We start from the raw sequence: 57,671 nt of genomic DNA on the forward strand, positions 1-57,671 counted from the left end.
TTCATTTTATGAACTAATCTGAAAACCTTTCTCTGTATAAGATTTGATAGAATTTACATTTCGAAATCTACAGCAGCTTTTCGAGCCTTACCTACTTAGATCTGCCTGAGGAGGACATATAATTTCTGGATGAGGAGTAGAAAAGTGATAGGTCGGCAACTCAGGAGGCGTGGCAGAGGGACCACCTGCCCTTACCCACTCTAGGTTTAGGTGACGTTGCAACTTCTGGATTAATACGTCGATGGATAGCGGTTTAGCGATAAAGTCATTGCACCCTGCGGCTAAGCTACGGGCTTGATCAGGCTCATAGGCACTGGCAGAAGACATGATTACGGGAATGTCTGCACTAACAGGGTGTTGCCGAATGGCTTCGGTCAATGCGCAGCCATCCATATGGGGCATCATCAGATCAGAAATAACTAGGTCAGGCTTGTGATCCAGGATCGCTTGGAATCCCTCTTGTCCGTCTGTAGCCGTCACAATGGTAAACCCTAAGTCACTGAGTAACTCAAGCATGCCCGCACAAGTGTCTAAATGATCGTCCACAATCAAAAGGGTGCGGGGATGCCCACGATAACCTGTGATGGTTTCATAGGACTCAAGGGCCAAAGTCAATACGTCAGGTTGGACAACGGGTAGATCGAGGGTAAAGACGAAAACACTGCCCTGACTAGGCTGGCTGGTAACGGATAAGTTGCCCCCCATCATGGCCGTCAAGTGATGACTAATCGCTAATCCTAAACCAGTACCCTGATGATATCGATCTGAATGGCCCGCTTGTTCAAAGGGTAAGAATATGGTGGAGAGTTCCTGAGCGGCAATGCCAATGCCGGTGTCAATCACCTGAAACACAATGGATTGCACACTGGCATTAGGAGAGAGATCGTCTGCTTGACTCGTTTGTGGGGTGGGATCAGTGGCTAAAGTCACTTGGAAGGTTACACTGCCTTGATCGGTAAACTTCACCGCATTGTCGAGGATGTTGAGTAAAATTTGTCGTAATCTTTTTGGATCTGCATCAATACCAAGGGGGAGATTCGGTGCAAACTCTGTGATCAGTGCAATCCCTTTCTGTTGGGCCTTGATGTGGCATAGCTCAGTAATACCTGCCAGGAAATCAGGAAAATGAAAGGGTTCAGGATGCAGCTCCATTCGCTGCGCTTCAATTTTAGATAGATCCAGTAAATCTTCGATGAGGGTGAGTAAATGTTGACCACATTGATGCATGATATGGATGCCTTTCTGGTCCTTAGCACTTAAAGATGCAGACCGCTGGAGAATTTGGGCATATCCCAAAATTCCGTTCAAAGGCGTCCGCAGTTCATGACTCATATTGGCTAAAAATTCGCTTTTGGCTCGGTTGGCCGATTCTGCTTCCCGCTTGGCCAGTAACAATTCGTGATTTTGCGCAGATAGCTTGTGGCTTTGCTGTTTTTCTTGCTCTAATAATTGAGCATGGGCGAGAGCGATGCCCAACTGATTGGCCAACGCTTCAATCAGCTCGACTTCCTCTGAGGTCCATTGACGCAGCATACCTTGCTGCTCTGGGGTGGGCAGTTCCAAGAAGTCTTGGCGGTTCATTCGCTGCTGGCAGTGCTGCAATACAATCGCCCCGTTGGGTTGTCCTTGATAAGAGGTGCGCACGGCCAGCAGTGACTTCAGCTGAACCGGGCGATTGTCTAGGAAAGGGTAAATCAGCGGATCCGTATAAACATTGGATGTTAGCAGTGCTTTTTCTTGAGAGAGCACTTGTTGGGCATGGGCCAACTGATGGGGCAGTATCGTCACTCCCCACATGGAATCACAACCGGGCTGCAGATATTCGGCCACAATCGGAAACGATTCTGTTGGCGTGGTGATATAGCGATGGATATGGCAACGGCTGACATTAAAGACTTCGCCAATCATTTGAGCGGCTGTGGTGAAAATTTGTTGGATATCCAGACTTTGGCGGATATCCGCAGTGAGATTCCGTAATAGCATCTCCCGTTGAATTTGTCGTTCTAAGACCAGGGCCGCTTGCTTGCGCTCGGTAATATCCCGAGAAACCGCACTGAAGCGTTCTTCTCCTTGGAATGTAAAGTAGGTAGACGTAATTTCTACCGGAATAATTTGGCCCGATTTAGTCTCGTAAATTCCTTCTAAGGTGAGTGAGTGATTGTCCCTGATATCGTTCAGTAAGACTTGGAGTTTCTTTGGGGTAATCCAAGGGGCAATATCGCAAAAGCTTTGGGTTAACAGTTCGGTGCGAGAATACTCCAATTGTTGGCAGGCGCGATCGTTGGCATAGAGCAGCTGCCCATGAGAGTCCAGAAGGTAAATACTATCTTTGGCTTTGTCGAGGCTATATTTAGCGAGTTCCAGTTCTTGTTCGGCTTGTTGCCGCTCTTTGATTTCTTGCTGGAGCTGTTGGTAATTGTGAATCAACTGTTGCCGCTGATGTTTTTCGCGCTCTAGCAAGTTGGATTGGGCGAGCGCGATGCCGACCTGACTGGCGACCGTTTCTAGGAAGCTAACTTCCTCGGCGGTCCATTCACGGGCGTAATCGCATTGACTGAGAATAATCACACCGTTGGCTTCATCTAAATAAGAGGTTCGAATCGATAACATGGAGCGTACCCCGGCCTGAGCGAGGAGGGGACACAACGCCTTTAGGGTGGTATCGGTGTCCATGTGGGTGGATGAAAGCGCCTGATCCATAGACAACAGTTGGTGCATATAGGGGGTATTGAGGACAGGGATATCCTGACCCAATAGGGATGGCAGATGAGTCGTCCCATACTCGGCGACCACTTGTAAACGGGGTGTGGGAGTGGGGGTATAGGTGTGGATGTGGCAACGACTGACCTTGAACATCTGGCCAATATGTTGAACAGCCGTGTCCAAAATCTTTTGGGCATCCAAGCTTTGACGAATGTCTCGAGTAATTTGGCCTAAAAGATTGGCATTATCCAGCTGTTGCTCAAGGGCTTGTTGCGCTTGTTGACGCTCGATTTCTGCGGCCGCTCGGGCTGCGAAAATTTGCAGAATCATCTCATACTGAGAGACGTCTGCTAATGGGGCGGTATCGATAACGGCAATGTGCCCTAAAATCTGACCGGCAATGTTCAAAATTGGAATACCAAAATAGCTTTCGGCGGCTAGGGTGACGAGATCCGCATCATGGGGAAAATAACGCTGCACAGAGTCCAGGTAGATACAGGTTGCTCCGCTAATCACTTCTTGGCAGGGAGTGTCGGCTAAGGGATATTCGAAATTTTCGCCAAAGGACTCTCCCTGCCAGAAGGCCAGCGTACGGACTCGATCTTGGGCGGCACCGACGAGTTCTGTGATCATGGCATAGCGGACCTTCAAGGTGTCTGCTAAGGCTCGTGTACAGGTGCGAAAGAAGGCTTCGCCGACCTTGGTGGCAGTTCCTTCCAAAACCAACTGTAAGGCTTCTTTGGATTGTTTGCGTTCCGTAATATCCTCATAAAATCCCAACATGCCAACAATTTCTTGTTCGCTGTTCAACAGCGGCAGCTTGCTGGTTTCTAACCAAATTTGGCGGCCATCGGCTTGAATCTGGGTTTCGACAATCCGGTATTCAGGGGCATTTTGATCCATGATCTTGCGATCGCACTGTCGATACCAGTCAGATTCTTCCTTGGACCAGGGCAAATCATAATCCGTTAATCCCACAATTTGGTTGGGATCAGACAGTCCTGCATCTTTGGCAAAGGCGAGATTACATCCGAGAAACGTGGACTGTCGATCTTTCCAAAAGATGGATTGAGGAATGGTATTTAAAATTAATTGCAAAAAACGCTGAGATTCATATAGATCTGTCTGGGTTTGTTGGAGTTGTTCAAAGGTTCGCTGTTGTTCTTGCCGTAATAACTGGTTCAGGGCAATTTCTGCTCGTTTGCGATCACTAATATTATGCTCATTGACGAGGAGCGCCAGCTCACCTGTACGTGGATTTTGCGTGCCTCGGACATCAATCCCGTGCCATTCAATACCCTGAAGAGTTTGGACCTGGACCTCTACACTAAACACGTCACCGGCTTGAACCGCCGTAATAGCTTGGTGGGCGAGATCAGGATTCTGAAAGCGATGAGCAAAGGTAGGCTCTGATGGCTGGCGACTCTGATCGCCATAGCACTGTAAGGCAGCGGGGTTCTGGAGAATGGCTCGACCCTCTAGATCGTAGAGGGAAATCATCACGGTGGTATGCCGTAATGCCTCTAAGGAGCAGAGGCTATCCACATCCACTTGCTCTAAGGCATCAGAAACCCCTTCGGACAGCATGGCCAGACGACCCGATTCAATCGGAATACCTGAGAAAACACAGCGGACAGAAACAGCTGCTCCCCCTTTGGGGTAAAAGGTCCATTGTTCCGTGATGGACTCCCCCTGCTGAAACTTGTGCAGATAAGACTGTAAACGCACCTCGGTTGCTTCTGAATAATCACTCCAGTCCCGATTGAGCAGTTCCTCCAAACTGTCCGCATTCCACAGCACCAGTGCAGCCGTGTTGGCCCACCACATCCGCATCTGCTCGATATCAAAGATCCAGACTGGGGTTGCTAGCCGATTAAACAGGGCTAGCTCAGCAGGGGTAACGCCTAAGGTTTGGGAAGGATTCACAGAACGGCTAGCCATCACTCACTGACTCTAGACTGCCCAATTCTGCCCTTTGCTTAGCCTTTCTGGTGGGTGACTTGATCATCTCTCCCCTGATTTGGGCAGAATCAGTCTAAAATTGTTAAATAAAATTAAAGTTTTTCAAAGTCTGAGCCACTCTATTATCTCAGGTTTGCTAAACCCACGTTGATCGAACTCCTGTCTCTTTGGAACCTAGTATGACGCTTCTTCCTATCCGTAACGTCGCCATTATTGCCCACGTTGATCACGGCAAAACCACCCTCGTGGATGCCCTACTCAAGCAAGCCGGCACCTTCCGCGAAGGGGAAGATATTCCCGATTGCGTTATGGACTCCAACGATTTGGAGCGGGAACGGGGCATTACGATTTTGTCCAAGAATACCGCGGTCACCTATAAGGACACCTTAATTAATATTGTCGATACCCCCGGTCACGCCGACTTTGGCGGCGAAGTGGAACGGGTGTTAGGCATGGTGGACGGCTGTCTGCTGATTGTGGATGCCAACGAAGGGCCGATGCCCCAGACGCGATTTGTGCTCAAAAAGGCCTTGGAAAAAGGCTTGCGACCGATCGTATTGGTAAATAAAATTGATCGCCCGCAAGCCGACCCCCACGGTGCCGTGGATAAGGTACTTGATCTCTTTATCGAACTGGGGGCCGATGATGATCAGTGTGATTTCCCTTACCTATTTGCCTCTGGTTTGGATGGCTATGCCAAGGAAGATCTAGAGGCCCCTGGCGAGGATATGAAGCCCCTGTTTGAGTCTTTCCTCCACCATGTTCCACCGCCTGTGGGCGATCCTGAAAAGCCCTTGCAGGTGCAGGTCACCACGCTGGATTATTCCGATTACTTGGGCCGCATTGTGATTGGCAAAATTCACAATGGCACTATCCAGATGGGGCAGCAAGCAGCCTTAATGACCGAAAAAGGTGACATGGTCAAGGCCAAAGTCAGCAAGCTGATGGGGTTTGAAGGGCTGAAGCGGGTTGAGCTGGCGACAGCCTCTGCGGGTAATATTGTTGCGATCGCAGGTTTTGCCAATGCCAATATCGGTGAAACGATTACCTGCCCCAATGAACCTCGGGCGCTGCCGCTGATTAAGGTGGATGAACCCACCCTGCAAATGACCTTTTGCGTCAACGATTCTCCCTTTGCCGGGCAGGAAGGGGATTTCGTTACGTCGAGACAAATTCGCGATCGCCTAATGCGAGAACTAGAGACAAACGTGGCGCTGCGGGTCGAAGAAACAGACTCCCCGGATCGGTTTGCCGTCTCCGGTCGAGGCGAATTGCATCTGGGCATCTTAATTGAAACCATGCGTCGAGAAGGCTATGAGTTCCAAGTCTCTCAACCCCAGGTGATTTATCGGGAAGTCAATGGCCAGCCCTGTGAACCCTATGAGTATCTAGTGCTAGACGTGCCAGAGGCAGCCGTGGGTGGCTGTATCGAACGTTTGGGCCAGCGACGCGGTGAAATGCAGGATATGCAGGTCAGTAATGGTCGCACCCAACTGGAATTTGTGATTCCAGCCCGTGGTTTAATTGGCTTCCGGGGTGAGTTTATGCGCCTGACGCGGGGCGATGGCATTATGAACCACAGCTTTTTAGAATATCGAGTCATGGCGGGTGATATTTCCTCGCGACGCAATGGCGTGATTATCGCCTTTGAAGAGGGAACAGCAACCTTCTACGCCCTCAAAAATGCCGAAGATCGAGGCTCGTTCTTTATTGAGCCAGGGGTCAAAGTCTATAAGGGCATGATTGTGGGTGAGCATAACCGCCCCCAAAATCTCGATCTTAATGTTTGTAAGACCAAGCACCTCACCAATCACCGCAGTTCTACGGGAGATGAGCTGGTGCAGTTACAAGCCCCCGTGGAAATGAGTTTAGAGCGGGCGCTGGAATATATTGGGGCAGATGAGCTGGTGGAAGTGACCCCTAAATCGGTACGGCTCCGCAAGATAGAGAAGAAGAAATTGGCGAAGCGTTAGATTTAGGAGCACCCGATCAAAACTATCTAGATCCGTCAACAGAACGTCGTTATTTCACTGTAGCCCGGAAACGGATCGCACCATAGGAGTCTGTGGGAGTGCTAGTGCTGGTTGCATTGGGCAAATTCCCTAAATTGACGACAATGGCGCCATTATCTTCCTCCTTCAGTTGAGGAAGACTCACAGCACAGGCAGGCGGTAGCATTGAAGTGGGTGGATAATGCTCGGCCATATCACCATCAATATCATTGGAATAAGACAATGTGGTGGTGTCGTACTCAACCAAAATGCCGCGATTGGCACCCGCTCCACCATTGGGTGCGGGTGGAACTGAGTTAAAGACATCCGGCACAAAGGTTTGGAAGTCAGGCACTCTGTCACACAGGGTGACATCCACAGCCTCTTTGCCCCCGGTTGAGAGGAAGTAGATGGTATATTCAATTTCATCACCAGGCTTGGTTAGACCAGCATTAATTTCGCCGACTAGATAATTGCTGGGCCAGTTGGGATGATTGTCACCATCATTCGCTGTACCCCCATCCACAAAAGTATTCAGAGGGGTACTATCATTCGGATTGATGACTCGATTGCCATTAATAGCTGTAATCCGCTTGACCAGTAAAACATTTGGATCACTCACAACGGGAGACGGGGTATTACAGACAATGCCCTCCCAATCACCAGCAATAATATTGCGTTGGCCAAAGGCTGCTCCTGTCGCAGTATTGACGAAGAACAGGCTATTGGCATTCGGACCACCCGCGTTCGAAGAGACAATGACGAGGTCGTTATTCTCGTCAAAGGACATGCCCTCAATATCGTAGATGGTTGACACGGGAGCATTGCCGCCTGTAATTGCCGTGCCAGACAAGTTTTGGGGTGCTAAGGTGGCAGTCGGATTTGCTGCTGCCACATTTACTGTGAATAGATGACCAATATTGGTGGAGCGGCCCCCTCGATCAGTACTAACGACACCATAAAGGAAGTTGGGATTTCCTTGATAAAAGGTCAGCGCTTCAATGGTGGCACTCTGGGTCGCTCTTACCGTTTCATAAGGGGATAAATCAATGGCTAAATAGTCATTGCCAGGCCCAAAGGCACCCGTGATAGCGGCTCCCGTAGTGGCGTCGATTTTGAATAGATAGTAGAAATTAGTGCCTGGTCCCGTTGTGGGTTGGGTATCATAGGCTGCTGCCCAAATAATATTGGTTCCAGGTTGGTGGGCCATGGCTCTGGTCTGCACAACACTCAAGGTGCCATGGGTTGCATGACTTAAGGTTGTCACACCAGTAGTCGTAATATCGGAAAAGCTTCCGGTTGCTGGGTCAATAATGCCGAGATAAAGTTCACCACTCCGGTTCGCGTTGAGCGCATAAACAGTGCCGGTACTCACATTGGCCGTTAACCCTTCCACTGTGCCACTCGGAACATTCCAAGGACCAATTTCGGATAAGGTGGCCGGATTAGTGTGGTCAGTGATCTCATAAAAATGGTTGGGTTCAGCAGCCACACCTGAGTTGTTGTGGTGAGTCAGCAAACAAGCATTACCATCTCCTGGACCCGTGACTGGAGGGGGTGTCGAAGATGTACTGATCGCCACCTGATAATCTTCCACCTCACCATCACTAGCAGCGCCAGTAGGACTGAGATCGGTGTCAGAGCTGTAGCGGAACCGGGCATAGGTCTCACCAAGGGTTGCTGTGGCTGGGACCGCCACACTCAATGTAATCGTGCCATCAGCAGTGCTATCGGCATCACCTGCCCCACCATCAACAGCGTTGGTAGCGATTTGTTCGCCAGTATCATCAAAATCACCATCACTATTCCAGTCCATCCAGGCATTGAGCACCCCACTTCCGGCGGTGGTGATGTCCAACGTAACGGCGTTACCTGGCGTTAGACTCTGGCCCTGTAGTGAGGAACTACTCAGCTGCACCCCATCGTCATCCGCATCATCGGTAGCATCACCATTGGCGTCCGTGCCTTCACCAAAGCCATCCGTGTCGTTCGATACGGCACTGCCTAGAAAAGTACTGCCATCGACAATATGGCGGGGGCCGTCGTCACTCAGCAAGGTGTTGTAATTGCCACTGCCTGTCCCACTGCCTGTATCGGGTGCATCCCCAAAATCAATGGGCAAAGCTGCATCTCGACAACGGGCACCATCATTCCGATTCGCCGTACTTGAGGTCGCAAAGAATGATGTCAGATTTTCATCATAATCTGTGGCCGGAGGGACTCGTAGATCCACACGATAGATCTGACCATTACTATTGTTATAGGCGTAGAAGAAGCCATTGCTATCGAAGAAAACAGCGCCGAATACACCGGAAGGAACATTGGTAGGCCCCAGATTCACAGATGCACCCGTGGTTGGATTAATTCGGTAAAGATTTCTGTTTAAGTCATTCAGGGCATACAATTGGCCATCATTGGGATGAAACGCCCAGTCGGACAACTGTGGATCAGCACTTTGATTGCCGCTGAAGACTGGGGTGCCGGGTGTGGTATCTCCGTCTACATCCACAAGCTGCAAGAAGGTCGGGGATGCTGAATTGACATCAACTACATAGAACCGACCATCAAACTGGCTGTTGCTAGTCCCTGCGTACATATATAATCGACCATCGTCACTCACGTCACCAATGTTGAATCTGCTACCAGGTAATCCTGAGATAATCGCCGTTTCTTCAGTGAAGAAATCACCTGAAGCATCCAGGCCTGTAACGGTTAATGAGCCATTCGTCCTTCGGCTAGCCCCCCAAATTCGATTATCTGTGGGATTGTAGCCAATGGCATTAATTTGTTGATTGAAGTTGTCATTGGCAGCGTCTGTGGCACCGGTTACCAGGTTGACTTGGTTAATGAGGCTGTCCAATCCTTGAATTTGAATGGCCTGTTGGGGACAAGACAAGGGTAAGACATTTTGGAAGGGAACAGCTGCGATCGTTGCGGTTTGGCTAGCACTGGCTTCTTGACGATGATTCGTGGCATCCCCATTAATGGGAGAATCACTGGCTTCATTCGTCACGCCGTCAGCATTGTCGACGGTATATGCATCCTGTGTGCCTGCCACAAAAGGTTGGTTTTGCGTCGCAGGTGAATTATCGTTCGGTGAAACATCTCCGAGCACCACAGTAACTGTACTGCCATTGGATAACCCTGCATTAGCCTTCACCGGCACTTGAACCGTGACGGTTCCATCGGCAGGAACTGAGCCATCTACTAATCCAGGGATGTTCAGCGCCTGAGTGGTTGCCCCTGCCCCAGGCACGTCAACGGGGGAGCTGAGAGTGGTGGGTGGTGTGGTACCTGAACCATCTAGATCAAAGCCCAGCACCTGAATCGGGCCAGCAGGCCCGAAACTTGCATTTGTGACAGCGGAGGGGGCACCAGGAATAAAGAATTGGGTGGGATCGTTCCCTATATTAGTAAAGGTGTAGGTAAAATAAATCACGTCCTCAGCATTAATAGCACCATTCCCCTGCTGAGGTCCGGCCCCTGTCACACCGCTCGGTGCTTCCGTGGGGATGGTCGTACTGGTGATCGTGATACCTGCCACTTCGGCAACCGTTACCTGAACAATGTTCGATTCAATATTATTGGTTGAGCTATCGTTGGGGTTAACGAAGCTACCCGTAGCTTGGTTCTGGATCACCGTACCGGGAGCTGGTCCAGCGGCCAATGCTGAGACTGTAGACAGCCAATTACCGCCCGTTAACAAGGCTGCCAATAGAAGTTTAAAAGGTAAGGCGCTGGTGGATCTTTTAGAGGCTTTGATTGGGGAATGGGAGGTCACAGTACGTTCCAACATGGTTAGTTTTCAGAACTCATAAAGAATCTGGTAGAAGTCCGTTTAATGAGATAAAAGGAAGAAGCTATTGATCAACGGTGGTTGTAAACCGGAAAAAACCGTAGGCGTTATTCGGCTGTCCCTGTCCGGTAGAACCAGGAAGCGTCGTCAGGGAGGGAATACCTGTGCCTGCAGCCCCCGTAATATCAACCTGTAGAGTGCCGTTCGTATTGATGCCTGTGATGTTGCAGGTGGCGGGCACGGTACCCGTGGTAATCAGTTCAGTGCGGTCTACCGCATCGTTGGCTGCGGTCAGCGTCTGAATGGTGCTAGTCCCAAGCTGGAGTTGGACATCTGCACCTACCCCATAAGCCTCTGGCTTGAAAGCTTGATTGGTCTGTAGCCTGTCACAGATCCGAACTGCATCGGCATTGGCTGTTCCTGCATTCAGGAAATAAACGGTGTATTCAATTTCATCCCCTGGCTTGACCCGACCAGCATCAGTTTCACCTACGAGGTAATTACTCGGCCAGTTGGGATGATTATCGCCATCATTCGCAGTACCACCATCGACAACTGTGTTGAGAACAGTACTATCATTCGGATTGGTTGTGCGATTGCCATTAATAGCCGTAATCCGTTTGACGAGTAGAACATTGGGGTTATTCGTCCCACCTGTTGCACATAGCCCTTGGACTAGAGAAATGAGTTCAGCTCTAAAATCATTGGTATTGAACGTGCTAACGTTGTCATAGTCAGCCGTTGAACCATTCCCACCCGTAAATACGGTTGAGTTAGTACCATCAGTAATGCCAACCAAGCGGCCAATATTGACCCCCTCGGTGACCCCAAAGGCATAGATATGCTTACCTGCTGTTTTGATAGCGTTGGCAGGTCCCATCGCCTGTGCTAAGGCGTCTGCATCATCTTCACCTATAAATGAGGTACCGCCTCCAGTGCTAATCGTGTTCGGATTACCATCTGAAATAAAAATAACGACGTCAGCGTCAGTGAGCAATTCATCCACTGTTTCTTGGAAAGCAGCCTCCCAGTTTGTCAAAGAGCCAAGGGTGGCTGATTGGTTCTTATAGGTATTTGTTAGATAAGGCTGAAAAACATTGGTAATATTGGCAACTGTGACATCTGTAAAGCCACCACCTAACTGCACTTCAGCTGTTTCAGCAAACTCGACAATTCCCACCTGCACCGGACCGCCGATGGTGGCTAACTCATCTAACATGCCTCGAACTGCTTGGCGAGTTAGATTGGCCTCAGTCGCATTAATTGAGCCAGATGCATCTAAAACAACGGCAATATCAGTATTTGCACTACAACCACCGTTATAGTCAGGGTTAGGGACAACGGCAGGGAAAGCAGGATCGTCAAAGAATGCCTGATCGTTGAGAATAAGTTGACCGCGATTATAAGTTCCAGTGCGGTTAGAACGTCGATCGCAAAGTTCTAGCGTCCATGTTCCTTGAGAAGAGGTGCCGTAAAAAGCAGCTAGCCTACCATTAAATGAAGGGGCGTCGCGATCAAAGAAAGGAGCACTTGTGTTATCAGCGTTTCCATCGTCCAAGTTATTACTCGTATTGTTGACGAGTAGGACATCGTAGTTATCATCCCTATCATTACTATTATTGATAATTTGGACTCGTTGCCCGCTAGGGGAAGTCAGGAAAGCAGCGATCTCGCCTCTGCGCGTGTGATCAATATTTAACCCTAAGGTGACATCTCGAACAGTGAAGCTCTGGGTGACGTTGAAGGTGCGGGTCAATGCGATATTGCATGAGCTATTTCCCTCAGGAATGACTAATGGTACGGCTGGAATATCGTCATTGGTTGAGCTGATCGCCCACGCTTCAGCAACTGGAATGCCCAGTAATGACCCCGTAAAGAGGGCAGTTAATCCATAGGAACGAACCCACCTAGGTAATCGAAAGATAGGTTGACGCCAATTTGAAGAGTTGAGCATGGGAACATCACAATAGATTACCCGTGCTGACAGCACAGGCAAATTTACATACAGATTGCGCAGCACAACAGGGGTCGAGAGTATCGACCTACGCAAAACTGCTGAAGATTGAGGCTTTCTAGTTATTTAATGGTTTAATGACTTAGTGAGACTTCTAATAGGTGATAGATGTCACACACCCCTGTTCTTTTAGAAAACCCAAAATGGGTATTTACTTGATCACAGGAAAAACTGGGTTTAGCTTGTTTGCTGCTGCAATCTTAGGTCTAGAATGGCCTACAAGTTGCTTACAAAAACACTAGCTACAGAAATTCCTTGACCATCTGTAACCAGTGTATATAGACTTATATAGGTTTGATATCGTCAAAAACACCGATTTTTGTTGACGACGATTTAGTACAACAAATTCTTACCATACGTTAATATTACCGACCTCCTTAAAACTACGGATCTTCTTGCAAAAACCTGCGATTTACACCGAAAGTCTACGGAGAAAGATAATGGGTGTCTTGAGCACAATAGCCTGCACAACCCTTTTATAGTGGCAAGATGGTGTCATCCTGGATGTGTCGAGAGCCGGGGAACAGCATGGTGACAGGGGTAGGTCATTGTATGCTGTGACGTTGGCGGTTTTAGGATGAACACATCATCTTGTCTACAGTCCTATTCTGTGGGGTCGGTGTTTGCGATCGCGTCAACAAACACATTTTTCTTCTGTATAACTTTGTCCCTATGTTGTCGTTCAGAAGATGAACAATCTGCAAAGCCCGATATTAACCTCTATCTGTCTCCTCATTTGATATTTCTCACCCCTATGCTTCAACTGGTTAGGATATGGATATGTCTTCAGCTAGTGATAGAGAGTTCCAGTCATGCGGACGTTAACCCAGTGGTCAGTTGCAGACTATCAGCATATGCGAGATCTAGGCATTCTCGATCATCGGCGCTGCGAACTCATTAAGGGAGAAATTTGGGATATGGTTCCCGAAAGTGAATTTCATCGATTTATCAATCATCGCGGGGTCAACTATTTACGCGAAATGATGAAGGGCAAAGCAGAAGTTTTTGAAGCCCATCCCATTACGCTTGCTGAGTCTGAACCAGAGCCAGATATTGCGATTGTGCGTCTACCGGATACACGTTATCTCCAGCATCATCCCTATCCTGAGGATATTTATTGGCTAGTAGAGGTTGCTGATACGACTCTGGCTTACGATTTGGGCACTAAACGAAAGCTCTATGCGGAAGCAGGGATTGCGGAGTATTGGGTCATTGATGTGGCTGGCAAACAAATGGCGGTGTTTCGAGACTTACAGGATAGCGATTATTCAAGTCAAAATACCGTCAGTGAGGGAATCGTGTCCTGTTGCTTTTCCTGATATATCGATAGAAGTTCGGCAATTGGTGAATATTCCAGAATGATTTTTGAGACGTTTGAGTGAGCAGTTTACTGGAGATAATGTTCAATCACTTCAATGGCCATAGCCGTTCCATCTTCACTTTGAATTTGTTGGCTCAGTTGTTGGGCTTTGTGCTGCATTGATGGAGTATTAATGATGGCCTGAATCCTGTCAGCTAAAGTTTCAGCCGTTAACTCAGCAAAAGGAAGCGGTGCAGTTCCAACGCCTAACTGCTCTAGCCGTTTACCCCAAGCAGGCTGATCGGCAAAAAACGGCACAACAATAGAAGGTGTTCCAGCCCTGAGTGTGGCGGCAGTGGTACCCGATCCACCATGGTGGATGGCAGCAGTCACTTGGGGTAGAAGCCAAGCATGAGGTACCTCCTGGGTTACAAATAGGAAATCAGGCACCTTTTCGGTTGTAAATCCGCCCCAGCCCGTGCAGAAAATAGCGCGCTGTCCAGTTTCACGAAGAGCCGTGACAATAGCGTCAACAATCATTTCAGGCTTGCAGGCCATCATACTGCCAAAGCCAATGTAAAAGGGTTTTGGCTCAGCTTGGAGAAAGGCTTGCAGCTCAGGAGAGGGCGTGTAGGGAGCTGACTCATCCAGAAATAAATAGCTGCCTTGATGCACTTGGGGTGGCCAATCTGGTGGCGGTGGCAAGACTGCCTGGCTATAACAGTTGAGTACAGGCAATGGTGAAAGGTAAGGGGGATGGGAGCGACGATAGCGTGCTCCCATACGTGAGAGAGGAGGCAACTGCAGCACCTCTTGTCTAAACCGATTCATTAACGATCGGCTTTTTTGCCAAGAGAGAAACTCTACCAGTCGATAAGTGAAGGTGTTGAAGTAACCCGCTAATTTCCCTTGAGAAGCATCGGCAAATTTGAGAAACGGATAAGAACGAGTGGCGATAACGGGGATTGGCGTAACCAAAATAGCTGGAATATTGAGCGCTTCGGCCAGATGATATCCCCAGGCAGCTAAGGGGGCAAAAATTAGTAAGTCACTCCCCTGACAGGCATTCCAGGCATCGTAATATTGCTGCCATCGCAACTCATCATCTATCAAAGTGACATTGGTATTGCCCTGGAGCAAGGCCAGCCCGTCAGGTGTGGATAGAAGCTGTCGAAAGTCACCTGCAATGGGGGCAAAGGGGATACCCAGCGCTTGAACAAAATCTGCAAAGTTAAAGCTGGCCGCCAATGTCACAGAATAGCCTTTTGCCAGTAGACCTTTTGCCAAGACACAAAAAGGCTGAATATCCCCACGGGAGCCGATCGTCAAGATAGTGATTTTGGTCATGAAAGTAGGGTCTCGTGCAAAACCTGCTGGTGGCTCAGGGCTTGCTGAGTGCGATTTTCAATCTCATTCTTCGATAATGCAGTTCCTTGCTTGAAATGCTCCAGCCAGCTTTGGCAAATCACCTCCGGGTCTTCAGGAATTCCCTCTAAATCCCAGCCGGGACAATGTTGGGCTTCCATAAATTGGCGTACCTTGGGGTCATAGCTGAGGGCAAAGCAGCGGTTGCCTTCGGCAGCGGCCATAATTAACCCATGCAAACGCATGGCAATGGTCATATCGACAGTTTGGAACACCCCTTTCAGATCGCTGGGATTCGTCAGGCGGATCAGAGAACTGTGGTCAGGAATTTGATCGTGGACAGATTGGGCAGTCTCCAAATCCTGCGTGGCTTGAAACGGCACGATCAGGATATGGGCTTGAGATTGGGCCTGAAACTTGACCAGGGCTGCGGTCAGTTTTTGCAGGCGAGGGGGAGTCAGTTGAGGATGCGACCTGAGCACCACTGCCACCTTCGGTGATGGCAGCTTATTCACCCATCCCACGGGCTTTGCCGCTAGATTCCACACCGGATCAGGGGCGATTTGGTAGGGAATCTCCCAGTCTTCGATATATTTAGCCGAAGCTGGGTCGCGCACGCTGACGGCAGAGCAGTTGCGAAACGCTCGTCGAGCCAAGATTTGAGTGCTTTTACGTTTGAGGGGACCAATGCCCTGAGCCCAGGCAATGGTTTTTAAGCCCAATCCTTGAGCCAATCCCATTAAGCCAATGTAATAGACCGGACTAAGGGCGCTTGTCGCATCTTGAATTAAGCTGCCGCCGCCCCAAATAAAAGCTTGAGACTGTTGGATGGCTTGAAATACGCGAATGGAATTGTTGCGATCGCACGTCTCCACCTGATACTGTCGTGCGGTCTGCTTGGGATTAGACGACAAAACTAGGGGCGACACCTCCTTCGGCAGCATTTGCAGCAGGGTCGCAAGCAAGGCTTCATCACCACCATTGCCGAAACCATAGTAGCCACTTAAAATTGCTCGCATCGGTTTCAGACCTCTCCCAATCCAATCTTCTGTAAGATTATCGTAGACAGCCCCTTATTCATGTATTGGTTATGCACGCCCTCTCAATTCCCACCTGGATTATTCACGTCTCCAGCGTGATCGAGTGGATTATGGCCATTTGGCTGATCTGGACCTATAGCGAAGTCAGTCAAAACCCAACCTGGCGGTGGTTTTCCTTAGCAATGTTGCCTGCCTTAGTCGGGGCCATGTGTGCTTGTACCTGGCATTTCTTCGATAATCCGGTCGAGCTGGAATGGCTCGTGACCTTGCAAGCGTCCATGACCGTCCTTGGCAATATCACCCTCTGTGGTGCAGCTGCCCTGCTCTGGTCCCAACGCCAACCCAACCCCGATGCTTAACCTGCTGAACCATGGCTACTAAAGACGCACTATTTGCGATTTCTCTGATTCCCTACCTGGGGTTTTTGTGGTTTTTGACCCGCTCAGGTCAAGCCCCCCGATTGGCCCTGATTGGCTTTTACCTCACCCTGTTGTTTATTGCCGTCACCGTCCCAGCAGGCATTTATGCCCTCAAGACCTATGGCGTTTCCTTAGCCAATATTGACTGGCTACATGGCTCAGCAGAGGTATTCTTGACCCTATCTAATATTGTGATTGTGCTGGGGTTCCGTCAGGCCATTCTGCAAGCTCAACAGGAAGCAGATTAGAGGGTTTTTAAGTATTCCAGAAGATCGGCCATTTCTTGAGGATTAGCTTGGAACTTGGGCATCGGCGGTGTTTTGCCGCTGGTGATTTGATAAATCAAACCCACCTGAGATCGATGCGCAGCAACCCGATGTAGACTGGGGCCGACTTTGCCATCGCCTGAAGCGCCATGACAGCCAGAACAATTGAGCTGAAAAATAGCATTCCCTTGGGCAACGGTACCTTCATGGTGCAGTACATCTCGCACATAGGGATCAGATAAGCGTAGCTGATAAACAGCACCGATGATCACTGCGATCACCAGGAACCAGCTAAGAGCGACCAGTAATGCTTTTTGAACATTGAGGTCAGGATTTAAGGTTTGCTCTGATTTCAGTGCAGGATCTTCCAAAAGCTTTACTAAGGGGATTACGGCTTAATCTTAAGATTTTTTGTAAGAATAGATAACATATCTTAATATAACTTTCATCATTACCCTCTGTCATTGATTAATGATTTGCCGCATATAGCCGCCCCACACATCCGCCGCCTGGGCACTGCTGCCAGAGGTGGGGCTATTGTCATCATTGCCAAGCCAAATGCCCGTTAATAAATTGCGGCGAGGCACGTAACCCACAAACCATAGATCACGTCCTAGATTGGTGGTGCCCGTTTTACCCGCAGCCCCTGAGGCAACCGCAGCACCTCGCCCCGTCCCGGATTGAACCACTTGGCGCATCATATCTTGCATCACCACGGCAACCCCTGGATCGAGCACCTGGGTGCTAGTATTCTGGGTGCTGTCATAGATCACTCGGCAGGTAGAAATAGAGCGGGAATCTTTGCAGTCTCCGGCATCGAGCACCTGACGAATCGCGCGGGGAGTATGACGACGACCGCGATTCGCCACAATAGCAAACGCCCGGGTTAGTTCCAGAGGCGTTACCTCACTTTGCCCCAATACTAGAGCTGGAACTGCCTGCAGGGGAGAGGTAATTCCCAGTTGGCGTGCCATTTGAATCACTCTGGCAATGGTCACATCTTGGGCTACGCGCAAAGCCACAACATTTTCGGATAGGGCAAACCCCCGAAACATATCAATATTGCCGCTGCCGCCGTTCTGGCAGCCAGTAAAGGTTTGTCCCTGCCAGGTAAACGGAGAACAGGAATAGGTTTTGTTAGGAGAGATATTGGCATCCACAGCTGCCGTATAGCCAAACAGCTTAAAGGTTGAACCGGGTTGCCGCTGGGCTTGGGTGGCGCGGTTAAACTGACTGTTGCTATAGTCGGTGCCGCCCACTAACGCAATAATCTCTCCTGCTTCATAATCCACCGTCAGTAACGCTCCCTGAGAATAGCCAAAGGTTGAACCAGAGGTGGCGACAGCGTTAGCCAGGGTTTGTTCGGCTGTGTTTTGAACTGCCAGATCTAAATTAGTGGTGACAATAAAATTGCCTTCTTGGGCCAGACTGGCCCCTAATAATTCCTCTAACTCATCAAAGACATAGCTGTAATAGTAAGGGGCCTTTACACTTTGCAGTTCTTCTCGGGCCTTGGGGCTAATCTCGATGCGGGAACGACGGGCGCGATTGGCTTCTTCTTGGCTAATTCGACCTTGCTGAGCCATGCGGGTAATGACTCGATTGCGGAATTCTAGGGCTGCATTGTAGTCCTGAACAGGGTTAAAGGCGTTAGGGGCGGGCAAAATACCGACGAGGGTAGCGGATTCGGCAATGCTTAAGTCTTTGGCAGACTTATCAAAATAAAAGCGGGCCGCATCTTCAAACCCATTGGCATAGATGCCCAAATAGACCTTATTCAAATAAGTCAGCAATAAAAAGTCTTTGCTGTAGTAGGTCTCTAATTTAAGAGCAACGACTGCCTCTCGGAATTTTCGATCTAGGGTGTCTTCACTCCCCACATAGCTGCGAAAGACGCTGCGGGCCAGCTGTTGGGTAATCGTACTGGCTCCTTCTCTCAGGCTACCGCCAGCCACGTTTGTAACCACTGCCCGGACAATGCCAATCGGGTCGACGCCCATATGCCAATAGAAGCGACTATCTTCCGAGGCCAACAAGGCGTCCACAATATAGGGGGAAAATTCATCCAGACTTTTTAACTCGCCATGGACTGTGTCTCGGCGTCGTGCCAGTGGGGTTTGGTCTCGGGACAAAACCACGATCGGCCCTTGGTTGGTCGTAGGTAAGGGGCGAACCGTGAATTTCTGCCATTCTGCAGCCACCACAATGAGGGTTAAACCCACAACGCCTGCGGTGCCATAGAGGAGATAGCGCATCCCTCGCACGTACCAGGGCGGTGGATCGATATATTCGACACTGACTGCAGCTTCTAAAGCAGCGGGGCCGAGGGTCAGCATATCCTTATGGCGCAAGGCATGGGAGTCTACCCGGCGTTTGCGGCGGAAAATGCCGTTGGTGGATTGCTCATCCCGAATCAAAAACGTGCGGCGCTTACCGTCTCGCTGAATCGAGGCATGCACCTGGCTGACAATGGGATTGCGAATCACAATGTCACAGGTGCGGGCACTGCGGCCAATAATATAGCGATCGCTAATCAGAGGATAGCTTTGGGGCTCCCCTTCACCAGAATTAATTTTTAACTCTGGCACCCGAGCATTCCGCTTCAGGGTAAGCTTTGACAGATCTGCTTTCGCTTGAATGGTACGAACCACCTGCGTCACATTCCCTAGGAAGGTCTTTGACGGAGAAGGTTTAGGAGATGTCATGGGCAAATCTCAATCGTCAGGTTGATAGCTCGGTAAGTACCAATGCGTCGTATGGGGGGCTTTGGGTTCGATCTTATAAGCTGTGCTTGGCCCAGCGGGCTATTTCTCTATCCTACTGGTCTGATGCCGAAAGCTGCTGTGATGGACTGAATTGCTGTTGAACTCTCATCTCTCCTATTTAGCACTTTTCCCCCATATCCGGGTGTATCGCCGATCATTGACCCTGGCTTTGATCTGTACGGTGGTCTATGTGCTATCCATGCCGATGATTGCTTTTCTAATCGGGCAAGCGGCCCAGTATGTGGGAGACCAAAACCTCCAGGCCCTCCTTTATTTACCGGTTGTCGTGGGTCTGTTTTTTGTGATTCGGGGTGGATTTGAATATGGCCAAGATGTGTTGATGGCTCAAGTCGCCTTTGATATCACCTTGAACCTGCGTCGTCGCGTTTATGCCCAATTACAGCAGCAAGAACTGCCCTATTTCCAGCAGGCCGCCACGGGCGATTTGGTCTATCGGTTAACAGAAGATATTGATCGTATTGGTGAAATCCTCAACCAACTCTTTCATCAATCCGTGCCCTGTACTCTTCAGCTAGTGGCGGTTCTGGCCTATATGATTTATCTCAACTGGACCTTGACCGTCGCCGCCTTGGTCTTAGCGCCATTGGTGGGCTGGGTGATTGGCTGGTTTGGTGAACGCTTGTTGGCGTTTGCCCGCAGAAGTCAGACCCAAGTGGCCAGCTTGGCTAGCCTTCTGACGGAGACCCTTAGCGGTATGGCAGTGGTCAAAGCCTACGGCGCTGAAGACTATGAGATGGAGCGGTTTATGCAGGTGGCTCGCCAGAGCCGCCAGGCCACCTTTGCCGTCGAGCGGATTAAGGCGATTCAATATCCGATTGTGGGCATTATTGAAGCGATCGCAGTCTCGCTACTCTTTCTCTTAGGTGGCTGGCAAATCAGTTTGGGACAGTTGACCCCCAGTCAGTTTATTAGCTTTGTGGCTGCTGCAGTTTTACTCATCGATCCGATTAATCTGATCACCGAAAACTACAACAAGTTTAAGCAGGGACAAGCCTCCATCGATCGCATTCAGGCTCTCCTCGATCTGCCGTCTTATCCTGAACCTCAGAATGCCCAACCACTGCCCCGGATTCAAGGGGCAGTGGAATTTCGGCAGGTATCCTTTGCCTATCATCCTCAGCAACCGGTGTTAGAGAACCTGAGTTTTCAGGTGCAAGCTGGAGAAACCGTCGCCCTAATTGGCCCATCCGGTGCTGGGAAATCAACCTTAGCTCATCTGTTGTTACGCCTGTATCAGCCGACGGCAGGCCAAATTCTGATCGATGGGATTGATCTGCAAACTGTTACTCGCCAAAGTTGGTATCAGCAGATGGGTATCGTGCCGCAGCATACCTATTTATTCTCAGGTACGATCGGCCAGAATATTGCCTATGGTCAGACTGACTTTGATTTAGCCCAGGTCCAGAAAGCCGCTGACATCGCCAATGCCAGCGAATTTATTCAACGACTGCCCCAAGGTTTTCATACCTATTTAGGGGAACAAGGTACGACGCTCTCAGGGGGACAGCGGCAGCGAATTGCGATCGCACGGGCCATTTTTCATAATCCCCGCATTTTGATTTTGGATGAGGCCACTTCCGCGTTGGATACGGAGTCAGAGGCATTGGTTCAGACTGCCCTTGAGAATCTCATGGGCAATCGCACGGTTATTCTGATTGCCCACCGCCTCACAACCGTTTTAAACGCAGATCGTATTTTCGTGGTTGAGCAGGGGCAGATTGTCGAATCAGGCACTCATCAACAGCTGATGGTCGATCATCGTTCTCGCTATGCCAGGCTTTACGCTCAGCAGTTGGAAAGATGACAACAATTTATTCAAAACCCGAGTGCAGGACTCCAGATAAAACTTCTTGAGGGCTTTGCCATAATACCAATTACCCAGCTAAATGACCTGTATAGATCGCCAAACGCATTGAAATTTGGTCAATCATTTGGGTCAAACAGTTTATCTCCATACGAAATTGGTATAAGGAGACAATACTGTTTTTTCTTAGGCAGAAGACTAGTTAAAAGCAACGAACGAACTGATAGGTGGCAAGCTCCTACCTTATCTGCATCAATGGGTGAAGCATCATTGATGCAGATGCAGAATGTTTACATCTCCTTGGAATATTGCAAAAACATGTGATCTTTATCACAGAAATAAATGTGTTATCCATCAAAGAAGATAATTAGCTTTCGCCAAAAACAGTCTTAAAAAGCGAAGCTATTTTTTTGCTAAACACTTCATACATAAATAGCTAGAACCCTTGCTTGTCAATGCTATTAACTACTGAATAAAATCCTCTAATCAATGCAATAAATTGTCTAGCTTCAACATTAAATTCTTTCAATAGCTACCATTAAAATCTTTTTTAATCAGTATTTATGCGTTGTTTTTGTGAGTTGATAGCTGACATGAACTTTGATTTACTGCTTGGGATTGTAAAGTAATATTTTTTCTCACGTAAGCATGTATTTATTAACTGAATACATTAATAAGGCAACAAGAAAAAGCGAGTATTTATGAATCAAGAAAAAACCGAATATCCTCAAATTAATCAATCAGGAAGCGCTGGCAGTAATTTGAGTCAAGCAGCCCGAGACCAAACTATCACTACAGATTCAAGCCAGCGGGGTTCTAATAACCAAATTTTGATTCCCATTATGATCGTGATTTTTGGGGGCGCTGCGGGTGCTCTTTATCTTGCAAAAAGCCAGACAAATGGTGGTCCAACTCAAGAATATGCGCCTGTGGAGAGAAGCTCACAATAAATTCATTGATGCTTTATTGGTTTAAAGGGGAACTATGGTTAGTCATCCAAAAACACATGTAAGTCAAACAGCGGCAGCGGGACGAGACTTAATCCAAGCTGGTAGAGATTACATCCAATATATTCAATACAATATCCAGGAACGGAAGTGGGGGGTGGTATGTGGAAACATAGCTTTTGTATTGGTTGCAGGCGTAGTTGTAGTTAGTGGCCTAGCTAATACTACTCGCTATATTGCAGAAGGTTTTGGTGATGAAGTCAATGCCAGAGAACTTTGCAAAGCCATGAACAGCTCAATTGAAGATCTAAATAAAAGAGTTGTTGCTGTGGGTGGAATACAGGGCAAACCTGGCCGAGGAATCAAGACTTTATCAGAAACTGCTGATGGAAAATTGAAACTTCTATTGGATGATGAGAAAGAAGTCATCACGGATCTATCTCTACCAAAAGGCCCTCCCGGTGTCGGTATCCAGAAAATAGAGAATAAGAACGATGGGGCTTTAAAAATATTCCTCACTGATGGACAAACCCTAACGACTCAAAACTTGAATGGAAAGAATGGCATAGATGGAAAAAGCATCAAAGCTATCAAGACAAATGATAACGGAACGTTAACATTTAGCTTTACCAAAGGAGAACCCATCACAACCCAAACTTCTTTGAGAGGTCAGAAAGGCCCCAAAGGAGATACAGGAAAATTAGGCCAGCAAGGGCCACAAGGACCACAAGGACTACGAGGAGAGCAAGGAGAGAGAGGGCGACAAGGACCGCGAGGGCTAGCAGGACAAAAGGGTAGGCAAGGGTTAACAGGGCCACAGGGAGAGAGAGGGCGACAAGGGCGACAAGGACCGCGAGGACCGCGAGGGCTAGCAGGACAAAAGGGTAGGCAAGGGTTAACAGGGCGACAAGGACCGCGAGGAGAGCAAGGAGAGAGAGGTCCACAAGGGCCGACTGGACCACGAGGACTACCAGGATCACAGTATGACGGTGGACTAGAGTATCGGGGAGCGCACTGACACTAGGAGCAAATTGAGTCTTGTGCTTGAGCAGAACGAGAATCGTTCAGTCTACGATGCAACAATTTAGGGTCACTACACACGATTGGGGAGCTTTTGAGTTTTGTGTCTTCACCCAGGACAGGAGTGCTGAGCTAAAAGCTACTCAATCGTTGTTTGCACTGTCATTTTTTGGCTCGATCTCCACCAAGGCACCGTTAAAAAACTGGGCAAAGCTGCGGGCGGCTGAGGTGAATTCATCCGTACTTTGCCAACTGGATGCTGGCTGTGGCGGATCCGCCACGGCTGTCGGTTGATGTGCTGGCGGCGCAGGGGGTGTTGTCGGGCTAGAAACAGTGGAGGGGGCAGAGGACACTTTGGCAGACTGAGGGCGGGATGACTGCGCCTGGATTTGTTCTTCGGTCAGGATTTTTAAGGTGACTTTAACTTTGCGATTAAAGCATGCTTCGAAGGTCTCTTCCAGCTCTGCCACTTTCCCCTGGGCTAATCGCAACAGGGTCTTGCGGATACCAATCCGAACTTCCCGCCCCTGCCAATACAGTAATTGACCATGCTCCTTCAGCAAGGCCCGACTGGGCAAGTTGAGCTTTTCTAATAACTGTTGCCAAGTGCTATTCAGATCGACCTCAGCAGTAGGCGGCGGTGGAGCGGGTGTGCTAGAGGGCTGTGGGGTAGGTGTGGCAGGGCGAGGGGACGGGTGTTGCGTTGGCCTTGGCGTGGGTAATCGCCCTTCTGACTTGGAAGCAGGCTCAGTGGGTGCCTCAACACCATGGATCAGCGGCTCAGGGTCTAGTTCGGCGGCTTCCAGTGGTGAGTGTTGGATCGTCTCCGATGGGCTGGTCTGGATCGCTTCAACTGCTGGTAGAGCAGCAGGCTCCGTCTCGCGAGCAGCTGGGGCCTCTTCCGCCTCTGGGACTGGGGTTTCCGTAGATAAGGCTTTAGAGAGCGCTGGCGACGGCGAAGCTTCAACAGGCCGCTCTGGTGCATCAGCGACAGCAGCGGTGCCATTATTTGCCTGAGGGACAGGCGTTAGCAGATCGGCCGCTGGCGAGGCAGAGACGGCTGAGACGGGCGGCCGAGCAACGGTGGGTTGTTCAGCAACCGTTGCTGTAGACAGCAATCCCAACAGCGAAACTTCTAGCCAGAGCCGGGGTTGAGTCGAGTTTTTAATCTGCCCTTCACAACTTCTCAGATGCTGTTGGTTGGCCAGAATATCAGCCACCTCAAACTGTTGGGCCAGCTTACAGAGATCTGTCCAGGTTGCTGCGGTCATGGCCACCAAATCCCGGCGATCGGGAGCTGTTTTGGCAATCAGTAAATCTCGATAAAACTCAGCTAGATTTTGCAGAACCGTTAAAGGCTCGCGGCCCCGATTGAGTAAGGCATGGGTTCGTTCGATGACTGCGGCGGGCTGTTGCGCCACAATCGCTTGCAGCAACGCCAACAACGCTTGCTCTGGCACGGACCCCACTAAGTCCCAGACTTGGTTATTGTCAATCTCACCCGCCAATAAACTGAGCTGATCTAATAAGCTTTCTGCATCCCGTAAGCCTCCCTGGGCCACTTGGGCAACCAACTCCACTGCGCTAGGGGTAATGGCAATAGTTTCCTGGTTGGCGATATAGGTAAGATGTTCGACCATCGCCTGGAGGTTAATCCGGCGAAAGTCAAAGCGCTGACAGCGTGAAATAATTGTGGGCAAAACGCGCTGCGGATCGGTGGTCGCGAGAATAAATACCACCCGATCCGGGGGTTCTTCCAAGGTTTTGAGCAAGGCATTGAAGGCTGCCGTGCTCAGCATATGCACTTCATCAAGGCAGTAGATTTTGAAGCGGCATTGCACTGGCGCAAATTGAGCCCGTTCAATTAAGTCGCGAATATTATCGACTCCGGTATTGCTGGCAGCATCAATTTCGATCACATCTAAGGAGGTACCCAGTGCCACTTCTTGACAGACTGAACAGACACCGCAGGGAGTCGGGGTGGGGTGTTCACTCTGTAGACAGTTGAGGGATTTAGCCAGGATCCGGGCACTAGAGGTTTTACCTGTGCCCCTGGGACCAGTGAACAGATAGGCCGGGGCAATGCGCTGGGACTGGATGGCGTTGGTGAGCGTGGTTGCGATCGCATCTTGTCCCACTAAATCGGCAAACACCTGGGGTCGATATTTATGATGCAGCGGTTCGTAAGCCACAGCTCACCCTAGTTAAAGACGTGAAATTCCACCTCTACTCTAGTGGATGTCTCTCCCGATCGCGTATGCCTAGCGGTCTTGCTTGGATCGTCTGGAGGCTCTTGGGGACCGCCGAAGGCACTCTCCAAAGGCACATCAATCGCAACTGTCGCTCCGTAACGAACCCTTAAGTTTTGGGTTAAGTAGAGGGGGGAACTGGAATGGCTTGCAGATCTGGGGTGTAGAGATTACAAAAGATTTGAAATAGTATATTTGTACTGCTATAATACAAATATACTAATAAAGCCTGATGAACCTTGTCGTGGTCCCCATCCTGAATCACGTCCTTTACTCATTGCGATGTCACTTGTCCTATGTTTCAACGCCGGATCGCTTTTTTAGAGTCCCAATACACCAGCCCCTATTACCAAGGGCTAGAGGATGCCTTGAAAGCCAGGCTCCCTCGATATCCCCAGCATCCAGAGTATATGCAGGGCTATAACAGCCTGGCATTTTGTACCCAATGGGCTGCCTAACTCCCGCTTTTTTCACCATCCACTACTTGTTCAAGGAGATTTCAATGATGATGTCCACCACCCTCACCCGACCTGCTCCGATTGATGAATTTGCCGGGGATGAATATGGTCCTGCCTATCAGCCCTTGCCCTACTTACAAGTGCTGAATCATGAAGATCCACAGCAGGCCGGATTCTTTATCTCTGCCGATAATGCTGCGGCTGTAGACTTCCAACCCACCCCCGAATGGCAGTCCCATGATGCCTATTTCTTATCGGGAGGGGTAGCAGTAGGCTATCGCAGTCTCACAGCTCGCTTAGTGGTCTTGCGACGGTCCCCCTTGCTGATGTTTGCACGCAAAGACCGTGCGTTCTTAGGGCCGTTTGATCGGGATGCCTATAATCCTGATGAGGTCATTCTTAAAACCCGCTATTTAGTGTATTTAGTCAGCCGACAAAAACAGCTCCTTCATCAGTCCCCCCTGCAATTCACCGCCAAGGGCTCCCTCTGTGGTTCCTTTGGAGAGCATTTTAATCAGTTTCACTCCCAAATGAACTGGGCCTACGGTAAGCCGCGTGGCGATCGCTTTTTTGCCCTGTCGATTTTTGCGGTTAAGTTGCAACCGATTCTGAAAGGACAAGAAAAGAAATCCTGGGTCTGTTCGATCTTGGAACATGGCCAACCCACCAATGAAAATTGGCGCAACTTCTTCTTAGGCTACGACCCTAACGTTAAGCAAAAGCTACTCGCAGACTTTGAGGCCCACGCTAACTTTGCCCAGGGTGATCGGGATAGAGTGATGCCCGAACGCTATGACGCTACAGGGGATGATCTCGCCTTCTAACAGCCTTTGACGCCTGTGTAGGCAACTCAGACTGCCTACACAGCGTTTATCCAACTGCATCATGATCGCTTAATCATGATGCGGGGTTTTCTTAGCCTTGCCTTAACCTAACTGCGCCAGAATCGAAACGCATTACTGAGCAATTTCTGCATGACTTGGATCGATTTCGGCTTACGGCTGACCGTTGCTCTGATTTTGGGAAGTGCGATCGGCATCGAACGGCAGTGGCGACAGACTCGTGCTGTTCTGAAAACAAATGTTTTGGTCTGTATTGGCTCATCGATGTTTGTAATGATGTCGATGATGCATGCTCAAGACTCTAGCCCCACCAGGGTTGCAGCTCAGATTGTCTCTGGAGTGGGGTTTCTTGGAGGGGGGGTTATTTTAAGAGAAGGCACGAGTGTGCGGGGTTTAAATACGGCTGCGACCTTATGGTGTTCTGCCTCCATCGGTACCCTTGTAGGGGGTGGATTTCTCTTTCCCGCCTATTTGGGGGCAGCAGCAGTGGTGTTCTCAAACTTGGTGATGCGGCCCTTGGTGGAGCAGTTGAAATTTCGTCCCCACAAACCTGGATCATTTGCGAGTATCTATCGGTTCGTACTGATTTGTGAGACTTACGAAGAAAAGAAAATTCGCAACGTGTTTCTTGATTCCATTAATACAGCCAATATGATGCTTCGGGCTTGGCGAAGTGAAAGTTTAGAGTCGCTCGGGAAACCCAAGCAAATTGTGCTGGAGATAGAACTGATGACCACGCAGCGGGAAGACATGCTTCTGGATCATTTGGCCGAAACACTGCAGGAAAAAGCTAATACCCAGCAAATTCGCTGGGAACTCGTGTCTGATCGGATCAAAAGCATTGCCCCATCCAAAAAATAATAAAGGATGGAGAGTCTTGAGCAACCGGCATGGATTGAGGCCCTAATCTATCCTTACTTGGACCTCAACCTAAGGATCTAATCGCAGTAAATCTCTGATAATCAGCGTTTTTCAGTCAATATCGATTTAATCTCTCAATAAATATTAAAATACGATAAAGAATGCGGTATAGTGATAGTTTTGTGATTCGCTTGGTTAAGCGAAGGATAACAAATCGTTCAAGTTTCGTGGGGGATATCAAAACTATGCAGACCAGTTCGAAGAAAATGATTCTTGCGTCCTCTTTTGTTATTTTTGGCTTAGTAGGACCGATCACGTTTTGGCTGGGGGAGCGGAGTAGCCGCGCTTCTCTAATCTGTGCTCCGCAACCGCATCATTCCAATAGTCCGGTGGTCAGATCTCCCAGCAAATCCCCTTAGCCACATCAAGGGAAAGCTTGTGTCGTCTGCTCAAACTGATCTGAGGTCGCGCAAGCCTGTAATCGGTGCCGCATCGCTTGCCGCGATCGCATAATCACCGCTGGATCTTCATAGAGCTGAAAGGCCCAATTGGCTCCGAATAAGAGCATATCCAGCTCGTAGGCCAGTTGACGAGCATCAGTATTGTCATGAATATCTCCTGCTCGTTGGGCTTTCACAATTAATCGAGCAAAAGTGTGCTCTCGCTCAGCCATAATTTCAGCTAAGCGATCGCGGATAATCCCAGGACGGCTATTAAATTCGGTGGAGGTGGCCGCAAAAAAACAGCCGCCCCGAAAAAGCTGCTGCTCCGTATAGTGCAACCACGCTTCGCAGAGAGACCACAGACGCGGTAAGCCTTTAGGCGTACGGAGGGCCGGTCGGACCACCTGTCGTAGCACTAAGATGCGGGCTTCTTCAATCACCGCTAGCTGGAGGGCTTCCTTAGAGCCAAAATGGGCAAATAAGCCACTTTTACTCATCTTCAGTTCCTTGGCAAGGCTGCCAATAGAAAGACCTGTCAGCCCGTCCACAGAAGCTAAATCCATCGCACATTGCAAAATGGCTTTTCGCGTTTGTGCGCCTTGGGTTTTACGGTGGTGAATCGTGGAACTCAAAGTCTGTGTATGGTGAGAATGCGATAGATTATAGCTTGAATATTCTAGGAGTGAAGGGACCTGTCAACTGGTTCACCGCTTGACAAGACCATGCTATAAAATCACGAGTGCACGTTGTCGATTTCTTATATCTACCTATGGCAGGACATAGCAAATGGGCAAACATTAAACGGCAAAAAGCTAGGGTTGATGCCAAAAAAGGGAAAGTCTTTGCTCGCCTCTCTCGGGCGATTATCGTCGCCGCCAGACATGGCTCCGCTGATCCCAATGGCAATTTCCAATTGCGATCGGCCATTGATAAGGCGAAAGCCGCAGGGATTCCTAATCACAATATTGAGCGGGCCATTGCCAAAGGATCCGGCCAATTAGACGCTGAAGGGGATCAGTGGGAAGAGATTCTCTATGAAGGCTATGGGATTGGTGGGGTGGCCTTGCTGATTGAGGCCATGACCGATAATCGCAATCGCACCGCTGCTGACCTGCGAGCCGCCTTTAACAAATATGGGGGAAACCTCGGTGAAACGGGCTGCGTGGGCTGGATGTTTCAGCAACGAGGCATTATTTCTGTGCTGGGGCCAGTGGATGAGGATCGCTTTCTAGAGTCCTTGATCGAGGCAGGTGCTGATTCCTATGAATTTGTCGAGGAAGAAGAACACGCGATCGCAGAAGTCAGTACCACAGTACCTGAGTTGGAAGCAGTGACCATTGCCCTCAAAGCTCAGAACTTCCAGGTGGTCGATGCAGAAATCCGCTGGATTGGCGATACATCAGTAATGGTCACTGATGTATCGCAGGCCAAGTCTCTACTGCAACTGATGGATACCCTAGAAGATCTAGACGATGTTCAATCTGTGACCGCTAACGTCGCCTTCGTGGATGGTGTTCTAGCGGGTATAGCTTGAATCAGCACCGTATGGAGGCGCTCCCTAGCGTAGGACAGACATGGGTTCAATTGATCTGTTCAACGGACAAAGGGGTACTTTAAATATAGATAACTCTGGCTCTTTTTGCTATCTAAAATGAATAGAAGCAAAAAGCGTTAAGCTCGATATAATGCTCTGAATTCACTCAGATAATACCCTTTATGCTTTCCTATGATCCCTTAACCAAGCGCCTCGGCAGTTACCTCATTGATGCCGGATTACTCACTGAATCTCAAGTCGATGTTGCCTTAAACGATCAGGAGGCCACTGGCATGCGATTTGGCGATATTATCGTGGAGCGGGGATGGGTGAAGCGCCAAACGATTGAATATCTCACCCGCAAAATCATCCGCATGGAACGTGAAATTGGTGAGCCGCTCAAATCTGGGCTGATTCAAACCAGTTATGTCAAACGCAAGCAACGTTAGGCACCTCTACGCGATTCACTTTCGACCAAACTCCACAAGGATTGCCTATGGCCAACGCAGCCCATCTCGAGTTAATTAAGCAAGGCGTTGAAGCTTGGAATCATTGGCGGTCCCAGAACTTATTGGTTCGACCAGATCTCACGGGGGCCAACCTCAGCGGCCATGTCTTTGAATATGCCAATTTGGATCAAGCCAATCTAGCCTATGCCAACCTAGAAGGAGCTGATTTACGGCAAGCTAATTTATTTCGAGCCTGCTTGCAAGGAGCGAACCTGCGCATGGCCGATTTAATCCATGCTCATTTAGAGGCGGCAAATCTCGAATGTGCCAATTTAGAGGGCGCGGATTTATATAAAACGAATCTGTCCCAAGCTAAATGTCATAAAGCCAATTTATCAAAAGCGATCATTCGGAGAGCCAACCTTGTGGGCGCTAATCTCAAGGCGACCGAAAACTCCCGCACTGATTTTTTTCAAGCCAACATGATGCGGTCAAACCTCTACATGGCGAATGCGAATAAGGCCAATCTAGAAGGGGCCAATTTGATTGAAGCCAATTTAGGCTTAGCTAATTTTTTAGAAGCCAATCTGCGCAAAGCCAATCTCTGTCGAGCCAACTTATACCGGGCCAACTTATGCCGAGCCAATCCCTATGAAGCACTGCTGAAAGGGACCACGATGCCTGATGGCACAATTCATGATTGAGGCGGGATTTGGATCCACTGCTGTAGCTGATTGAGCAATGTTTCAGCCATCGTTGCCAGCAGGGCAACTGGAATCGCACCGACCAGGAGAATGGCAGGAGAATTCACTGCAAATCCCAGCGTGATAAAAGATCCTAACCCGCCAGCCCCAATAAAGGCGGCTAAGGTTGCACTCGCAATCACCTCTAGCGTCGCTGTTTTCACCCCAGTTAAGACCAAGGGCAATGCCAGCGGCATGTCCACGTGCCAAAACACCTGCCAGGGTGTCATCCCGGTGGCCCATCCCACTTCTCGAACCATGCCTGGAACGGTTCTAAATCCCACCTCTGTCGCCAACAACACGGGTGGAATCGCTAACACAGATAGCGCCAGCGCTGCGGCTTGAAAAGTCAGACCGAGAGATGGAATCGCCAAAAACAAAATGGCTAAGCTAGGAATGACCCGCAAACCGTTAAACAGGTTGAGAATTGTGATGACTGCAAGTTTAGGGAACCACGCTTCTTGATCCGACCAACGAGCACATTGCCACCCCAAACTCCCGCCCACTAAAATGGCGATGCTCAAAGGGACGATCACCAGCAACACATGTTGTTGGATCGCCATCATCAATTCCGCTAAATGGGCAACAGCATAGTTATATGCTTCGATGAATATCATCAATGATCACTACGAGACGAACGTCCTTGGTAGAATCCCCTCTTGGAATACTGTACGGGATCGGTGTCGGACCCGGTGACCCCGAATTATTGAGCATCAAAGGCTTACGGTGTTTACAACAATGTCCAATTGTTGCCTATCCTGCCGGTATCAACGGTCAACCCGGTATTGCCGAGCAAATTGTCACCCCTTGGCTGACGTCACAACGTCGATTACCCTTGGTTTTTCCCTATGTGCAGGATACGGTGACTCTCCAAGAGGCTTGGCAGCAGGCAGCGCTGACGGTTTGGGATGCGCTTTCGCAAGGGCACGATGTTGCCTTTGCCTGTGAAGGGGATGTCAGTGTTTATAGCACCTTTACCTATCTGGCTGAGACCCTCCTGTTTTTATCTCCTCAAGCCATGATTAAGCGGATTCCAGGGATTAGTTCGCCGATGGCAGCCGCTGCCGCTTTGGGGATGCCGCTAACGTATCAACGCGACCGCCTCGCGATTCTACCCGCACTTCAGCGGTTAGCTGATTTAACAGATGCATTGGCTTGGGCGGATGTGGTGGTTCTGCTGAAGGTCAGTCGCGTTTACTCAGCCGTATGGCAGATACTACAGGAGAGGAATTTGTTACAGACTAGTTGCGTCGTGGTTCGCGCTAGTACGCCCCAGCAACAAATCTATCGAAATTTAGAGCAATACCCCACGCTGAAACTTCCCTACTTTTCGTTACTGATGATCACTCAACCTTAGGATCCGCCTCCCTTGAGATGGGTGAACCGATACTTATAAAAAACTACAATTACACTTCTAATCATCTTGTCTGAAAACTATGCGATTCCGCACCTACACGCATCGCGCGTCACGCTAAGTTTGGGTGTGGCAACGGTCACCCCAAATGCACCGTATTCAGAGATAGACCTTCTAGCAGCGGCGGATAAAGCTCTTTACCCTGCGAAACAGCACGGACGTAACCAGGTCAGGTCTCGCACCCTACAGGCGGTTAATAGGTAGAAGGATTGGCAGATAACCCTTGTGCTGCATCCACCGTGGATAGCTTCGAGGTGCCAGCCCATTGTAAATAGTCATTGACAAGCTGGTGACCCAGACGCTGTTTAAAGGTTAAAAAGATACCCTGGAGAATGCGCTGACCCGCAGCTTCTAAGATCGGCTGTGGCGTCATCCAAAACAGCGGCGGTAGCTCCACATTGACGCTCACATCACCTTTGCCCATCAGCTGGCTAGGGCCTTCTACCGCCAGAGGATAGAGTTTCCCATGCAAGGTGAGATCAAAGCGATTGTTAATATACTCAATTCCGCGAATTTCACACCCCACCGACTGCAAATGAACGGTCCCATTAGGTTCAGTCCAGACCTTCAAATCGACAACAGGCTGAAAACTAAGGGTCATAAATTCCCGTGGCCGCATCGTCAGGCGAAAGCACTCCTCTGACAGACGCTCAACTCGAGTTCGATCGGTGAGCGCATAAACGAGTCGCTGAGGCTGACGTAAATAGTGCTGAATCGGCACCGAGGCTTCAGGAACTGTGATCAGAACGGAGTGAGAGGCTGCAAAGTTAAGTTGCATAAACGAGAATATAACAGAACTGTTAAGGTAATTTTACATTTCTTTGGCTACTTCGTGGGGAGATTGGGTCCGTGAACCTCAACAAACCCAGATAAACTATGAGTACGTTCAGGGATGTCTATGCCGCTAACCATTGCCCATCTAGGGCCTGCAGGAACTTATGCTGAGCAAGCTGCACTAGCTTATGCCGATTGGTACAGCCAACGTACGCAGCAGGCTACCCCCCTTCTCTGTCCCTGTCCCAGCATCGCGCAAGCGCTACAATCCACCGCTGCAGGCCACACCCAAATCGCCGTCTCACCCGTCGAGAATTCAATTGAAGGCAGTGTTTCCGTTACCCTCGATACCCTATGGCAATTGGACATCTTGCAGATCCAACAGGCACTCGTACTCCCGATTGAGCATGTGCTGATTGCTCAGGGGAAAACCTTACAGACGATTCAGGCGGTGTACTCCCATCCGCAACCCTTGGGGCAATGTCAGGCTTGGTTAAAGCAAACCCTACCCCAAGCAACGTTAGTGCCTACGACCTCAACCACGGATGCCCTGCAATATCTAGATGAGGAAGGAACCATTGCTGCGATCGCATCTGAACATGCGGCCCAACTCTACCAACTGCCGATTTTGCAGCGATCGATTCAAGATCATCCCGATAACTGCACTCGGTTTTGGATGGTGAGTCGCAAGGACTCCCAGCTCCACATCAGTGTCCCGCAAAATAGCCCCATCTATACGTCCTTGGCGTTTAGTCTGCCTGCAAATGTTCCTGGAGCCTTGTTGCAGCCACTCAAAATTTTTAATGATCGGCATATCAATCTCAGTCGGATTGAATCTCGTCCGAGTAAGCGGTCTCTGGGAGAATATGTGTTTTTTGTCGATGCTGAAGCCGCCCTAGACACCCGCTTTTTTCAGTCGGCCTTGGATGAATTGGCATCCCATACGGAGGTTCTCAAAGTTTTCGGTAGCTATCCCCTCCTCCAAATGGATGAATCCTCGACCGTTTGACCTTGGATTCCGAAAGCTTCAGCTCTAAGGTCTAACCGTTAGCCTGACCGGGTGCCATACACTGAAGCAGTACTTCCTCTCTGCTATGTGCTGATGCCTTCTTCTCCTGGCTATCTATGGGTTCATGCTTTACGACAACAGGCTGCCTCTTTACTGCTCTACTCATCTGTTTTAGAGAATCAAGTGGGTCAAACCTTAAACACTATGTTGGCTGCGATGGCTGAAGGCCGGTCGGAGACCATCGCCCCCTCAGACTCGCAAGAGGTCACCGATCCATCTTTGCTCCTTGACGTCCTCCCAGCCTATGGGGATTTGTTTACAGCGCTGGCCGCTCGCCAGCAAAGTTGGCAGCAGTTTGTGGTGCAGGCGGTCTTGGAGGCGGACAACCCCTTTACCCAAGGGGTTCAACGTCAGCCTCTGGAGGACCTTCCTCCAGAACTCTTAGACGCTGCTCGCCATGATTTACAAGTGCTGCAAGATCTCTGGCAATGGAACGGAGATGGACTGGTTGAAGCCATTCAAGAACTGGGGGGTCCCACACTCCCTCCATTAGCGGGGTCAACTCCTCTTAGAAATGCTCTGCAAGGCACCCTCTTCACAGGGTATGACAACTGGGCAGAGGCCCTTCCGGCCCTAGCAAACTATCACCGACAGTTTGGCTGTGGTCAGATGGCTCAGTACCGAGCCTTTAGTTGGTCGGCAGGACAGCTACAAGGATATCCTTATCCCGATGGGATAGCGATGGATGAACTGGTGGGCTATGAAGATCAGCGCGATCAGCTGATCAAAAATACGGAAGCGCTGTTGCTCGGTTATCCCGCCCTTAATATTTTGCTCTACGGCAGCCGAGGGGCAGGAAAGTCGGCCATGATTAAAGCGTTATTACCCCTCTATGGCAATCGCGGCCTGCGCTTGATTGAAATCCGCAAGTCCGTCTTGATTGAGCTACCTCAAGTCTTGGCGCACCTGCAAAACTGCGCCCAAAAGTTTATTATTTTTGTCGATGATTTGTCCTTTGAAGAAGATGAAGAAAGTTATAAGGCTCTCAAAGTGGTCTTGGAAGGCAATATTGCCGCTAGGCCAAAAAATGTCATTGTCTATGCCACCTCTAACCGACGGCATTTGATTCGGGAATTCTTTGAGGATCGGCCTCGGCCCAGCCAGGGAGATGAGATCCATGCTTGGGATACGGTGCAAGAAAAGCTGTCTTTAAGCGATCGCTTTGGCCTCACCCTAACCTTTGAGCCTGCCAATCAAGACACCTATTTGCGCATGGTATTTCATCTGGCTCGGCGGTCCAATCTCGATCTGGCTCCAGAAGAACTCAAATTTCGAGCTTTGCAGTGGGCCACTCGGCACAATGGCCGTTCCGGTCGCACCGCTCGTCAATTTATTGATTTCTTGCAGGCAGAGCTAGCGCTGAGTGCTGATTTGGGTTGAATCTACTAAGTCTGTACTTTGGTGGGCCGGATCGGCACCTGGCGATGCGGGAGGGGGCACTTTGGCTAGGGGGGTGAGACCCTCCACTGCTGCTAGCAGTTGTTCAAAGGACTTTAAAGCGGTAAATAGTTTGTCTTGGCGGGGCGTGCTGCCGAGGATATTCATGACCCCATTCACCTGCACCACAATTCCAGCCACATTGTCTAATAATTTGGGTTCTCGAAAAGCAGGAAACCAATTTAAACAGCCCGCCTGCGTGGCCTTTTGTCGTTCAGGTACGAGAATTTGGCGTTCCTGACTGTTGGTGACAAGGATTTTGAGTTGGGGAAACGTCTGGGCGCACCACGTACAGAGTGCATAGGTTTGATCGCCAAAAATATGAGTGTCCAGCACCAGCAGTTTGGGCAGGGCGGCTGCGGCCACTTTGCGAGGTAAATAGGCTTTCAAATCAATGTCAGCCGATTCCCAGAAGCTATCTATGGCTTGCGATCGCAAAATCGCTTGCCAGATTTTCCCTTGCAGTGCATCGGCTTGCAGGAGTAAAACAGGCGCTTGCGTATCGGAACCACCCCCGGTGGAACGGTGAGCCACGCTATCTTGAAAAATCAACCGAGTATCGCCAATTTTGATCTGATCGCCATGCTGGAGTAAAGTTGGTTGCTTAATCGATCGGCCTTTGAGTCTGGAGCCGTTGCGACTATTCAGATCCACATAACAGTAATGATCATTCTGGAGGCTGACCAGTTTGGCATGCTGGCGTGATGCACAGCGATCGCTCAGCACCACATCGTTGCTGGGATGGCGTCCTAAGGCGTATTCTGATCCAGACTGTAGCTCAATATGCTTGCTGCTACTCTCGGCCTGGATTAGCAATTGGGGAATATCTAGAATAGTTGCAACCACACTCAATTCAGTCCTTGTACTCAACCAACACCTGCTCTTAGTATGGCCAAGTTGATTGCCCGACTGAACGTTTCAGCAGAATTAACTGCTTGAAGGGGGACCGATCAATCGATAAAAGAGCTGACACAGACCGTTTACAGCATTGAGCCGGGGACTTAACAACACCTCGTAGAGAACCATCAATTTACTCGCCCCAAAGCTTGGTTAAGCGCTGATCACGACCACAGCTATATCGATAAAAGCGATACCGATTGGCATTGGTTTGGTAATAGTTTTGATGATAGTCTTCCGCAGGATAGAAGGTCTCAGCCGCTACAATTTCTGTGACCACAGGGGTGGCAAACTGTCCCGACCCCTCTAATTGAGCCTTGGATTGTTCTGCCAATGTTTTCTGTTGGTCGGAGTGATAGAAAATATTGGTGCGGTATTGATCGCCGCGATCGCAAAATTGTCCCCCAGCATCCAAGGGGTCTACATTGTGCCAAAACGTCTCTAGCAGCGTTTCATAGTTGACTTTGCTCGGGTCATATTCCACCTGTACAGATTCGGCATGGCCGGTTTTCCCGGACGATACTTCTTTATAGGTGGGATTTAATTTTTGACCGCCGGTATACCCTGAGGTGGTGGAAACGACGCCGTCAAGGATATCAAAGGGCTTTTCCATACACCAGAAACAGCCACCTGCAAAGGTTGCCTTGGCTAATTCCTGGGCTTGAGCGGCCATACTCACGGGACCTAGCCAGGTGAATAGAGTCAGGATTGCGATCGCCAACCAACGCTTCATACTTTTTTCGCTACCATTACTTTCGTCTTGCTCTCTATATCCTACGCAGAACTGGCCAACGCCACACGCAAAGTTCAGAAAAGGAGGGTACTTTACATATCTGAGATGCTAAGAAGCTGAATTCATGGAAGAATCTTAGCGGCCCCTGTATCTCGATAGCACTACACCCACTGATGGAAGAACTGGAACAAGAATTAGAAACGCTCAGGCAAGAAAATACCCTCCTCCAAGGTCTAATGACCGGAGGATATGCCTATTTTTTGCACCACTTTATGGTGGGGCATCAGAGCCAAATGGGATTAACTGCTGATGCCTGCGAAAAAATAGTGATCGATGCCCTGAAGCGAGTTCTATCGACTCAGAATCGGTTTGACTGTGAATATCTCAGCGAAATTGAAGCGATTCTCAATCAAATGACCACAGTTGTGCCGATCGAACCCTATTTACAACAAATACCCTCTACTGATGACTTACATCCGCCAACGGGTGAGGATTCATCCCCCCAAGATAGCCCGTGATACCCCATAGCCTTGAGAGGCTGCTTGAGAAATTAGTAAAGCTCTCAAGGAGAGTGATTAAAAGCAGAGGAAACGCTGATATACCGTCTTTAGAGCAACATTCATTAGGCAAGGATTGAGACGACGGGAAAAACCCCAAAACCCCGACTATGTCACTAATCAAAGCAATCTTTCTTCAATGTAAGTTGCCGGGAGGCTGGAAGTCTCCCTTTACATGATTTTCCACGGTTTTAATCGCTCTCGACCAAGAGTTGGGTTGTGAATCCTGGCTACCATCCATGCTGTTAAAACTCTGAATGTAAGTGATGTTAAGCTAAGGACGCTAGCAAGTTGCGGCTGCGGGTTGGGGACTGTGTGCAGGATGAGGTACACGCGCGGACAGATAAATCCGACCTTGAGAGTCTTTAATCCAACCTGTTGCTTCCACAATTTTGGGCGATGAAGTTGGCAGAGAAGATATAGAGTAGGGATCCACAGTGTTTGGTGCTTGCAGGTTGTAAGTGCGGAGGTCTTGCCAGATGTTATTGGGAGTTCGGGTTCCGTGAGGGCCGGGAGGGAGACCACCGCGACCAACGTGGACAAAGGTGCTGCCGCCAAGAGCTTGACCAGGTCGGCAACCTTGGGCAACTTCTTGACGAGGTTCTACAACTTCTGATTGTTCAGTTAAATTATCCGTTGGATCTGTTTCAGGAGTACTGACTATTACACTTCCATTCAATTGTGGATTGTTTTGAGATATAGCGGTTATATCACTAAAGATTGTATTTTGTTCTCGTACTCTTAGCCCAACTATTCCATCAGTAAAAAGTCTAATTTGTCCACCTTTTCCTCCAAAAGAGTTTGCAGTAATATCACTATTCTCTGTTGGTGCTGCAACGATAAAATCTGCCTTTATATCGATATTACCGCCTGTAGCATCATCCAAAGAAGTAGTCGATATATTACTTCCATTACGTAGCAGAATAAAATTTTCAATCGAAAGAGAGATATTACCACCAATATTGTTATTGGAATTAGCAGATATAGTACCACTATCTAAAAATAAATTACTCGAGCCCAAAAATATACTACCACCTGGTCCAGTTCCTTCACTATTAACCGATATTTTTGCACCGTCTTTTATTAAAACTATTCTAGGATCAATAGTAATACTGCCACCTGGGCCAGTAGAACCAACGGCTGTATTTGCAAATAAACCACTACTATGACCTTCAACTAATATTGAATCTTGTACTTCTAGATCAATATTCCCAGCAGATTGACGACCATTAGTTGTCGTAACGAATTTTCCCTCTTTTTGTACGGTTAAATCTCTAGCTTTGACGAAGATATTACCACCCTGTGCATCTCCTCCAGTATTTGCGAATAAACCACTCTCTTGACCACTAATTCGAATTGACTCTACAGCAGAGACATTGATGTTACCTGCATTCCCAAAACCTAATGATGAGGTTAATATTTTGCCTCCTTTGGAAACATCAACTGATTTAGCAAGTACGGTAAGATTACCTCCATTTCCCAGATTCAATGCAGGCGCAGAGATCTCAGCTCCATCTTCAACAATAAATGCATTCGTCTTAATCAGAATTGATCCAGCATCACCACTACCAAATGATCCTGAATTTATTAGACTGGGAAACCGACCATCTCGTCTTACTCCAGAAAGTTGAACAGATTCGGAAGTAGAAATAGTTATATCTCCACCTTTCCCAGATGAGAAGGTACTAACTGTTATACCTCCTCCTTCTCGAAGAAATAAATTTTTCGCATTAAGTGTTAGAGCAGAAGCATTTTTATTAGTATTTGTAGCTGCAGTAAGAAAACTTGTAGCTGCACCACTTTTTGTTGACCCAAAGATTTCTACATTTCCAGAAGCAGAAATAGTTAATTTTCCGCCTTGCCCTTTATCTGAACCAGTTGAAATGAAACCTCCATTTATGAGATTTAAATTCTCAGTACTGATTTCAATATTTCCTCCTTGTCCTCCATCGAGTGTAAGCGGTGTACGAGAACGAATTGCACTGGAGACTGATGCATCTATAAGAAAATCTCTTGTAATAGGGTTATTGAAGGGAATCTGATCTTGGACTAAATCAATAATAGGTGCTTCTCCAGAAATATTCATAGATTCCAAAATATTTATTGATATATCACCTGCAGCTCCTAAGCTATCAGTGGCAGTTGTAATATCAGCTCCATCATGGATATTTAGTGTCTTCGCATCAATCTTAATAGAGGCAGAACGGCCAGTCCCTAGCGTTGATGAAAGAATGCTTGTCTTTTGTGGAATGAGAAAACCAAACCTCTTGAAACGTGTGTCTAGTGGACTATTAAGATTTGTGTTACCTAGTAATGATAAAGACTCTGATGCATTCACAATAATTTCCCCTCCTTTACCAGGCCCGAAAGTCAAAGATTGAATTCTTCCTCCTTCTTTAAGGGAAATATTTCTTCCAAAGACTTGAATATCACCTCCTTTTTTTCCACTAACATCTGAAATCGATAAATTTGAGATATAAATATCTTCAAAATTTAATACATTATCAAAATTAAAAATTAAATCAAATGGGAATGAGTGATTTTGAGAGAATGAGATTTTATTATCATAATCAACAGAAGCTAATACTATCTGTCCATCAGGAGCTATTAAATTACCACCTTCAAGCTTTAATGTTTTTCCGATCAAGCTAATAGTTCGGCTTGGTATAACAGATAAGCCTTCTAAAGATTGATTTTGTATACTAGCTGATTCCAATGAAAATAATAGTTCAATAGGATTACGTATCGCTAACAGTGGTTCTATATTTTTTTTTGAAGAACTATATATATATCCATCATTAAATTTAATACCATCAGCTGTTGTAGCTAAGAAGCTTCCCCCTATATCAAGACTAGAATTTGGGCCAAATATAATACCATTAGGGTTTATCAAGAATAAATTTGCTGTACCATTTGATCGAATTTTTCCATCAATATTTGAACTTGATTTTCCTGTAACTCTTGCAAATATATTAATAATTGAATTCTTGTTATTAAAATAGATAACTTCATTTCTTTTACTATTTAATGAAGAAAAGCTATGAAATAGATCGACACCTATTTGACTGCCGCCATCAATAGTAGTTATTGATCCCGTTTTGCTAGTAATAGTTGTATTCTTAAGAGTGCTATCAGGAATTATTTGTGCAGACACAGAGCAAGATTATGTAAACAAAATACAGCAAGAAATTATTTTTAAAGCAAACGGAAAGACAAGGTTTTTTGAGCTTTTAGTAGTACAGATTTTGAAAGGCATATTTCTAGAAAAAACAATATATTATTAATCGATCAAAAACTACATGACTCCAATAATACATATTTTACTTTCATGAATTCTGTTGACTTAAGCTTATATTATGAATATTAATAATTTCCAACTTAGACAGCACCTAAAAACTACTGTAATGATTCAGATGTCAGAGACTGTTTGAAAAGTCAGGGAAGGTCTCAAGAAAGTAATGTGTCTGTAGAATTTCCGACAGGATCTTGAGAGCAATGTCTACAGCTTACGATAGCGGCCTAACCGCAGGGCAATGGGAATTACTCGAACCCCAGATTCCCGCTGCTAAACCAGGGGGCAGACCTCGAAGCACTGATATGCTCAGTGTGCTGAATGCCATCTTTTATCTTGTGGTTACCGGTTGTCAGTGGCGACAGCTGCCTCATGATTTTCCCTGCTGGTCAACGGTGTACAGCTATTTTCAAACATGGCGCGGTGATGACACTTGGCGTCAAATCAATATCCATCTGCGCATGCAAGTGCGAGTGAGTGAAGACCGTCATCCGAGTCTCAGTGCCGCCATCTGCGATGCTCAATCGGTCAAAGTGGGCAATCCCCGGTGTCACTCCATTGGGTTTGATGGTGGAAAAATTGTCAAAGGCCGCAAACGCCATGTGCTTGTCGATACTTTAGGGTTGATCCTGATGGTTGAAGTGGTCACCGCTGCGAATATCTCTGACCAACGAGGGACCAAAATACTATTTTGGAAAGCTTGACGCCAAGGTGCAAGTCTAGGCCGTCTGGTTCGGCTATGGGCCGATGCGGGCTATCAAGGACGAGCCTTTATGTAAGTGGGTGATGGACCGTTTTCAATATGTCTTAGAAGTAGATCAAACACTCGGATAATCTAGCCGGGTTTCAGGTGGTTCCCAAACGATGGATTGTGGAACGGACTTTTGAATGGTTGTTGTGGTCTCGACGTCTCAATAAAGATTATGAGGTCTTGACCAGAACAGCTGAAGCGCTTGTGTATGTGGCAATGATTCGACTCATGGTTCGAAGGCTAGCGAAGGAGTACTAAAACTTTTCACACAGCCTCTGAGACCTATCAGATCGGTGAATCTTACCGAAGATTTTCTAAAGCTGCCAATAGGCCAGCGATGATGGCGAGCAAGACTAGCCCCCAAATCACAAACCCAGGAAAAAAAGTAACCACCTCTAGCCCGCGGAGGACATAAACTGCGATCGCACCTGATAGAAAAAAGAAAAACCACTTGGCAGCCCAAGACTGGGCAAACTGTCTCACGATGCGTCCTCCCTTGCTAGGTCTATGGTAACCAAAACTCATTCATCACAAAGGCGAGGGCGGCGCTGACCAGCGGCACCGTCAAATTATCGATGCCCCATTTGGAAAAAGCTTCTAACGTCGACACAATTAGCGAAATAGACACCGCACTGATCCAAGTGGCCATTCCATGACCCTGAGTAATCGACAAAATGTCATAGATAATAACGCTACTGACCGCCACCATACTCAAAGACCCTTCCCAGCTTTTGTTCATCCCCCAGGCTTGGTAAGGGTGCCGGCCAAAACGCTGGCCAATCAGGGCCGCTAAGCCATCTCCCCAGGTCATCGTTAAAATGCCAATCGCTGCATATTGAGGCAGCTTTAAGGGCCAAAACCAGGCAATTAAAATACCAATGCTCAAGGCATAAAAAAAGGTGCCTAAGCTCTTGCGACCCACACCACTTACACTGGCCAGAATCGGATAGCGGTAAGACAACAAGGTAACAATACTAAAAATGACCGAAGCAGCAATGCCGACCCAGGTGGGTATATCCAGCCACCAAGCCAACAAGATGACGTTGCCTGTGCCAATATGAACCACTTTACGCGTGATTTCAGGATCAGTTGTGATCAGTCGCTTCAGGAGTTCAGCACTTCCGATCACAATTCCTAGCCATATGCCCACCAGCAAGAGTTGTGCGGTAATGGAACTCGGAGGGTTCAGCAATGCAAACACAGCTAAAACAATAACCCACTGTACTTTTGGCCAATGACCTTTACTGTAGTGGATTCTGCTAGCCCTGGGAAGCCAACTCACAGAGGGCAGAGACAACGGCGGCCCTCGTTGGCGGGGTAGGAATCGTCTAAAAACACATCCATCATCCACCTTCTAGTCCAAAAGAACTACCAAAAAGTAGTACCGACTGGAGCCATAGTTAAGACCTTAGATCCTGGTATCCCCCTCCATGGATTGAATATGCTGTAAACATCAAGTCAAGCCTTCACATCTATTCAATCAGGAGCCACAATCCACCTATGAAATTTCGTTCTTCCACTCTTGTCGCCGCCGCTATTCTTCTACCTACAGTCGGTTTGATCAGCCTTAATCTATCTTCTCAGGCACAGTCTAATCCCAACCAATCAACCGTGCTGGCACAACGCAGCCAACGGAGTCCTGAAGAAAAGGCTGCTAAGCGGCAGGAAAAAGCCGCAAAATTTAAAGAGGCCTTAGGTTTATCAGAAACTCAAGCAACGCAAATCGAAGCGATTCGTGAATCCTACCGCCCCCAGAAGGAGGCCCTACGAGAGGAAGGTAGAGCCCTACGAGAGGGAGATGCCAGTGAAGAGGAGCGCCAAGCGCTGCGAGCGAAGCGTCAAGAATTACGTCAACAGATGTATAACGACATCAAAGCTGAGCTGACACCCGAGCAAGTCCAGAAATTGGAAGAACTCAAAGCCCAGCGAAAAGGGCAGAAGCGCGGTCGTCGCTAAACGGGTTGAGCGGCCTGCACTAACATCAATCCTACTTTTCACCTTTTACTCCCACTGAACGCCGATAACTCCGAGGTCTAATCGATTTCTGAAGCATCGGCGTTTTTCTCTGTGGCCCGCCAGCATCGGTCCCAGTTCTGGCCTCAGGCAAAGCTTGCGATCGCAACCGTTAGAGCTAGGCACTTACCTTAGACAGTTGGCGGACATCCGCAACCTCACCTTTAATGGCAGCGGCGACTACCATCGCTGGACTCATCAGCAAGGTTCGTCCAGAGGCGGATCCCTGTCGTCCTTTAAAATTCCGATTCGACGAGGAGGCACTCAACTGCCGTCCTTGAAGCTTATCGGGATTCATCGCCAAACACATGGAACATCCCGGCTCTCGCCATTCAAAGCCAGCTTGTTTAAAAATATGATGTAATCCTTCCAATTCAGCCTGCTGTTTGACTTGCTCTGACCCTGGCACTACAAATGCTTTTACCCCTGTAGCAACCTGGTGGCCTTTGGCAAACTGGGCAGCCTCACGCAGATCACTAATTCTGCCATTGGTACAACTGCCAATAAAACAGACATCCACCTTGGTCCCCTGAATGGGTTGGCCTGGCTGCAAATCCATATATTGATAGGCTTCTGAGGCAATAGGCTGATCGGCATCTGTAAAGTGGTCAAGGCCAGGAATGGCCTCATCAATGCCAATGCCCTGTCCCGGCGTAATGCCCCAAGTAACGGTGGGTGAAATATCCTGGGCATCAAAGACAACCACATCGTCATACACAGCATCGGCATCACTGCGAATACTCTGCCACCATTCCACCGCTCGATCCCACTCTGCACCGGTAGGGGCTGCTTCCCGCCCTTGGAGATATTCAAAGGTAATGGCGTCTGGATTCACGTAACCACAGCGCGCCCCGCCTTCAATGGACATATTACATACGGTCATCCGCTCATCCATGGTCATTTGCTCAAAGGTGGTGCCCGCAAATTCATAGGCATAGCCCACGCCACCTTTCACTCCCAGCGTGCGGATGATATGTAGAATGACGTCTTTAGCATAGACTCCAGGCGGCAAAGTCCCGTTGACTTCTACTTTGCGGACTTTCAATTTAGAGAGGGATAAGGTTTGAGAAGCGAGAACGTCTCGAACTTGGCTGGTGCCAATACCAAATGCGATCGCACCAAACGCACCATGCGTCGAGGTATGACTATCTCCGCAAGCAATCGTCATCCCCGGTTGCGTTAATCCTTGCTCAGGGGCAATCACATGCACAATCCCTTGTTTACCGGAACCCAGGTGATGGAAGGTAATATGGTGGTCTTGGCAGCTCTGTTCCAAGGCTTGCATCATTTCTTCGGCCAAGGCATCGGCAAAGGGGCGAGCCTGATTTTCAGTGGGGACGATGTGATCCACGGTGGCGACCGTTCGTTGGGGATAAAGCACGGTTAACCTTCGCTCTTTGAGCATGGCAAAGGCTTGCGGACTAGTCACTTCATGAATCAGGTGTAATCCAATAAACAACTGTGTCTGACCAGAAGGAAGTACACCGACCGTGTGTAAGTCCCAAACTTTATCAAACAGCGTGCCTTGGCTCATGATGGAGATAATTAATGGTACAGTTGGACTCCAATTTTATCTCAATTCTTGAAAGGGGTTGAGAGTGATCCTCTCGTATCTTTGGGTATGCACTTTAGAACAGGTAAGTTCAATGGGTAAAAAACAGCGACCTCAATCGGATCGTCGAGTGTATCGAGAATTTGGCCATGCCCCGCAACCTGATACCACCTCTCGACCCGACCCACCTGCTGCTCAACAAACTCTGAAGATCGAAGTCTCTCGCAAGGGTCGTAAGGGGAAAACCGTCACTATGATCAGTGGCTTTCAGGCGAAACCAGAGACCTTAGCAACACTGACCAAAAAACTGAAGGCCCAGTGCGGTGCAGGCGGCACGCTCAAAGACAAGAGTATTGAAGTCCAAGGAGATCACCGCCAAAAGCTGGCAGACTACCTGCAAAAGCAAGGCTATCCGGTCAAATTTGTGGGGGGCTAAGGCAAGGTTTGCGGCCCGGAGGATCGTAGTCGAGGCGGTCATCTCCACAAGAGGATAGTGATGGCGTTAAAAGCCTAGGCTATGTCTCTTCTAGAACAAACAGGAAAGGTAGTTTCCTAGAGACGGATCTAGTCGTTTCTCCTGCTCAAGGTGAACCGCTTGGATTGTTCCTCATTGAGGCAATAAATGATGGCAGTCCTGGTCTTGTCTCTACAACAGACGGTATGCCTGAAATGATTCATCAACTAAAAAATGGATGAGTGTTAGATCCTTTCAAACCCTGAACCGTTAGCCGATTTAATGTATCGCTTGCTCTCATAGCCTCAACTGTTCAACCAGAGGTCAATGGATACACGACATCGTGTCACAGCAGCGTTGAATTGGACCGTGGTTATGACCAACAGGTTAAGCGTTGTTCAACAGATAGAGGGACTTGCTTTAAAAACAGTATTTATGTACTATCATACTAATCATTGAATCATAATCCATACCCTGTGTGCCATGCAGTCGTGAGGTGTTAGACACTGCAAGATCGGGAAGCGTCAACTCTGTGCTCCAGCAGTAAAATGACTGTCTCAAGAACTGATGCCGATTGCTGGTCCTATCGTCATTGAAGGAGATTTCATGCTGACCCTTTACCAGTTTGAGCCTGTTTGGGGCTTGCCGAATGCGAGTCCCTTCTGTATGAAGTTAGAAACTTATTTCCGCATGACGGGTTTGGCCTATCAAACACATAGTAGTGACGATGTACTGCGTAAGGCTCCCAAAGGTAAGCTACCTTACATTGAAGATAACGGTCAGATTATTGCTGACTCTAATCTCATTCTCGAATATCTTAAAACCACCTATGGTGACCCCCTGGATCAGCACTTAAGCCCCCCTGATACTGCGATCGCCTTAGCGATGCGACGGCTGCTTGAAGAGAATCTATATTGGGCGCTGGTCTATAGCCGCTGGGTTGACCCCAAAAACTGGCCCCAGACCAAAGCAGTCTATTTTTCAGATTTGCCACCGATTTTGAGAACCATCGTCTCTAAAATTGCCCTCAACCAGGTGACCCAAAACCTCAAAGGCCACGGTATGGGTCGGCATACTGCCAGCGAAATATATCAGATTGCCACCTTAGACTTGCAAGCCCTCTCAGATTTCCTCCAAGATAAACGCTATTTTATGGGTTCTCAGCCGACGACCCTGGATGCTTCAGCCTATAGTGTGTTGGCCAATATTCTCAATGACACGTTGGTGTCCCCCTTGCGAGATCAAGCCCTACAATTGCAAAACCTCGTTGCCTATTGCGATCGCATGCATCAGGCTTACTACGCTTAAGGTTGGCTAGATTGCCATCATGCAACCCAGTGCTCGTTTAGTACCCAACCCTGGAGACCATGGCTAAGTCACCTCCCTTAGAACAGACTCAAATTCTCCTAGCTGAGTTGCGGGACGCTCCCATAACCCCTGAGACAGGGGAGCAGTGGCGACAGGTGCTTCAGAGTCCTCATGCCTCAGTGATTACCCAAGCTGCAAAGATCTTAGGCCAACGAGCGCTCACGGACTTCAATGCAGACTTAGCCGCCACCTTTACCCGGCTGATGCAAAAGCCTGTCAAACGTGACCCCAACTGCCTAGCCAAGGCTACGATCGCCGACACGCTGTACCGTCTGGAATCCCACAATGCCGCCCTATTCTTACAAGGCATTCGTCATGTGCAACAAGAACCCGTATGGGGGGGAACCGTGGATACTGCGGCGACCTTACGCGGCAACTGTGCCTTAGGGTTGGTGCGCATGCATTATCCCAACGTGATCACAGAGCTAGCAGATTTACTCGCCGATCCAGAACAGCCAGCCCGGATAGTGGCAGCCAGAGCCATTGCCTATAGTCAAGACCCCCAGGGAATACCGTTGCTACGACTCAGAGCCAAAATGGGAGACGAACCCCAGGTCTTGTCGGAATATTTGGCTGCGCTGCTGAAGTTGGCTCCACAAGCTTCCTTAGCCTTTGTCGCAGCGTTTCTCCAAGATACCAATCAACAGGTACAAGAACTGGTGGCCCTGGTCTTAGGGGAGTCCAGGCAGCCGGAAGCATTAGACAGCCTGATTACTTGGTGGCATAGCATTCAGGATCCAGAACTCAGCGTGACGGGACTGCTTGCGATCGCAATGCTCCGAACCGATGAGGCCTTGCAGTTTTTGTTGGACCTCGTGGCGGAGGGGAGTGAACACACCGCCCAAGATGCGATCAAAGCCCTCGAAATTTATCGCCAAGATTATGATCTCTGGCAGCGGGTCTGTGAAGTTCAAGATCACCGTAATAGTCAGCGAGAATGAGTGGGTGAGCACATGCCTGATGACTAGATGCTGGTCACGAATATGCTACACATTCAGCTACCGAGACGGAGCTGAGTACTTCTGGATGACTAACAATTTCGGTCAGAGCATCCTGTTTTGGATAATTTTTAAGATTATAAAAAATATGGAACCTGTTGCCAGGTAAGTCAGTATGACTAAGGAAGTAGGAGGATTATTCTCAAAGCCCGAAAGATAGGCTACAAGAAGAAAGGCAAAACTAACAATCAGCCAGACAATCAAAAATGAGATGGCTATCAGCAGCGGTAAAACTTGTTTGGCACTGATCGCTGTAACTGCCATATACACAGGTAAGATGACATTCCCCATAAGCGAGATCAGCACCACAATCACTCCTATCCAATAGGCGAGCAAGGACATCGTTGATGATTTGGTGCGACGAATTACTCTGGACATGATTAGAGATGAGTTACTGGCAACTGTCAACACAACCGATTGTTATATGATCCCTCAAAAGAAATTCATCTCTAAACAAGATACGAAACTCCCTGATCACAGCAATCTAATTCTAAATATTTAGAAAGCAAAAAATAAATATCTAGCTTATTTCTAGAATCATGTTTGGAAGGATGTGTTAGCCAAAAGCTCTTGCAAAACCTCTGGATTGATATCAATGGGATCTTCTCCTTCGGTGAGCGGTTCATCACAGTGGTCAAAGGCCGCTTCATTAATAATTTCTAGAGCACCATCCACCAGTAAGCCTAACTCGGCGACGATCGGTTCTAGATCCTGTCGTGGCCATGCCGCTTGTTGGCTAAGACGCTGCAAAAATTGCGAGTGAACCCGATCCAGTCCAGCAATGCCTTGTACAACGTCTGAGGTTGGCAGCGGATGAGCATCATCTTCGATAAACACATCGGCTAAGAGGGCAGATACGGTTGCCGATTCATTGACTTTGGCGGCAATCAGATCTGGATTGAGCTGTAGTTCATTGATAGTTGTGGGGCTAGGTTGAGGGGGAGACTGGCCAGACAGTTCATCTGGGGCTGGTGCGGCAGCGGGCGTTGTCCCCAGCGTCATATCGTGAATATGATGAAAGACCGTTTGCGGATCGAGGTCCAATAAAGTGTAGAGCTTGCTGAGAATACTGATTTCTTGGGGATTGATGTCGCCATCCACAGCAGCCAAGTGAATCAGAAATGGGGCGATGGCCTGTTTCCGTTCGGGCGAGAGGCGCTGCAATTTCGTCTTGAGACCGCGTGTACTGAGTTTGCTGGCCAGTAATCCTTGTAAATGCGCCTGCAGCCGAACCCGTTCACTCTCTTGCACATACGGTGTTGAGGCCAGATAGTCCTGTAAGCGCTGTTGCTCCGCTACCGTGACCTCACCATCCGCCGCTGCTACGAGTACTGATAGATGCAGCAACAGGGTAGCCACGATGTATTTGGGCGACGGCTCAGTTGGGATGCGATCAAAGAGCCGGAACAGAACAATGGGGGAGTGGGCATTGGGAGGTTTGCCGCCCATCCGGACATCCGGTTCAAGGCCGATTCCCAATCGTGCTAGATAGTCAGCTAACACCGTGGCCTCTGCTTTCGTGAGTTTCTCGATGGGGGCCTCCTGCCACCGTTGCAAGAGATCTTGCCCTGTGATCACGACCCTTTCATGAACGACTAAGCAAGTGGTGACCCAGTCGCCAAAGGCTTTAGCAACCGGATCCGCAAACTCAGCCATGATTGAGGGGGGCAATAGTAAGAGGGCGTCGTAACTCCCTCGGCTATTAGCATTCCGTCCCAGCCAGCGACTATAGCCATCCAGAGCCTGGGTGCCAGTCTCTAATAACGGTATCAACTGCTCCAAGCTAGATTCAGGATGCTTGAGGCAGGGGATATCGGGCAAACTCAAGGTCACCGGCCCGCCAAAGGACACGCTCGCAGGCTGATAGGTTGCGGTGGTCGGCAACCACTGATCCTCGTCTGGTTCCAGCGATAGGCCCGTGCCAAAAGCTTGTTCATACTCGCGTTGAAACCAATAGCGCCATTCTGGAAAACATCGTATGGCAGGCGTTCGTAGCTTGGGTGACTGATGCATGGCCCAGGCCAAGGCCCAATCTGCTGGCAGGGGGACCTGCATTGCGGCGACAGAGCCTAAAACCACAGCCAAGCTCAAGGGAATAGCCTGAGGTTCAAAGGTCCACGGCGGCGATAAAGCCGTGATCTGCTCAGGCACCAGTAGACGACAAATCTCTAGAAATTGCTGGGCTTCCTCACCAAAAGCGGCGTGCTCACCATAAAGGGTTTGCAAGCGTTCAACCTCGGCCATAATGGTGCGCAACTCGGGCAGGATCTGCCGCCGAGACCGACGGAGATCTCTCAGCACCCGGCGCTCCAAGCCGTAAAAGAATAAATAGACATAATCAATGGGCGCTTGTGGGTGAGAGCGCCCGGTGGCCAACCACTCCAGATAAGCGGCACGACTGGCCGAGGGAATTTCGCTATAGGAGGGCCACTGACTTACCCACTGACCGGTGCGATCGGGCTTGGCTTCATCTAGTTTCAGTTGGGGCCGAATTAAGCATGGTTCGATGCTGACATGGGAACTGATACCCGCTAACGTCTCGCCCACATAGATCAACCCTGACAGTGAGTAACGGCCAATGTGGATCGTTTGATCTGCTGGAATCCAGGTGGTACGGGCTGGAGAGGAAGGTGCTGGCAGAGTAGCCGTCGGCGAAGCGGGGGATGGCGTGCTCACGGCAGAGGAAGCCTCTACCGAGGGTGGCTCTGTTGTGGGCTGGTGAGGCTCAGTCGGAGGGGCTATTGCGGTTGTAGCGTCAGAGGGGGGCGATGGTTGGACCTTAGAGCTTTTAGGCTCCAGTACGCGTTTTAACCAGTGAACAATCCCCATTGCGATCGCATGTAAAGAATTAGTTGGACGTGTTTCAGTTTCGCTCTAATTTAGCGCCTTCAAGTATAAATTGCCTAGACAAGCATCTGAGCAGGAGGTTCCTGGGTATACTTCTGATCAAGTATTCGCCTCCTAGAACATCGGATAAGGAATCGCTTGATGTGGTTGTGGCTGGGATTAGGAATCGCGTTTTGCCTGATGGAGGTACTGACGCCCACTGCTTTAGTGGAACTGATGATGGGCATCAGTGCCTTTGTGGTTGCTGCCATTGCGTTGGTGGTGCCGCAGTTCTATCTGCAGGCTTTGCTGTGGCTCCTGCTATCCGTGGTCTTGATTGGGTTGGTCCGTAAGTTTGTCCCCCGCAAAACCGCCAGAATCTTAAAAGCAGAGGTAGAAGCGGAAACGTTAACTCAGATTCCGGCAGGGCAGACGGGTCGGGTGATCTATGAAGGTAGTTCGTGGCAGGCCCGCTGTGAAGATGACACCCTGACCATTGATAGCCACACTAAAGTTTACGTTGTCGGCCGCAAAGGAACGACGCTGTTTGTCATTCCGACTGAATTTGGGGACAGTCTGACCTTTGAATCGAAATCATAAACCATCTTGAATTGTAAACAGAACTCGTTGGGGGTAGAACAATGGAGCAATTTCTATTTTTTGTCATGGTCGCTTTGGGTGGATCAGGTGTAGCTAGCTCCGTCCGCATTGTCAATCAGGGGAATGCGGCACTGGTTGAGAACCTAGGAAGTTACAAGAAACGGCTCGATCCAGGCTTAAATTTTATCGTGCCGGTATTAGACAAAGTCGTCTACAAAGACACTTTAAGGCTTAAAGTACTCGATATTGACCCTCAGTCCTGCATTACCTGCGATAACGTTGCCATTACGGTTGATGCCGTTGTTTACTGGCAAATTATCGATATGGAAAAGGCATACTACAAGGTGGAGAATCTCTCGTCTGCGATGGTCAATCTGGTACAAACCCAAATTCGGGCCGAGATGGGGAAATTAGAGCTAGATGAAACCTTTACGGCTCGGACTCAAATCAGTGAGATTTTGCTGCAAGAGCTGGATAGCGCCACGGATCCCTGGGGAGTCAAAGTCACGCGGGTAGAACTGCGAGATATTACGCCGTCTCAAGCGGTTCAAGATTCAATGGAACTCCAAATGGCAGCTGAACGCAAAAAACGAGCCGCGATTCTAACCTCCGAGGGTGAAAAAGAAGCGGCGGTTAACTCAGCTCGTGGCTCAGCCGAAGCCCAAGTTTTGGCGGCGGAAGCCCGCAAGAAATCTGCCATTTTAGAAGCAGAAGCAGAGCAGCAGTCTATTGTGCTGAGAGCCCAGGGCGAACGTCAAGATAGCGTTTTGCGAGCCCATGCCACTGCTGAAGCCTTACAAATCGTCACACAAGCGCTCAAACAAGATTCGAAGGCAGAGCAAGCCTTACAGTTTTTGTTAGCCCAGAACTATATGGATATGGGCACCTCCATTGGCGAGAGCAATAGCAGCAAGGTGATGTTTATGGATCCTCGTTCTGTCCCTGCGTCTATTGAGGGAATTCGCTCGATCATTGATGAGTCAGGTCCAGCGTAAATTTACAGTTGGCATCTGAATAGAGATTGCCTACGCTAGGTTGAGTGCCTTGCAATTTCTGACATGCAGTATGAAACTGGATCAATTTCTAAAATTCCAGGGGTTAACTTTGACCGGTGGACAGGCCAAATACTTAATCCAATCTGGATTGGTGAGCGTCAATGGTGAGATCGAAACCCGTCGTGGACGACAGCTCAAACCGGGCGACATTGTCACCGTCGAAGATGAGTCCTTGGAAGTACAGCTAGAGCCAACGCTCAGTCAGGAAAGTCCTGCTAATGATAGGGATGCTTCGTGATCAGAGACGGCTCTAACAGTTGTGGGGTTAAAGGAATTTGTCTAATCGACGAATAATACGTCGTCACATAGAGTGGCATCCCCAAGGTTAGACATGCGATCGCAGTCCCTGTAATTTTGGAGAGAACATCGGAGCTACGTTCAGGAGGCTCGTCAGCCTGATCATGCAAATCCATAGAGTTTATGAGAAAAATAGATGAGAATATCTAAACTAGCATTACTAGCCTAACATTCCCATTTTATTTCGGCCCTTCGTCAAGCACTGTATTTGACACAACATAATTATGATTTCATCTTCCCTTGCCAGCAAAAAGATTCTAGTTACAGGTGGCGCCGGTTTTCTGGGCCGTCAAGTGATTGCCCAACTCCAAAAAGCGGGAGCCCAACTGGACAATATTTCGATTCCTCGCTCTTCCAGTTGTGACTTGCGATCGCTCAGTGCTTGTCAAACCGCCGTTCAGGGACAAGACATAATTATTCATTTAGCAGCCCACGTTGGGGGCATCGGCTTGAACCAGGTTAAACCTGCCGAACTATTCTATGACAACTTAATGATGGGGGCTCAGCTCATTCATGCCGCCTACGAAGCCAAGGTGGAGAAATTTGTCTGTGTCGGCACCATCTGCGCTTATCCCAAATTTACCCCCGTCCCCTTCTTAGAAGAAGCCCTATGGGATGGCTATCCAGAAGAGACCAATGCACCCTATGGTGTGGCGAAAAAGGCTTTGCTGGTCCAACTCCAGGCCTATCGGCAGCAATATGACTTTAATGGCGTTTATTTACTGCCCGTTAATCTCTATGGTCCAGAGGATAACTTTAATCCCCAAAGTTCCCATGTGATTCCTGCCCTGATTCGCAAAGTCTATGAAGCCCAACAGGCAGGGGCTACCCAAATAGAAGTTTGGGGAGATGGTCAACCGACTCGCGAGTTTTTGTACTCTGAGGACGCTGCCCGGGGAATAATAATGGCAATGGAACATTACAACGATCCCGATCCCATCAATTTGGGAACGGGCTCGGAAGTCTCCATTCGTGATCTGGTTACCTTAATTTGTCAACTCATGGACTTTCAAGGCAACGTGATCTGGCTTACGGATAAGCCCAATGGCCAACCTCGGCGGTGTTTAGATACCGCTAAGGCCAAAGAAAAGTTTGGTTTTACCGCCAACTTCAACCTACGTCAGGGACTACAAAACACCATTGATTGGTACCGACAAAACCCAGATTAACGATGAACAGGAGCACTGTGGCTGTGAGGTCATAGCGGATTCCACATGCCGAACCGTCTCTCAAGACCTCTCTCTGACGTTTAATCGCCAAACCTTAACCAACCTGACCCACGAGCAACTTGTTGCGATTATTCTGCAGCAGCAGCAACAAGTTGCGCAGCTCCAACAAGAATTAAGCCGGACCTATTCTCAGCCCGATCGAACCGCAGAGGTCTCCTCACGCTCGTTACTCCTGCAATCTGCACCTGACGAGAACCACCCCTACCTAAAAGTTCAAAGTGGGACCGGGAGTTATACCTTAGCGCTCGTCGGCAGTTCCTATTGGATGATTGGTCGCGGATCGGATAACGCCATTGTCTTGCCCGATCAATGGATGTCGCGCAATCATGCCATGCTGCAGTCGATGGGGACAGGAGAGCTATACCTGATTGATCTGGGCAGTCACAATGGCTCCTTCGTCAATGGACGTCGAGTTAGTGTACCGATGCCCTTACAACATGGTGACCAACTCACCTTTGGTCAGACCAACGTTGAATTTCATAACCCAGACGCCGCTCAACTGCCTACCGCAGCCCAAGGTTTATCAGAAGCACCCGTGACCGCCTTGCTCCATGTGCGGCGGTTAATCTCAGTCTTGGTCGTCGATATTCGCAATTTTACGGGGCTGACGCGGAGTCTAGACGAGCGCCTATTGTCGGAAGTTGTGGGCACCTGGTTTCGTCGAGCAGGCGATATTATTCGGGCTAACGGCAGCTGGGTGGCTAAATATATTGGAGATGCCGTGATGGCCGTGTGGATACATGGCACCCAAGACGTTAGTCAACAAGAGCTTCAGCAGCCTTTTCAGGCCCTGCATCAGCTCAATGAAATGACCCAAAACCTTCATTCCATCTATCCCTTACCGTTTCCCTTAAAAATTGGGGCAGGGCTGAACACAGGGTATGGCATGGTGGGTAATACGGGCAGTAGCGATCGCCCTGACTATACAGCTTTAGGCGATACCGTCAATGCGGCCTTTCGATTAGAGACCAGTACCAAACAAATTGGCTTAGATGTCGCTGTCGGCGCAACCACCTATCAACATATGCAACGGTGGCACAGCAAGTACCTACCCCTCCGTCAATTTACCGTGAAGCTGAAAGGATATGAGACCCCCAAGCCAGCATATGCTTGCTCGTTTCCTGAACTCAAAACATTTTTAGAGGCCAACCAGTAGTAATATTGGTGTATTGAAAATACAAATTTCAGAAAACGATACCCTAACAAATTTTTTTTGTGGGTTGGAGTCTGTAGTTGATGATAGGCTCTACTAAGAGCTGTGTTGAAATCTCTGAGACAGGGAGGTACTTAAGGAAATGCATTCGTTTGTCCGTCGTTTTGGTTTGATTGGTCTTGCTTTGGCGACTTGCCTCAGCTTTATGGGGTGGTCCCAACCTGTAAATGCCCTCAATTTGCAGTCTGGACCCACTATTGTGCTTGCAGATACCTACCGTAACCCAATTGACGAAAAGCTGGGAACGGATTTTGGTCAGAAAATTGATGTTAATAACACCAATGTGCTGGCATTTATGAAATATAAGGGCCTGTATCCTACTGTTGCCGGTAAAGTTGTGCAGAATGCCCCATACAGCAGTGTTGAAGAAGTTTTACAAATTGAGGGTTTAACAGACCCGCAAAAGAAAGTTTTGCAGGATAACCTCGGTAACTTCACAATCTCTGACCCTGATCCTTCTTTGGTCGGTGGTCAAGATCGTTATAATCCTGGTTCTTACAAGCCTTTAGGATTGCGATAAGCATCTCTGCTGGCACGTCCGTTAATTGATGATCTTTATGGACTGATGGTTTAGAACGTGGCCGAACTTCTATGCCACCGGTTTGTACAATTTCACTCTCTGCCTCTGCAGTCGTTGGCTTAACTACTGCTTGCAGGCAGGGAGTGTTTTTTCAGATGTACTGGTACAGCAGTTTGAACGTTGTCCTCTAATTCTGATACTCAAGTGTCTCCCCACTTTGATGTCCTAGTGGTGGGTGGTGGTGCAGCAGGGCTCTATACCGCTTTATCATTGCCATCACACCTTCGGGTGGGATTAATGACCAAAGATAGTCTGTCTCGATCGGCTAGTGATTGGGCACAGGGCGGGATTGCAGCGGCCTTTGATCAGGGGGATTCGCCTGAACTTCATGCCCAAGATACATTACATGCTGGTGTAGGGCTCTGTGAACCCAGTGCCGTCGATTTTCTGGTACATCAAGCCCCTGATCAAGTCAAAGCACTCCTGAAGATGGGGATTGCCTTCGATCGCCGCCAAGATCAGCAGTTAGCCATGACATTGGAGGCTGCCCATTCTCGTCCCCGAGTCCTCCACGCTGCCGATACAACTGGACGAGCCTTGATCAAGACGCTGACGGCGCAAATGTGGCAGCGGTCGAATATTGAAGTATTGGCAGATACCTTCACCTTAGACCTGTGGCTGCATCCCCAAACAGGCCGTTGTCAAGGGATGTGCGTGCTATCTGCCGGGCAGCTCTATTGGGTGTCGGCAGCAGCCGTTATTTTAGCCACAGGGGGCGGCGGGCAAGTCTTTTCCCAAACCACTAATCCAGCCTTAAGTACAGGAGATGGGGTGGCAATGGGATGGCGAGCAGGGGCCAAACTCAGAGATTTAGAGTTTTTCCAATTTCACCCCACGGCGCTGACAGTACCGGGGGCACCCCGATTTCTAATTAGTGAAGCGGTGCGCGGCGAAGGGGCGCATTTATTAGATACCTCCGGTCACCGCTTTATGTTTGACTATCACCCCCAAGGCGAGCTAGCACCGAGGGATGTGGTCAGTCGGTCTATCTTCACTCATCTGCAGACCTCTGATGCCCAAGACCATCAGGTATGGCTGGACTTGAGACCCATCGCCCCTGAGAAAATCCAGCGACGGTTTCCCAAGATTATTCAGGTTTGCCAGAAATGGGGGGTTGATGTTTATCAGCAGCCCATTCCAGTGTCGCCAGCGGCCCATTACTGGATGGGAGGGATTCAGACCGATTTACAAAGCCAAACCTCCATTCCAGGACTGTATGCTGTGGGAGAAGTCGCGAGCACAGGCGTCCATGGAGCCAATCGCTTGGCCAGTAACTCTCTCTTAGAATGCCTAGTGTTTGCAGCGGAGTTTGCCTATCTGGATGTATCGTCTATTCCGACTATAGACAGTGCTCCAACAGATACCGTATTCAGTGGCGATCTCACGTTTGGGCCGCAGGACGAAGCGATGTTAGCTAAGCTTCGCACTCAGTTACCTGACGTCTTGTGGAATAGCGCTGGGATTGCGCGAACGGGTGACCAGATGCAAAGTGCGATCGCACAAGTCCATCAATGGCGACAAGACTTTCTCAAGGCTTCTCTATCCCGGCAACTGCGCAGCTTACCACCGG

At 48.9% G+C, this 57,671-nt stretch carries 48 protein-coding genes and 2 pseudogenes (1 of these 50 running past the window's edge); 31 read left to right on the forward strand and 19 right to left on the reverse strand.

Annotated features, from left to right (window positions below; translation table 11 throughout):
* Positions 1-87 precede the first annotated feature (87 nt).
* Positions 88-4,644: a GAF domain-containing protein gene (locus Q0986_RS21815; RefSeq protein WP_299415938.1), complete on the reverse strand. Its 4,557-nt coding sequence runs from the start codon at positions 4,642-4,644 to the stop codon at positions 88-90.
* 200 nt (positions 4,645-4,844) lie between these two features.
* Between Q0986_RS21815 and typA the strand changes: the two genes are divergently transcribed.
* On the forward strand, positions 4,845-6,638 hold the full coding sequence (typA, locus tag Q0986_RS21820; RefSeq protein WP_299415941.1) for a translational GTPase TypA: 1,794 nt from the start codon (positions 4,845-4,847) through the stop codon (positions 6,636-6,638).
* A gap of 49 nt (positions 6,639-6,687) precedes the next feature.
* Here typA and Q0986_RS21825 read toward each other — a convergent pair whose 3' ends face one another.
* Both Q0986_RS21825 and Q0986_RS21830 read right to left on the reverse strand, forming a co-directional pair.
* A complete protein-coding gene (locus Q0986_RS21825) occupies positions 6,688-10,452 on the reverse strand; it encodes a GEVED domain-containing protein (protein WP_299415945.1) in 3,765 nt (1,254 codons plus the stop codon).
* 64 nt (positions 10,453-10,516) lie between these two features.
* Entirely contained in the window at positions 10,517-12,406 is a 1,890-nt protein-coding gene (locus Q0986_RS21830; protein ID WP_299415948.1) for a proprotein convertase P-domain-containing protein, read from the reverse strand.
* Between the two features lie 872 nt (positions 12,407-13,278).
* Between Q0986_RS21830 and Q0986_RS21835 the strand changes: the two genes are divergently transcribed.
* Positions 13,279-13,785 carry a Uma2 family endonuclease gene (locus Q0986_RS21835; protein WP_299415953.1) on the forward strand — a complete coding sequence of 169 codons (507 nt, stop codon included), beginning with the start codon at positions 13,279-13,281 and terminating at the stop codon, positions 13,783-13,785.
* Between the two features lie 68 nt (positions 13,786-13,853).
* Here the strand turns inward: Q0986_RS21835 and Q0986_RS21840 are convergent, their stop codons facing one another.
* Together Q0986_RS21840 and csaB are read right to left on the reverse strand one after the other, a co-directional pair.
* Positions 13,854-15,113: a glycosyltransferase gene (locus Q0986_RS21840; protein WP_299415956.1), complete on the reverse strand. Its 1,260-nt coding sequence runs from the start codon at positions 15,111-15,113 to the stop codon at positions 13,854-13,856.
* Positions 15,110-16,150: a polysaccharide pyruvyl transferase CsaB gene (csaB, locus tag Q0986_RS21845; protein WP_299415960.1), complete on the reverse strand. Its 1,041-nt coding sequence runs from the start codon at positions 16,148-16,150 to the stop codon at positions 15,110-15,112. The genes Q0986_RS21840 and csaB overlap by 4 nt, the downstream gene beginning before the upstream one ends.
* Positions 16,151-16,221: 71 nt before the next feature.
* Here csaB and Q0986_RS21850 point away from each other — a divergent pair, with 71 nt between their 5' ends.
* Both Q0986_RS21850 and Q0986_RS21855 read left to right on the forward strand, forming a co-directional pair.
* The gene (locus Q0986_RS21850) at positions 16,222-16,530 is read left to right on the forward strand and encodes a DUF2499 domain-containing protein (protein WP_299415965.1); all 309 of its coding nucleotides are present in this window, start codon (positions 16,222-16,224) and stop codon (positions 16,528-16,530) included.
* 11 nt (positions 16,531-16,541) lie between these two features.
* Positions 16,542-16,838: a DUF3593 domain-containing protein gene (locus Q0986_RS21855; protein ID WP_299415969.1), complete on the forward strand. Its 297-nt coding sequence runs from the start codon at positions 16,542-16,544 to the stop codon at positions 16,836-16,838.
* Here the strand turns inward: Q0986_RS21855 and Q0986_RS21860 are convergent.
* Both Q0986_RS21860 and Q0986_RS21865 read right to left on the reverse strand, forming a co-directional pair.
* Entirely contained in the window at positions 16,835-17,227 is a 393-nt protein-coding gene (locus Q0986_RS21860) for a cytochrome c (protein WP_299415973.1), read from the reverse strand. The two genes, Q0986_RS21855 and Q0986_RS21860, sit on opposite strands and share 4 nt — an antisense overlap.
* A 90-nt stretch (positions 17,228-17,317) precedes the next feature.
* Positions 17,318-19,561 (reverse strand): PBP1A family penicillin-binding protein, encoded by a 2,244-nt coding sequence (locus Q0986_RS21865; protein WP_299415978.1) that lies wholly within the window; start codon positions 19,559-19,561, stop codon positions 17,318-17,320.
* Positions 19,562-19,718: 157 nt separating this feature from the next.
* Between Q0986_RS21865 and Q0986_RS21870 the strand changes: the two genes are divergently transcribed.
* The 3 genes from Q0986_RS21870 to Q0986_RS21880 all read left to right on the forward strand — a co-directional run bounded on the left by Q0986_RS21870 (position 19,719) and on the right by Q0986_RS21880 (position 23,411).
* Positions 19,719-21,446 carry an ABC transporter ATP-binding protein gene (locus Q0986_RS21870; RefSeq protein ID WP_299415983.1) on the forward strand — a complete coding sequence of 576 codons (1,728 nt, stop codon included), beginning with the start codon at positions 19,719-19,721 and terminating at the stop codon, positions 21,444-21,446.
* 701 nt (positions 21,447-22,147) lie between these two features.
* On the forward strand, positions 22,148-22,396 hold the full coding sequence (locus tag Q0986_RS21875; RefSeq protein ID WP_299415988.1) for a hypothetical protein: 249 nt from the start codon (positions 22,148-22,150) through the stop codon (positions 22,394-22,396).
* A gap of 34 nt (positions 22,397-22,430) precedes the next feature.
* Positions 22,431-23,411, forward strand: coding sequence for a hypothetical protein (locus tag Q0986_RS21880; protein ID WP_299415991.1), 981 nt, complete (start codon positions 22,431-22,433; stop codon positions 23,409-23,411).
* Between the two features lie 145 nt (positions 23,412-23,556).
* Here Q0986_RS21880 and Q0986_RS21885 read toward each other — a convergent pair whose 3' ends face one another.
* A complete protein-coding gene (locus tag Q0986_RS21885) occupies positions 23,557-25,605 on the reverse strand; it encodes a DNA polymerase III subunit gamma/tau (protein ID WP_299415994.1) in 2,049 nt (682 codons plus the stop codon).
* Positions 25,606-25,958: 353 nt separating this feature from the next.
* On the opposite strand from Q0986_RS21885, the gene Q0986_RS21890 reads away from it, so the two are divergent.
* From Q0986_RS21890 to Q0986_RS21900, 3 genes are all read left to right on the forward strand, one after another.
* Positions 25,959-26,120, forward strand: coding sequence for a hypothetical protein (locus Q0986_RS21890; RefSeq protein ID WP_299415997.1), 162 nt, complete (start codon positions 25,959-25,961; stop codon positions 26,118-26,120).
* A 44-nt stretch (positions 26,121-26,164) separates the two neighbouring features.
* On the forward strand, positions 26,165-26,944 hold the full coding sequence (locus Q0986_RS21895) for a DUF5895 domain-containing protein (protein ID WP_299416000.1): 780 nt from the start codon (positions 26,165-26,167) through the stop codon (positions 26,942-26,944).
* Between the two features lie 150 nt (positions 26,945-27,094).
* Entirely contained in the window at positions 27,095-27,823 is a 729-nt protein-coding gene (locus tag Q0986_RS21900) for an MgtC/SapB family protein (protein WP_299416005.1), read from the forward strand.
* A gap of 424 nt (positions 27,824-28,247) precedes the next feature.
* On the opposite strand, the gene Q0986_RS21905 is transcribed toward Q0986_RS21900, so the two are convergent.
* A complete protein-coding gene (locus Q0986_RS21905) occupies positions 28,248-28,898 on the reverse strand; it encodes a TetR/AcrR family transcriptional regulator (protein WP_299416009.1) in 651 nt (216 codons plus the stop codon).
* Positions 28,899-29,035: 137 nt separating this feature from the next.
* On the opposite strand from Q0986_RS21905, the gene Q0986_RS21910 reads away from it, so the two are divergent.
* From Q0986_RS21910 to Q0986_RS21920, 3 genes are all read left to right on the forward strand, one after another.
* On the forward strand, positions 29,036-29,800 hold the full coding sequence (locus tag Q0986_RS21910; protein WP_299416132.1) for a YebC/PmpR family DNA-binding transcriptional regulator: 765 nt from the start codon (positions 29,036-29,038) through the stop codon (positions 29,798-29,800).
* 182 nt (positions 29,801-29,982) lie between these two features.
* Positions 29,983-30,249, forward strand: coding sequence for a hypothetical protein (locus Q0986_RS21915; protein WP_299416013.1), 267 nt, complete (start codon positions 29,983-29,985; stop codon positions 30,247-30,249).
* Between the two features lie 47 nt (positions 30,250-30,296).
* A complete protein-coding gene (locus Q0986_RS21920) occupies positions 30,297-30,953 on the forward strand; it encodes a pentapeptide repeat-containing protein (protein ID WP_299416016.1) in 657 nt (218 codons plus the stop codon).
* On the opposite strand, the gene Q0986_RS21925 is transcribed toward Q0986_RS21920, so the two are convergent.
* Entirely contained in the window at positions 30,944-31,609 is a 666-nt protein-coding gene (locus Q0986_RS21925) for an ABC transporter permease (protein ID WP_299416020.1), read from the reverse strand. The genes Q0986_RS21920 and Q0986_RS21925 overlap by 10 nt on opposite strands.
* A gap of 2 nt (positions 31,610-31,611) precedes the next feature.
* On the opposite strand from Q0986_RS21925, the gene Q0986_RS21930 reads away from it, so the two are divergent.
* Positions 31,612-32,349, forward strand: coding sequence for a precorrin-2 C(20)-methyltransferase (locus Q0986_RS21930; protein WP_299416025.1), 738 nt, complete (start codon positions 31,612-31,614; stop codon positions 32,347-32,349).
* Between the two features lie 66 nt (positions 32,350-32,415).
* Positions 32,416-32,610 carry a GGDEF domain-containing protein gene (locus Q0986_RS21935; RefSeq protein ID WP_299416030.1) on the forward strand — a complete coding sequence of 65 codons (195 nt, stop codon included), beginning with the start codon at positions 32,416-32,418 and terminating at the stop codon, positions 32,608-32,610.
* On the opposite strand, the gene Q0986_RS21940 is transcribed toward Q0986_RS21935, so the two are convergent.
* Positions 32,600-33,184: a DUF1997 domain-containing protein gene (locus Q0986_RS21940; protein ID WP_299416034.1), complete on the reverse strand. Its 585-nt coding sequence runs from the start codon at positions 33,182-33,184 to the stop codon at positions 32,600-32,602. The two genes, Q0986_RS21935 and Q0986_RS21940, sit on opposite strands and share 11 nt — an antisense overlap.
* Positions 33,185-33,304: 120 nt before the next feature.
* Between Q0986_RS21940 and pheA the strand changes: the two genes are divergently transcribed.
* Together pheA and Q0986_RS21950 are read left to right on the forward strand one after the other, a co-directional pair.
* A complete protein-coding gene (gene pheA, locus Q0986_RS21945; RefSeq protein ID WP_299416137.1) occupies positions 33,305-34,189 on the forward strand; it encodes a prephenate dehydratase in 885 nt (294 codons plus the stop codon).
* Between the two features lie 93 nt (positions 34,190-34,282).
* Positions 34,283-35,629, forward strand: a complete 1,347-nt coding sequence (locus Q0986_RS21950) for an ATP-binding protein (RefSeq protein ID WP_299416038.1) — start codon at positions 34,283-34,285, stop codon at positions 35,627-35,629.
* Here Q0986_RS21950 and Q0986_RS21955 read toward each other — a convergent pair.
* Both Q0986_RS21955 and msrA read right to left on the reverse strand, forming a co-directional pair.
* Positions 35,603-36,532 (reverse strand): FHA domain-containing protein, encoded by a 930-nt coding sequence (locus Q0986_RS21955; RefSeq protein WP_299416041.1) that lies wholly within the window; start codon positions 36,530-36,532, stop codon positions 35,603-35,605. The two genes, Q0986_RS21950 and Q0986_RS21955, sit on opposite strands and share 27 nt — an antisense overlap.
* 184 nt (positions 36,533-36,716) lie before the next feature.
* A complete protein-coding gene (gene msrA, locus Q0986_RS21960) occupies positions 36,717-37,316 on the reverse strand; it encodes a peptide-methionine (S)-S-oxide reductase MsrA (protein WP_299416045.1) in 600 nt (199 codons plus the stop codon).
* Between the two features lie 173 nt (positions 37,317-37,489).
* Between msrA and Q0986_RS21965 the strand changes: the two genes are divergently transcribed.
* Positions 37,490-37,834, forward strand: coding sequence for a hypothetical protein (locus Q0986_RS21965; RefSeq protein WP_299416051.1), 345 nt, complete (start codon positions 37,490-37,492; stop codon positions 37,832-37,834).
* Positions 37,835-38,156: 322 nt separating this feature from the next.
* Here the strand turns inward: Q0986_RS21965 and Q0986_RS21970 are convergent, their stop codons facing one another.
* A complete protein-coding gene (locus tag Q0986_RS21970; protein WP_299416054.1) occupies positions 38,157-41,027 on the reverse strand; it encodes a filamentous hemagglutinin N-terminal domain-containing protein in 2,871 nt (956 codons plus the stop codon).
* Between the two features lie 341 nt (positions 41,028-41,368).
* Here Q0986_RS21970 and Q0986_RS21975 point away from each other — a divergent pair.
* Positions 41,369-42,174 (forward strand): annotated as a pseudogene (locus Q0986_RS21975) (IS5 family transposase).
* A 42-nt stretch (positions 42,175-42,216) separates the two neighbouring features.
* Here Q0986_RS21975 and Q0986_RS21980 read toward each other — a convergent pair.
* Both Q0986_RS21980 and Q0986_RS21985 read right to left on the reverse strand, forming a co-directional pair.
* Complete coding sequence (locus Q0986_RS21980) at positions 42,217-42,399, reverse strand: hypothetical protein (RefSeq protein ID WP_299416057.1); 183 nt, start codon at positions 42,397-42,399, stop codon at positions 42,217-42,219.
* A 22-nt stretch (positions 42,400-42,421) separates the two neighbouring features.
* On the reverse strand, positions 42,422-43,117 hold the full coding sequence (locus tag Q0986_RS21985) for a diacylglycerol/polyprenol kinase family protein (RefSeq protein WP_299416060.1): 696 nt from the start codon (positions 43,115-43,117) through the stop codon (positions 42,422-42,424).
* A gap of 299 nt (positions 43,118-43,416) precedes the next feature.
* Between Q0986_RS21985 and Q0986_RS21990 the strand changes: the two genes are divergently transcribed.
* A complete protein-coding gene (locus tag Q0986_RS21990; RefSeq protein ID WP_299416065.1) occupies positions 43,417-43,872 on the forward strand; it encodes a Spy/CpxP family protein refolding chaperone in 456 nt (151 codons plus the stop codon).
* Positions 43,873-44,047: 175 nt separating this feature from the next.
* Here Q0986_RS21990 and leuC read toward each other — a convergent pair whose 3' ends face one another.
* Positions 44,048-45,463: a 3-isopropylmalate dehydratase large subunit gene (leuC, locus tag Q0986_RS21995; RefSeq protein WP_299416069.1), complete on the reverse strand. Its 1,416-nt coding sequence runs from the start codon at positions 45,461-45,463 to the stop codon at positions 44,048-44,050.
* A 112-nt stretch (positions 45,464-45,575) separates the two neighbouring features.
* Between leuC and Q0986_RS22000 the strand changes: the two genes are divergently transcribed.
* The 4 genes and pseudogenes from Q0986_RS22000 (at position 45,576) to Q0986_RS22010 (ending at position 48,244) form a co-directional block, all read left to right on the forward strand.
* Complete coding sequence (locus Q0986_RS22000; protein ID WP_299416072.1) at positions 45,576-45,917, forward strand: translation initiation factor; 342 nt, start codon at positions 45,576-45,578, stop codon at positions 45,915-45,917.
* Positions 45,918-45,985: 68 nt separating this feature from the next.
* Positions 45,986-46,177, forward strand: a pseudogene (locus Q0986_RS23105) (hypothetical protein); the annotation flags it as partial.
* A 364-nt stretch (positions 46,178-46,541) separates the two neighbouring features.
* Positions 46,542-47,243 carry a glutathione S-transferase family protein gene (locus Q0986_RS22005; protein WP_299416075.1) on the forward strand — a complete coding sequence of 234 codons (702 nt, stop codon included), beginning with the start codon at positions 46,542-46,544 and terminating at the stop codon, positions 47,241-47,243.
* 59 nt (positions 47,244-47,302) lie between these two features.
* Positions 47,303-48,244: a HEAT repeat domain-containing protein gene (locus Q0986_RS22010; protein ID WP_299416078.1), complete on the forward strand. Its 942-nt coding sequence runs from the start codon at positions 47,303-47,305 to the stop codon at positions 48,242-48,244.
* Positions 48,245-48,346: 102 nt separating this feature from the next.
* Here the strand turns inward: Q0986_RS22010 and Q0986_RS22015 are convergent, their stop codons facing one another.
* Together Q0986_RS22015 and Q0986_RS22020 are read right to left on the reverse strand one after the other, a co-directional pair.
* Complete coding sequence (locus Q0986_RS22015) at positions 48,347-48,643, reverse strand: hypothetical protein (RefSeq protein ID WP_299416081.1); 297 nt, start codon at positions 48,641-48,643, stop codon at positions 48,347-48,349.
* Between the two features lie 195 nt (positions 48,644-48,838).
* Positions 48,839-51,130, reverse strand: a complete 2,292-nt coding sequence (locus Q0986_RS22020; protein WP_299416085.1) for a TerB N-terminal domain-containing protein — start codon at positions 51,128-51,130, stop codon at positions 48,839-48,841.
* Between the two features lie 159 nt (positions 51,131-51,289).
* Here Q0986_RS22020 and Q0986_RS22025 point away from each other — a divergent pair, with 159 nt between their 5' ends.
* The 7 genes from Q0986_RS22025 to nadB form a co-directional block, all read left to right on the forward strand.
* Positions 51,290-51,727, forward strand: coding sequence for an NfeD family protein (locus Q0986_RS22025; RefSeq protein ID WP_299416089.1), 438 nt, complete (start codon positions 51,290-51,292; stop codon positions 51,725-51,727).
* Positions 51,728-51,768: 41 nt separating this feature from the next.
* Complete coding sequence (locus tag Q0986_RS22030; RefSeq protein ID WP_299416093.1) at positions 51,769-52,722, forward strand: SPFH domain-containing protein; 954 nt, start codon at positions 51,769-51,771, stop codon at positions 52,720-52,722.
* A gap of 70 nt (positions 52,723-52,792) precedes the next feature.
* On the forward strand, positions 52,793-53,020 hold the full coding sequence (locus Q0986_RS22035; protein ID WP_299416095.1) for an RNA-binding S4 domain-containing protein: 228 nt from the start codon (positions 52,793-52,795) through the stop codon (positions 53,018-53,020).
* A gap of 283 nt (positions 53,021-53,303) precedes the next feature.
* The gene (locus Q0986_RS22040; RefSeq protein WP_299416097.1) at positions 53,304-54,248 is read left to right on the forward strand and encodes a GDP-L-fucose synthase; all 945 of its coding nucleotides are present in this window, start codon (positions 53,304-53,306) and stop codon (positions 54,246-54,248) included.
* A 73-nt stretch (positions 54,249-54,321) separates the two neighbouring features.
* Positions 54,322-55,464, forward strand: a complete 1,143-nt coding sequence (locus tag Q0986_RS22045) for an adenylate/guanylate cyclase domain-containing protein (RefSeq protein ID WP_366918661.1) — start codon at positions 54,322-54,324, stop codon at positions 55,462-55,464.
* Between the two features lie 139 nt (positions 55,465-55,603).
* Positions 55,604-56,041, forward strand: coding sequence for a photosystem II complex extrinsic protein PsbU (gene psbU, locus Q0986_RS22050; RefSeq protein ID WP_299416102.1), 438 nt, complete (start codon positions 55,604-55,606; stop codon positions 56,039-56,041).
* A 180-nt stretch (positions 56,042-56,221) separates the two neighbouring features.
* A protein-coding gene (gene nadB, locus Q0986_RS22055) for an L-aspartate oxidase (RefSeq protein WP_299416104.1) crosses the window boundary here: on the forward strand, positions 56,222-57,671 show its 5' portion. 218 nt of this gene lie beyond the right edge of the window; the window shows 1,450 of its 1,668 coding nt (coding positions 1-1,450); it begins with the start codon at positions 56,222-56,224; its stop codon lies beyond the right edge, outside the window.

Origin of the sequence: Acaryochloris sp. IP29b_bin.148, from assembly GCF_028285565.1 — a bacterium.
GTDB lineage: Bacteria > Cyanobacteriota > Cyanobacteriia > Thermosynechococcales > Thermosynechococcaceae > Acaryochloris.

What these genes read in the sequence shown, in the direction of transcription:
- Q0986_RS21880 (WP_299415991.1), top strand. Translation starts at nt 22,431, where the DNA reads ATGGTTAGTCATCCAAAAACACATGTAAGTCAAACAGCGGCAGCGGGA.
- msrA (WP_299416045.1), bottom strand. Translation starts at nt 37,316, where the DNA reads ATGAAGCGTTGGTTGGCGATCGCAATCCTGACTCTATTCACCTGGCTA.
- Q0986_RS22005 (WP_299416075.1), top strand. Translation starts at nt 46,542, where the DNA reads ATGCTGACCCTTTACCAGTTTGAGCCTGTTTGGGGCTTGCCGAATGCG.
- Q0986_RS21890 (WP_299415997.1), top strand. Translation starts at nt 25,959, where the DNA reads ATGTTTCAACGCCGGATCGCTTTTTTAGAGTCCCAATACACCAGCCCC.
- Q0986_RS21895 (WP_299416000.1), top strand. Translation starts at nt 26,165, where the DNA reads ATGATGATGTCCACCACCCTCACCCGACCTGCTCCGATTGATGAATTT.
- Q0986_RS22040 (WP_299416097.1), top strand. Translation starts at nt 53,304, where the DNA reads ATGATTTCATCTTCCCTTGCCAGCAAAAAGATTCTAGTTACAGGTGGC.
- psbU (WP_299416102.1), top strand. Translation starts at nt 55,604, where the DNA reads ATGCATTCGTTTGTCCGTCGTTTTGGTTTGATTGGTCTTGCTTTGGCG.
- Q0986_RS22030 (WP_299416093.1), top strand. Translation starts at nt 51,769, where the DNA reads ATGGAGCAATTTCTATTTTTTGTCATGGTCGCTTTGGGTGGATCAGGT.
- csaB (WP_299415960.1), bottom strand. Translation starts at nt 16,150, where the DNA reads ATGCGAGCAATTTTAAGTGGCTACTATGGTTTCGGCAATGGTGGTGAT.
- Q0986_RS21910 (WP_299416132.1), top strand. Translation starts at nt 29,036, where the DNA reads ATGGCAGGACATAGCAAATGGGCAAACATTAAACGGCAAAAAGCTAGG.
- Q0986_RS21900 (WP_299416005.1), top strand. Translation starts at nt 27,095, where the DNA reads ATGACTTGGATCGATTTCGGCTTACGGCTGACCGTTGCTCTGATTTTG.
- Q0986_RS21830 (WP_299415948.1), bottom strand. Translation starts at nt 12,406, where the DNA reads ATGCTCAACTCTTCAAATTGGCGTCAACCTATCTTTCGATTACCTAGG.
- Q0986_RS21940 (WP_299416034.1), bottom strand. Translation starts at nt 33,184, where the DNA reads ATGCAACTTAACTTTGCAGCCTCTCACTCCGTTCTGATCACAGTTCCT.
- Q0986_RS21915 (WP_299416013.1), top strand. Translation starts at nt 29,983, where the DNA reads ATGCTTTCCTATGATCCCTTAACCAAGCGCCTCGGCAGTTACCTCATT.
- leuC (WP_299416069.1), bottom strand. Translation starts at nt 45,463, where the DNA reads ATGAGCCAAGGCACGCTGTTTGATAAAGTTTGGGACTTACACACGGTC.
- Q0986_RS22020 (WP_299416085.1), bottom strand. Translation starts at nt 51,130, where the DNA reads ATGGGGATTGTTCACTGGTTAAAACGCGTACTGGAGCCTAAAAGCTCT.
- Q0986_RS22010 (WP_299416078.1), top strand. Translation starts at nt 47,303, where the DNA reads ATGGCTAAGTCACCTCCCTTAGAACAGACTCAAATTCTCCTAGCTGAG.
- Q0986_RS22000 (WP_299416072.1), top strand. Translation starts at nt 45,576, where the DNA reads ATGGGTAAAAAACAGCGACCTCAATCGGATCGTCGAGTGTATCGAGAA.
- Q0986_RS22035 (WP_299416095.1), top strand. Translation starts at nt 52,793, where the DNA reads ATGAAACTGGATCAATTTCTAAAATTCCAGGGGTTAACTTTGACCGGT.
- Q0986_RS21925 (WP_299416020.1), bottom strand. Translation starts at nt 31,609, where the DNA reads ATGATATTCATCGAAGCATATAACTATGCTGTTGCCCATTTAGCGGAA.
- pheA (WP_299416137.1), top strand. Translation starts at nt 33,305, where the DNA reads ATGCCGCTAACCATTGCCCATCTAGGGCCTGCAGGAACTTATGCTGAG.
- Q0986_RS21865 (WP_299415978.1), bottom strand. Translation starts at nt 19,561, where the DNA reads ATGACATCTCCTAAACCTTCTCCGTCAAAGACCTTCCTAGGGAATGTG.
- Q0986_RS21920 (WP_299416016.1), top strand. Translation starts at nt 30,297, where the DNA reads ATGGCCAACGCAGCCCATCTCGAGTTAATTAAGCAAGGCGTTGAAGCT.
- Q0986_RS21850 (WP_299415965.1), top strand. Translation starts at nt 16,222, where the DNA reads ATGCACGCCCTCTCAATTCCCACCTGGATTATTCACGTCTCCAGCGTG.
- Q0986_RS21950 (WP_299416038.1), top strand. Translation starts at nt 34,283, where the DNA reads ATGCCTTCTTCTCCTGGCTATCTATGGGTTCATGCTTTACGACAACAG.
- Q0986_RS21835 (WP_299415953.1), top strand. Translation starts at nt 13,279, where the DNA reads ATGCGGACGTTAACCCAGTGGTCAGTTGCAGACTATCAGCATATGCGA.
- Q0986_RS21855 (WP_299415969.1), top strand. Translation starts at nt 16,542, where the DNA reads ATGGCTACTAAAGACGCACTATTTGCGATTTCTCTGATTCCCTACCTG.
- Q0986_RS21815 (WP_299415938.1), bottom strand. Translation starts at nt 4,644, where the DNA reads ATGGCTAGCCGTTCTGTGAATCCTTCCCAAACCTTAGGCGTTACCCCT.
- Q0986_RS21840 (WP_299415956.1), bottom strand. Translation starts at nt 15,113, where the DNA reads ATGACCAAAATCACTATCTTGACGATCGGCTCCCGTGGGGATATTCAG.
- typA (WP_299415941.1), top strand. Translation starts at nt 4,845, where the DNA reads ATGACGCTTCTTCCTATCCGTAACGTCGCCATTATTGCCCACGTTGAT.
- Q0986_RS21930 (WP_299416025.1), top strand. Translation starts at nt 31,612, where the DNA reads ATGATCACTACGAGACGAACGTCCTTGGTAGAATCCCCTCTTGGAATA.
- Q0986_RS21965 (WP_299416051.1), top strand. Translation starts at nt 37,490, where the DNA reads ATGGAAGAACTGGAACAAGAATTAGAAACGCTCAGGCAAGAAAATACC.
- Q0986_RS21990 (WP_299416065.1), top strand. Translation starts at nt 43,417, where the DNA reads ATGAAATTTCGTTCTTCCACTCTTGTCGCCGCCGCTATTCTTCTACCT.
- Q0986_RS22025 (WP_299416089.1), top strand. Translation starts at nt 51,290, where the DNA reads ATGTGGTTGTGGCTGGGATTAGGAATCGCGTTTTGCCTGATGGAGGTA.
- Q0986_RS21825 (WP_299415945.1), bottom strand. Translation starts at nt 10,452, where the DNA reads ATGTTGGAACGTACTGTGACCTCCCATTCCCCAATCAAAGCCTCTAAA.
- Q0986_RS21875 (WP_299415988.1), top strand. Translation starts at nt 22,148, where the DNA reads ATGAATCAAGAAAAAACCGAATATCCTCAAATTAATCAATCAGGAAGC.
- Q0986_RS22015 (WP_299416081.1), bottom strand. Translation starts at nt 48,643, where the DNA reads ATGTCCTTGCTCGCCTATTGGATAGGAGTGATTGTGGTGCTGATCTCG.